At 59.3% G+C, this 57671-nt stretch carries 45 protein-coding genes and 1 tRNA gene (2 of these 46 only partly in view); 37 read left to right on the top strand and 9 right to left on the bottom strand.

Annotated features, from left to right (window positions below; genetic code table 11):
• Both KSX58_RS05240 and KSX58_RS05235 read left to right on the top strand, forming a co-directional pair.
• Nucleotides 1–1165 carry part of the coding region annotated (locus KSX58_RS05240; protein ID WP_369597718.1) for a GH25 family lysozyme on the top strand (this coding region is incomplete at its 5' end). Its footprint begins 87 nt before the window's first position, so 1165 of the 1252 annotated nt are shown.
• A 65-nt stretch (nucleotides 1166–1230) separates the two neighbouring features.
• A complete protein-coding gene (locus KSX58_RS05235; protein WP_195229528.1) occupies nucleotides 1231–1476 on the top strand; it encodes a phage holin in 246 nt (81 codons plus the stop codon).
• A gap of 354 nt (nucleotides 1477–1830) precedes the next feature.
• Here the strand turns inward: KSX58_RS05235 and KSX58_RS05230 are convergent, their stop codons facing one another.
• Nucleotides 1831–2196 (bottom strand): phage holin family protein, encoded by a 366-nt coding sequence (locus tag KSX58_RS05230; protein WP_003809526.1) that lies wholly within the window; start codon nucleotides 2194–2196, stop codon nucleotides 1831–1833.
• A gap of 114 nt (nucleotides 2197–2310) precedes the next feature.
• On the opposite strand from KSX58_RS05230, the gene aroA reads away from it, so the two are divergent.
• Nucleotides 2311–3660 (top strand): 3-phosphoshikimate 1-carboxyvinyltransferase, encoded by a 1350-nt coding sequence (gene aroA, locus KSX58_RS05225; RefSeq protein WP_195481991.1) that lies wholly within the window; start codon nucleotides 2311–2313, stop codon nucleotides 3658–3660.
• 137 nt (nucleotides 3661–3797) lie between these two features.
• Here the strand turns inward: aroA and guaA are convergent, their stop codons facing one another.
• On the bottom strand, nucleotides 3798–5360 hold the full coding sequence (gene guaA / locus KSX58_RS05220) for a glutamine-hydrolyzing GMP synthase (RefSeq protein WP_085380855.1): 1563 nt from the start codon (nucleotides 5358–5360) through the stop codon (nucleotides 3798–3800).
• 456 nt (nucleotides 5361–5816) lie between these two features.
• Between guaA and KSX58_RS05215 the strand changes: the two genes are divergently transcribed.
• The 4 genes from KSX58_RS05215 (at nucleotide 5817) to KSX58_RS05200 (ending at nucleotide 13522) form a co-directional block, all read left to right on the top strand.
• The gene (locus tag KSX58_RS05215; RefSeq protein ID WP_003809521.1) at nucleotides 5817–8294 is read left to right on the top strand and encodes a phosphoketolase; all 2478 of its coding nucleotides are present in this window, start codon (nucleotides 5817–5819) and stop codon (nucleotides 8292–8294) included.
• Nucleotides 8295–8496: 202 nt separating this feature from the next.
• A complete protein-coding gene (gene pta / locus KSX58_RS05210) occupies nucleotides 8497–10167 on the top strand; it encodes a phosphate acetyltransferase (RefSeq protein WP_021912839.1) in 1671 nt (556 codons plus the stop codon).
• 89 nt (nucleotides 10168–10256) lie between these two features.
• Nucleotides 10257–11486, top strand: coding sequence for an acetate/propionate family kinase (locus KSX58_RS05205; protein WP_011743107.1), 1230 nt, complete (start codon nucleotides 10257–10259; stop codon nucleotides 11484–11486).
• A 215-nt stretch (nucleotides 11487–11701) separates the two neighbouring features.
• Nucleotides 11702–13522 (top strand): acyltransferase family protein, encoded by a 1821-nt coding sequence (locus tag KSX58_RS05200; RefSeq protein WP_046999232.1) that lies wholly within the window; start codon nucleotides 11702–11704, stop codon nucleotides 13520–13522.
• 120 nt (nucleotides 13523–13642) lie between these two features.
• On the opposite strand, the gene KSX58_RS05195 is transcribed toward KSX58_RS05200, so the two are convergent.
• Nucleotides 13643–14968 carry a nucleobase:cation symporter-2 family protein gene (locus tag KSX58_RS05195; protein WP_151910643.1) on the bottom strand — a complete coding sequence of 442 codons (1326 nt, stop codon included), beginning with the start codon at nucleotides 14966–14968 and terminating at the stop codon, nucleotides 13643–13645.
• Nucleotides 14969–15077: 109 nt separating this feature from the next.
• Nucleotides 15078–15659, bottom strand: a complete 582-nt coding sequence (locus tag KSX58_RS05190) for a xanthine phosphoribosyltransferase (protein WP_003809512.1) — start codon at nucleotides 15657–15659, stop codon at nucleotides 15078–15080.
• A 200-nt stretch (nucleotides 15660–15859) separates the two neighbouring features.
• Here KSX58_RS05190 and KSX58_RS05185 point away from each other — a divergent pair, with 200 nt between their 5' ends.
• From KSX58_RS05185 to mltG, 11 genes are all read left to right on the top strand, one after another.
• Entirely contained in the window at nucleotides 15860–18499 is a 2640-nt protein-coding gene (locus KSX58_RS05185) for an ATP-dependent helicase (protein WP_038445378.1), read from the top strand.
• A 135-nt stretch (nucleotides 18500–18634) separates the two neighbouring features.
• Nucleotides 18635–19033: a DUF4418 family protein gene (locus tag KSX58_RS05180; protein WP_021912834.1), complete on the top strand. Its 399-nt coding sequence runs from the start codon at nucleotides 18635–18637 to the stop codon at nucleotides 19031–19033.
• A gap of 1 nt (nucleotide 19034) precedes the next feature.
• Nucleotides 19035–20246 (top strand): FtsX-like permease family protein, encoded by a 1212-nt coding sequence (locus KSX58_RS05175; RefSeq protein ID WP_217735756.1) that lies wholly within the window; start codon nucleotides 19035–19037, stop codon nucleotides 20244–20246.
• On the top strand, nucleotides 20246–21061 hold the full coding sequence (locus KSX58_RS05170) for an ABC transporter ATP-binding protein (RefSeq protein WP_033499425.1): 816 nt from the start codon (nucleotides 20246–20248) through the stop codon (nucleotides 21059–21061). Before KSX58_RS05175 ends, KSX58_RS05170 begins: the two co-directional genes overlap by 1 nt.
• A 269-nt stretch (nucleotides 21062–21330) precedes the next feature.
• Nucleotides 21331–21957, top strand: coding sequence for a 30S ribosomal protein S4 (gene rpsD, locus KSX58_RS05165; protein WP_003809500.1), 627 nt, complete (start codon nucleotides 21331–21333; stop codon nucleotides 21955–21957).
• 145 nt (nucleotides 21958–22102) lie between these two features.
• Nucleotides 22103–22777: a histidine phosphatase family protein gene (locus KSX58_RS05160; protein WP_033499426.1), complete on the top strand. Its 675-nt coding sequence runs from the start codon at nucleotides 22103–22105 to the stop codon at nucleotides 22775–22777.
• Nucleotides 22778–22863: 86 nt separating this feature from the next.
• On the top strand, nucleotides 22864–23253 hold the full coding sequence (locus KSX58_RS05155) for a DUF948 domain-containing protein (RefSeq protein WP_011743116.1): 390 nt from the start codon (nucleotides 22864–22866) through the stop codon (nucleotides 23251–23253).
• Complete coding sequence (locus KSX58_RS05150) at nucleotides 23253–23489, top strand: hypothetical protein (RefSeq protein ID WP_003809496.1); 237 nt, start codon at nucleotides 23253–23255, stop codon at nucleotides 23487–23489. Before KSX58_RS05155 ends, KSX58_RS05150 begins: the two co-directional genes overlap by 1 nt.
• 88 nt (nucleotides 23490–23577) lie before the next feature.
• Nucleotides 23578–26256: an alanine--tRNA ligase gene (gene alaS, locus KSX58_RS05145; RefSeq protein WP_217735719.1), complete on the top strand. Its 2679-nt coding sequence runs from the start codon at nucleotides 23578–23580 to the stop codon at nucleotides 26254–26256.
• Between the two features lie 10 nt (nucleotides 26257–26266).
• Complete coding sequence (gene ruvX / locus KSX58_RS05140; RefSeq protein WP_003809494.1) at nucleotides 26267–26722, top strand: Holliday junction resolvase RuvX; 456 nt, start codon at nucleotides 26267–26269, stop codon at nucleotides 26720–26722.
• 14 nt (nucleotides 26723–26736) lie between these two features.
• Nucleotides 26737–27924, top strand: coding sequence for an endolytic transglycosylase MltG (gene mltG / locus KSX58_RS05135; protein ID WP_011743117.1), 1188 nt, complete (start codon nucleotides 26737–26739; stop codon nucleotides 27922–27924).
• Nucleotides 27925–27936: 12 nt separating this feature from the next.
• Here mltG and KSX58_RS05130 read toward each other — a convergent pair whose 3' ends face one another.
• Nucleotides 27937–28407 carry a prepilin peptidase gene (locus KSX58_RS05130; RefSeq protein WP_034984445.1) on the bottom strand — a complete coding sequence of 157 codons (471 nt, stop codon included), beginning with the start codon at nucleotides 28405–28407 and terminating at the stop codon, nucleotides 27937–27939.
• 49 nt (nucleotides 28408–28456) lie between these two features.
• On the opposite strand from KSX58_RS05130, the gene aroC reads away from it, so the two are divergent.
• The 12 genes from aroC to KSX58_RS05070 all read left to right on the top strand — a co-directional run bounded on the left by aroC (nucleotide 28457) and on the right by KSX58_RS05070 (nucleotide 46845).
• Entirely contained in the window at nucleotides 28457–29650 is a 1194-nt protein-coding gene (gene aroC, locus KSX58_RS05125; protein WP_003809489.1) for a chorismate synthase, read from the top strand.
• A gap of 17 nt (nucleotides 29651–29667) precedes the next feature.
• Nucleotides 29668–31287, top strand: coding sequence for a bifunctional shikimate kinase/3-dehydroquinate synthase (locus KSX58_RS05120; protein ID WP_033499428.1), 1620 nt, complete (start codon nucleotides 29668–29670; stop codon nucleotides 31285–31287).
• A 36-nt stretch (nucleotides 31288–31323) separates the two neighbouring features.
• Entirely contained in the window at nucleotides 31324–31773 is a 450-nt protein-coding gene (locus KSX58_RS05115) for a type II 3-dehydroquinate dehydratase (protein ID WP_003809485.1), read from the top strand.
• Nucleotides 31774–31934: 161 nt separating this feature from the next.
• Nucleotides 31935–33209: an alpha-amylase family glycosyl hydrolase gene (locus tag KSX58_RS05110; RefSeq protein ID WP_237976421.1), complete on the top strand. Its 1275-nt coding sequence runs from the start codon at nucleotides 31935–31937 to the stop codon at nucleotides 33207–33209.
• Nucleotides 33210–33527: 318 nt separating this feature from the next.
• A complete protein-coding gene (gene pulA / locus KSX58_RS05105) occupies nucleotides 33528–38834 on the top strand; it encodes a type I pullulanase (RefSeq protein ID WP_217735721.1) in 5307 nt (1768 codons plus the stop codon).
• 125 nt (nucleotides 38835–38959) lie between these two features.
• On the top strand, nucleotides 38960–40621 hold the full coding sequence (locus tag KSX58_RS05100) for a CTP synthase (protein ID WP_003809478.1): 1662 nt from the start codon (nucleotides 38960–38962) through the stop codon (nucleotides 40619–40621).
• 158 nt (nucleotides 40622–40779) lie between these two features.
• Entirely contained in the window at nucleotides 40780–42300 is a 1521-nt protein-coding gene (sufB, locus tag KSX58_RS05095; RefSeq protein WP_011743124.1) for a Fe-S cluster assembly protein SufB, read from the top strand.
• 5 nt (nucleotides 42301–42305) lie between these two features.
• Nucleotides 42306–43529 carry a Fe-S cluster assembly protein SufD gene (sufD, locus tag KSX58_RS05090; RefSeq protein ID WP_003809475.1) on the top strand — a complete coding sequence of 408 codons (1224 nt, stop codon included), beginning with the start codon at nucleotides 42306–42308 and terminating at the stop codon, nucleotides 43527–43529.
• Between the two features lie 15 nt (nucleotides 43530–43544).
• A complete protein-coding gene (gene sufC / locus KSX58_RS05085; RefSeq protein WP_011743126.1) occupies nucleotides 43545–44324 on the top strand; it encodes a Fe-S cluster assembly ATPase SufC in 780 nt (259 codons plus the stop codon).
• Nucleotides 44321–45595 carry a cysteine desulfurase gene (locus KSX58_RS05080; RefSeq protein ID WP_038444413.1) on the top strand — a complete coding sequence of 425 codons (1275 nt, stop codon included), beginning with the start codon at nucleotides 44321–44323 and terminating at the stop codon, nucleotides 45593–45595. Before sufC ends, KSX58_RS05080 begins: the two co-directional genes overlap by 4 nt.
• 6 nt (nucleotides 45596–45601) lie before the next feature.
• Nucleotides 45602–46153 (top strand): Fe-S cluster assembly sulfur transfer protein SufU, encoded by a 552-nt coding sequence (gene sufU / locus KSX58_RS05075; protein WP_003809470.1) that lies wholly within the window; start codon nucleotides 45602–45604, stop codon nucleotides 46151–46153.
• Nucleotides 46154–46257: 104 nt separating this feature from the next.
• The gene (locus KSX58_RS05070) at nucleotides 46258–46845 is read left to right on the top strand and encodes a metal-sulfur cluster assembly factor (protein WP_011743129.1); all 588 of its coding nucleotides are present in this window, start codon (nucleotides 46258–46260) and stop codon (nucleotides 46843–46845) included.
• 117 nt (nucleotides 46846–46962) lie between these two features.
• On the opposite strand, the gene glgC is transcribed toward KSX58_RS05070, so the two are convergent.
• The 3 genes from glgC to KSX58_RS05055 all read right to left on the bottom strand — a co-directional run bounded on the left by glgC (nucleotide 46963) and on the right by KSX58_RS05055 (nucleotide 49420).
• Nucleotides 46963–48207 (bottom strand): glucose-1-phosphate adenylyltransferase, encoded by a 1245-nt coding sequence (gene glgC / locus KSX58_RS05065; RefSeq protein ID WP_003809465.1) that lies wholly within the window; start codon nucleotides 48205–48207, stop codon nucleotides 46963–46965.
• Between the two features lie 179 nt (nucleotides 48208–48386).
• Nucleotides 48387–49265, bottom strand: coding sequence for an RNA methyltransferase (locus KSX58_RS05060; RefSeq protein WP_003809463.1), 879 nt, complete (start codon nucleotides 49263–49265; stop codon nucleotides 48387–48389).
• Nucleotides 49266–49332: 67 nt separating this feature from the next.
• Nucleotides 49333–49420 (bottom strand) — tRNA-Leu (locus tag KSX58_RS05055).
• A 121-nt stretch (nucleotides 49421–49541) separates the two neighbouring features.
• Here KSX58_RS05055 and KSX58_RS05050 point away from each other — a divergent pair.
• The 6 genes from KSX58_RS05050 to era all read left to right on the top strand — a co-directional run bounded on the left by KSX58_RS05050 (nucleotide 49542) and on the right by era (nucleotide 54944).
• Nucleotides 49542–50339, top strand: coding sequence for a 16S rRNA (uracil(1498)-N(3))-methyltransferase (locus KSX58_RS05050; protein WP_033499432.1), 798 nt, complete (start codon nucleotides 49542–49544; stop codon nucleotides 50337–50339).
• A gap of 94 nt (nucleotides 50340–50433) precedes the next feature.
• On the top strand, nucleotides 50434–50769 hold the full coding sequence (locus KSX58_RS05045; protein WP_011743131.1) for a histidine triad nucleotide-binding protein: 336 nt from the start codon (nucleotides 50434–50436) through the stop codon (nucleotides 50767–50769).
• Nucleotides 50770–50806: 37 nt separating this feature from the next.
• Nucleotides 50807–51940: a PhoH family protein gene (locus tag KSX58_RS05040; RefSeq protein WP_003809457.1), complete on the top strand. Its 1134-nt coding sequence runs from the start codon at nucleotides 50807–50809 to the stop codon at nucleotides 51938–51940.
• A complete protein-coding gene (ybeY, locus tag KSX58_RS05035; protein ID WP_003809455.1) occupies nucleotides 51941–52486 on the top strand; it encodes an rRNA maturation RNase YbeY in 546 nt (181 codons plus the stop codon).
• A 48-nt stretch (nucleotides 52487–52534) separates the two neighbouring features.
• Nucleotides 52535–53953, top strand: coding sequence for a hemolysin family protein (locus KSX58_RS05030; protein ID WP_003809453.1), 1419 nt, complete (start codon nucleotides 52535–52537; stop codon nucleotides 53951–53953).
• Complete coding sequence (gene era, locus KSX58_RS05025; RefSeq protein ID WP_003809452.1) at nucleotides 53946–54944, top strand: GTPase Era; 999 nt, start codon at nucleotides 53946–53948, stop codon at nucleotides 54942–54944. Before KSX58_RS05030 ends, era begins: the two co-directional genes overlap by 8 nt.
• Nucleotides 54945–55136: 192 nt before the next feature.
• Here the strand turns inward: era and KSX58_RS05020 are convergent, their stop codons facing one another.
• On the bottom strand, nucleotides 55137–57173 hold the full coding sequence (locus tag KSX58_RS05020) for a long-chain fatty acid--CoA ligase (protein ID WP_003809451.1): 2037 nt from the start codon (nucleotides 57171–57173) through the stop codon (nucleotides 55137–55139).
• A gap of 235 nt (nucleotides 57174–57408) precedes the next feature.
• Between KSX58_RS05020 and KSX58_RS05015 the strand changes: the two genes are divergently transcribed.
• Nucleotides 57409–57671, top strand: partial view of an NAD(P) transhydrogenase subunit alpha gene (locus KSX58_RS05015; RefSeq protein ID WP_003809448.1) — the 5' end (the start) only. The gene runs 883 nt beyond the window's last position; 263 of the gene's 1146 nt are visible here — the first part of the coding sequence; the start codon lies at nucleotides 57409–57411; the stop codon falls past the right edge of the window.

Genomic DNA, 57671 nt, shown 5'->3' with positions numbered 1-57671 from the left:
CGCGCCGGCCGCGATGGCCGACATGAACGGGTACGACATCTCGAACTGGCAGTGCGGCATCGACACCGCGACCGTGCCGGCAGATTTCGTCATCGTCGGCACCACATGGGGATCCGGCGGCGTGTACGGTGGTTGCCTGTCCAACGGCGTCAACACCGACGCGAACCGACAACTCGCCGGAGCCATCAACAGTGGTAAGGAGACCGGCGTCTACCATTACGCGCGCGGAGGCAACCCGGAGACCGAAGCCCGGTTCTTCGTCGACAATGTGCGCGGATACGTGCACAAGAGCGTCCTGGTCCTCGACTGGGAGGCGCAGGACAACGCCGCCTGGGGCGACAAGCAGTGGCCACGCAGGTGGGCGCGCGAGGTCAAGCGACTGACGGGCGTGAACCCCATCATCTACACGATGGACTCCGGCTACTGGCAGGTCGCCGGCATGGAGACCGAGCTGAACTGCGGCATCTGGATCGCCCAGTACGCCACGAACATGGTCACCGGCTATCAGACCGCCCCGTGGAACCTCGGCGCGCGTGGCGAGGTGATGCGGCAGTACACGTCCAACGGCAGTCTCAACGGCTGGTCCGGACGACTCGACCTGAACAGGTTCCGTGGCGACCGCGCGGCATGGCGCAAGTACGCGAACCCCGACGACAAGGGCGCGGCGAATCTGCCGAGCGTCAAGCCGAAGCCCCAGCCAACGACCGCGCCGACGGTCGACCTGAACGCTTTGGCCACGCGCACCATCCGCGGCGACTTCGGCAATGATCCGGCCCGCAGGCAGGCGTTGGGTGGCAATTACGCGGCGGTCATGCAGATCGTCAACAGTCGCCTCGGCGGAGGTTCCGGCGGAACGGCCGCCACGGGTTCGCGTAGCGTCGTGGTCCGTTCCGGCGACACCATGTGCGCCATAGCCGAACGCACCGGCCTGAAGCCGGTGTCCGCCTGGCGTGTGCCGAGCGGTGACGTCAACAGGATTTATCCGGGGCAGATCGTCACCTATGGCGGCGCGTCCGTGTCCATCGCTTCGAGCGGGGTCGGAGGCCATGTGGTCCGTTCCGGCGAAAGCCTTTGGAGCATCTACGGATCCGGCTGGCAGTCGGCTGCCGCACGCAATGGCATCCGCAGCCCATACGTTATCTATCCCGGACAGTACCTGCGCTGAAACTCCCGTTTCCACGACTTTAAGCGTTGTGGAGACGGTTGCCGCAATGTTTAAGGAGGTGAAAAATGGATGAATCCAATAGTCCGAAATCCGATTACCTGCTGCCGGGCAGGGTATACGACATACTCAAGTGGCTCGCATTGATCGCCTTGCCGGCCATCGCATGGTTGGTTGGTGCGGTCGGCCCGCAATGGGGACTGCCGCATTGCGGCGAACTCGTTACGACCATCAACGCGATCGGCTTGTTCGTCGGCGCGCTCATCGGCGTAAGCCAGCTCACGTCTGTCAAGGCCGACGAGGACGGCCAGTGATTAATTTTCTGACGTGAGACTCGAACTCGCCCCTCTCTCAGCTTCTATGCTGAGGGAGGGGCCTTTTTCATTTTCCGATGGAAGGCTGCGCGGTTCGACCACATCGACACGATATCGACACGATGACAGTTGCGAACAGTTAATTTCAACAAAGCGAACCACTGCGTATCGTATTGTCAAAAACGTTGGAATTTCAACGTTCTTGACAATGCTCACACCCGGCTACGCTCAGTCATGCCATGCCCGAATATAGCAGAATGTCGCAGGTTCAAATCCTGTCAGCCCGACAACGAAAGTAATGTCCTCCGCAATCGGATAGATTGCGGAGGACATTTAGTTATATACGCGATCGCATCAGTCCTGAATGACGGTGCCGACAATGCCGGAGACGATGGCCATAATCAGCGATCCGATTACGGACCACCAGAATCCATCGATGGTTACTCCCACGTCGAACAGGCTTATGGCCAGCCAAGACGCAAGCTCCATGAACAGCCAGTTGATGATTAACGCGATTAGTCCGAACGAGAGAATCGAAAATGGCAATGCGATGGTGTGCACGATCGGTTTGATCGACGCGTTGATCAACGCAAGGAACAACGCGAACGCGCCGATGCCGAGAATGGGTGGTTCGCCAACGGCGTGCATGCCGGGAAGCAGTGTGACCATGACCCCGGCCGCAATGGTCAAAACCAACCAACGTGAAATGAAATGCTCCATGACAGCATCGTATTACATTGCGTTGTCTTATGAAAAAGGAATGTATTTGTGGAACATGCCAGGAAGACGACCTATGCGAGACGGGCGCGGCGTTTTCCACATGGTTTGGTTACCATGAACCATATGGAAGCACTTCATGAGAACCTGTGGCCGGCACCGTATGCCGGCAAACCGTTGAACGCCACTGTGGTGGTACCGGGCAGCAAATCACTGTCGAACCGTTATCTCATTCTCGCGGCGCTCGGACATCGACCCGTGCGATTGGTCGGTCTATTGCGTTCACGTGACACCGAGTTGATGATGGACGCGTTGCGCGCGTTGGGAGTGCGCTGCGAAATCGACGAGCAGGTTGACACCACGGTTACAGTGGTGCCGCCGTCCGACGGCCGGTTCCACGGTGGTACGAAGGTGTTCTGCGGTCTTGCGGGAACGGTGATGCGCTTTGTGCCCGGTCTTGCCATGTTCGCGGACGGTCCTGTGGCTTTCGACGGTGACGAGCAGGCGTACGCGCGTCCGATGAAGCCGGTGTTGGACGGTCTTGAACAGTTGGGGGCATGTATCGAATACCACGGCGAGGAAGGTCGACTGCCATTTACAATCACTCCACCTCAAACGGTGAGCCAGTGCGCTGAGCCGAGCGTGGTCAGCATTGATTCTTCGGGATCCTCGCAGTTCATTTCAGGACTATTGCTCATCGGCTCTCGAGTGCCAGGCGGTTTGGAACTGCATCACACGGGGGAGAAGACGCCGAGTTTGCCGCATATTCGCATGACCGTGGCCGATCTGCATGGTTCCGGCGTGCGTGTCAACGCAGACGAACACGCTCGCGTGTGGATCGTGCAGCCGGGAGCCGTGCAGTTGCCCGAAACTGTGACGGTCGAACCTGACCTGTCGAATGCCGCCCCGTTCCTTGGCGCAGCGCTCATCGCCGGAGGAACCGTGCGCGTACCTCATTGGCCGGAATCCACTACGCAACCCGGAGGCATGCTTCCGGGATATTTGGAACGTATGGGAGCCGAGATCAGCTTCCCGGTGATTGACGACGTCCGGTACTGCGAAGTGACCGGCAACGGTCATGTCAGCGGCCTAGGTGATTTCGACTTGACGGCGGCAGGTGAGATCGCGCCGTCGCTTGCAGCGATTCTGGTTTTTGCGGACAAGCCTACCCGCATGATCGGCATCGGTCATTTACGAGGGCATGAGACGAACCGTCTGGAGGCTTTGGCCAACGAGATTACGCGCGTTGGGGGAGCTGCCCACGAACTGCCCGATGGATTGGAGATAACCCCTGTGTCGGCGAATCGTCTTAGACCATCCGTGATGGAGACTTATGCCGATCATCGTATGGCCACATTCGCGGCGATGCTTGGCCTACGCATCAAAGGCATCCAAGTGAAGAACGTCGCCACGACGGCGAAAACCCTACCGAATTTCGTGGATCTGTGGAATGACATGCTTGTTTGACGGATATGCAAAAGTGACGTCGGGGGACGTTCGGTCCGTCTGACGAGAGCGGACTTGTTTCCGTAACATAGCGGAAGGGGCTTTCCACAAGAATAGTTTGTGGAAAGCCCCTTCCGCTATGCGTCAAGCCTGCGGGCTCACTCCCATTCGATGGTTGCCGGCGGCTTGGAAGTGCAGTCAAGCACCACGCGGTTGATCTGACGGCATTCGTTGGTAATACGCGTCGAGATGGTGGCGAGCACGTCGTACGGGATACGCGACCAGTCGGCGGTCATGGCGTCTTCGGACGACACCGGACGCAACACGATCGGCGAGCCGTAGGTGCGTTCGTCACCCTGCACGCCCACGGAATGCACGTCGGCAAGCAGCACGACCGGGCACTGCCAGATGTCGCGGTCGAGGCCGGCCTTGGAAAGCTCCTCACGTGCGATGGCATCAGCTTCGCGCAACAGGTCAAGACGTTCCTTGGTGATTTCGCCGATGATGCGGATGCCGAGACCCGGACCCGGGAATGGCTGACGCCAGACAATCTCATCCGGCAGACCGAGTTCGGTGCCAATGGCGCGCACCTCATCCTTGAACAGGGTGCGCAGCGGCTCGATGAGCTGGAATTTGATGTCCTTCGGCAGGCCGCCCACATTGTGGTGCGATTTGATGTTGGCCGCGCCATCGCCGCAGCCGGACTCTACGACGTCCGGATACAGCGTGCCCTGCACGAGGAATTTGACTTCCTTGCCGGAGGCACCGGCCTCTTCGATGACCTGACGCTGCGCCTTCTCAAAAGTGCGGATGAACTTCTCTCCGATGATCTTGCGCTTCTTCTCCGGCTCGCTCACGCCCTTCAACGCGGTGAGGAAGTCTTCGGAGGCGTCCACGGCGATGAGCTTGATGCCGGTGGCCTTGACGAAATCATGCTTGACCTGCTCGGCCTCGCCCTTGCGCAGCAGGCCGTGGTCCACGAATACGCAGGTCAGCTGATCGCCGATGGCCTTGTGCACCAGCGCGGCGGCGACGGCGGAATCGACACCGCCGGACAGGCCACAGATCACCTGTGCGTCGCCGACCTTCTCGCGGATCTTCGTCACCTGGTCGTCGATGATGTTGGATGCGTTCCAGTTGTCACCAAGGCCGGCGCATTTGTGCAGGAAGTTCTCGATGAGCTTCTGGCCCATCGGAGTGTGCTTGACTTCCGGATGCCACTGCACGCCGTACAGTTTGCGGGACTCGTCCTGCATGGCGGCGACCGGTGCGCCTTCGGTGTGGGCGAGCACTTCGAAGCCTTCCGGCGCGGTCTTGACGGCCACGCCATGGCTCATCCACGTGCTTTGCTCTGCGGGAGAGCCGTCGAGCAGACCCTCCGCCTTGTCGATGGTGGTTTCCGTTTTGCCGTATTCGCCCAGGGCGGCCTTGTCGACATCCGCGCCCAACGCGTATGCCATGGCTTGGAAGCCGTAGCAGATGCCGAGCACCGGAACGCCCGCGTCGAACAGCTTCTTGTCGACGCGCGGAGCGCCCGGTTCGAACACGGAAGCGGGGCCACCGGACAGGATGATGGCCTGCGGATCCTTGGCCAGCATCTCATCGACCGGCATGGAATGCGGCACGAGCTCCGAATAAACATTGGCCTCACGCACGCGACGTGCGATCAGCTGGGCGTACTGGGCTCCGAAATCGACAACGAGCACAGGACCTGCAGCCATAACACTCTCCCTTTAATATGAGGTATCAAGAAACGAACAATACTAACTGCTCTATTGTGACGTTGCAAGGAGACATTGGAAACACGTGAACGGAGAATGAACGAATCTCACAATTGCTTACTCCCACCTACTCAACACGCCGCGTGTGTATCTAGGGAAACGAACGTGGGAAACATGTGTTAACCGACTAAAAACGTTGATTTTGAGCCGTTTTTCAATCTTTTTGATAGAGTGTGAAGTACGCACAAAAATCCCGATAAAAGCACACATTTGCGTACAGAAAAATAACAATTGAACACACAGTCGCAAAAAAACAGCAAAAAGTCGAACCGCGCTCGTAATATGTGCAAGTGACTGGAAATGAGGCATACCGCGTAACCGCAAGGTTTTAGGCATGGCTCATGACCTAAGGAAATAAACAATCGCACATCACAGTGCAGGAGTACAGGAGTACACATGACGAGTCCTGTTATTGGCACCCCTTGGAAGAAGCTGAACGCTCCGGTTTCCGAGGAAGCTATCGAAGGCGTGGATAAGTACTGGCGCGCAGCCAACTACCTCTCCATCGGCCAGATCTATCTGCGTAGCAACCCGCTGATGAAGGAGCCTTTCACCCGCGAAGACGTCAAGCACCGTCTGGTCGGTCACTGGGGCACCACCCCGGGCCTGAACTTCCTCATCGGCCACATCAACCGTCTCATTGCTGATCACCAGCAGAACACTGTGATCATCATGGGCCCGGGCCACGGCGGCCCGGCTGGTACCGCTCAGTCCTACCTGGACGGCACCTACACCGAGTACTTCCCGAACATCACCAAGGATGAGGCTGGCCTGCAGAAGTTCTTCCGCCAGTTCTCCTACCCGGGTGGCATCCCGTCCCACTACGCTCCGGAAACCCCGGGCTCCATCCACGAAGGCGGCGAGCTGGGTTACGCCCTGTCCCACGCCTACGGCGCTGTGATGAACAACCCGAGCCTGTTCGTCCCGGCCATCGTCGGCGACGGCGAAGCTGAGACCGGCCCGCTGGCCACCGGCTGGCAGTCCAACAAGCTCATCAACCCGCGCACCGACGGTATCGTGCTGCCGATCCTGCACCTCAACGGCTACAAGATCGCCAACCCGACCATCCTGTCCCGCATCTCCGACGAAGAGCTCCACGAGTTCTTCCACGGCATGGGCTATGAGCCGTACGAGTTCGTCGCTGGCTTCGACAACGAGGATCACCTGTCGATCCACCGTCGTTTCGCCGAGCTGTTCGAGACCGTCTTCGACGAGATCTGCGACATCAAGGCCGCCGCTCAGACCGACGACATGACTCGTCCGTTCTACCCGATGATCATCTTCCGTACCCCGAAGGGCTGGACCTGCCCGAAGTTCATCGACGGCAAGAAGACCGAGGGCTCTTGGCGTTCCCACCAGGTGCCGCTGGCTTCCGCCCGCGATACCGAGGCCCACTTCGAGGTCCTCAAGAACTGGCTCGAGTCCTACAAGCCGGAAGAGCTGTTCGACGAGAACGGCGCCGTGAAGCCGGAAGTCACCGCCTTCATGCCGACCGGCGAACTGCGCATCGGTGAGAACCCGAACGCCAACGGTGGCCGCATCCGCGAAGAGCTGAAGCTGCCGAAGCTGGAAGACTACGAGGTCAAGGAAGTCGCCGAGTACGGCCACGGCTGGGGCCAGCTCGAGGCCACCCGTCGTCTGGGCGTCTACACCCGCGACATCATCAAGAACAACCCGGACTCCTTCCGTATCTTCGGACCGGATGAGACCGCTTCTAACCGTCTGCAGGCCGCTTACGACGTCACCAACAAGCAGTGGGACGCCGGCTACCTGTCCGCTCAGGTCGACGAGCACATGGCTGTCACCGGCCAGGTCACCGAGCAGCTTTCCGAGCACCAGATGGAAGGCTTCCTCGAGGGCTACCTGCTGACCGGCCGTCACGGCATCTGGAGCTCCTATGAGTCCTTCGTGCACGTGATCGACTCCATGCTGAACCAGCACGCCAAGTGGCTCGAGGCTACCGTCCGCGAGATTCCGTGGCGCAAGCCGATCTCCTCCATGAACCTGCTCGTCTCCTCCCACGTGTGGCGTCAGGATCACAACGGCTTCTCCCACCAGGATCCGGGTGTCACCTCCGTCCTGCTGAACAAGTGCTTCAACAACGATCACGTGATCGGCATCTACTTCCCGGTGGATTCCAACATGCTGCTCGCTGTGGCTGAGAAGTGCTACAAGTCCACCAACAAGATCAACGCCATCATCGCCGGCAAGCAGCCGGCCGCCACCTGGCTGACCCTGGACGAAGCTCGCGCCGAGCTCGAGAAGGGTGCTGCCGAGTGGAAGTGGGCTTCCAACGTGAAGTCCAACGATGAGGCTCAGATCGTGCTCGCCGCCACCGGTGATGTTCCGACTCAGGAAATCATGGCCGCTGCCGACAAGCTGGACGCCATGGGCATCAAGTTCAAGGTCGTCAACGTGGTTGACCTGGTCAAGCTGCAGTCCGCCAAGGAGAACAACGAGGCCCTCTCCGATGAGGAGTTCGCTGAGCTGTTCACCGAGGACAAGCCGGTCCTGTTCGCTTACCACTCCTATGCCCGCGACGTGCGTGGTCTGATCTACGATCGCCCGAACCACGACAACTTCAACGTTCACGGCTACGAGGAACAGGGCTCCACCACCACCCCGTACGACATGGTTCGCGTGAACAACATCGATCGCTACGAGCTCCAGGCTGAAGCTCTGCGCATGATCGACGCTGACAAGTACGCCGACAAGATCAACGAGCTCGAGGCCTTCCGTCAGGAAGCCTTCCAGTTCGCTGTCGACAACGGCTACGATCACCCGGATTACACCGACTGGGTCTACTCCGGTGTCAACACCAACAAGCAGGGTGCTGTCTCCGCTACCGCCGCAACCGCTGGCGATAACGAGTGAGCCTAGGCTATTTGGCCTGATTGCTTGATAAAAGCCCCAAGGGATTGTTCCCTTGGGGCTTTTTCGTATTACGGTGCGATATGCTTGGCTTAAAACAGCAAAACCGCTAGCGCGTGTCAGTTACCGTTTGCACATTACAATTGCTCATTGTGCGAACGATGTGGTATCGCACCCGAATAATGTGAAGTACATAGGAGACACCGTGAGTTTTACCAGCGTCACCATCATCAGTCCCGAAGCGGCTAACGGCCGTAATGTTGTCGCCCTTGGAGTCACCAAGGCACTTGCCGCAGCCGGCAAGACCGGAGTGTTCCGTCCGGCGGTCTGCAGAAAAGACACCTTCACGGACGTGCTGATCGAAGCTTCCAATGCCGGTTTGAGCCGGGAACAGTCCGTCGGCGTGTGCCCCAAGCGCGCTCGTAACGATAAGGAAGGTTCGCGGGCGGATATCGTTGCGGCCTACACCCAAGCCGTAGAAACAGCCCGACCGGATGCCATGGTGATTGTCGGCACCGACAGGTCAGCAGTCAATGATCCCGCGATGTTCTCTTTCAACGCTGACTTCGCGGCAGACCTCCAATCGCCGGTCCTGCTGGCCGTATGCACTATCGAACGCACACCGGAACAAGTCAAAAGCACGGTTGAGGCATCCACCAAGGTCATCGAAGACGCCGGGAGCAAAGTCGTCGGCGTGTTCATTACTGGGTGTGACGACACGCAGCCGGATCCGCTCAAAGCATGCTTCGTCGACTACCCGGTGCCGGTGTGGACGCTACCTGCCGTCGATTTCAACGACGATGACGCCATCAGCAAGGCAGACGAAGCGTTCGCGACGAACGTCGACGCCGCGGAACTGACCGCGGCACTCGAATCGCCATTCGACGCCCCGACCACACCCTATGCTTTCCAATACGGTCTGCTGGGCAAGGCGAAGGCGGACAAGAAGACCATCGTGCTGCCGGAGGGCAACGAGGATCGCATCATCAAAGCCGCCGATTATCTGCTGGAACGCGACATCGTCGATCTGATCATCGTCGGAGACGAAAACGCCATTCTCGCCCGTGGTCAGGAATTGGGATTGAAATCGCTTGGCAAGGCGAAATTCCAAGCCAAGGATGATGAAACGGTGTTGGAACCCATGGTGGCGAAGCTGTGCGAGCTGCGCGCCAAGAAAGGCATGACCGAAGAGCAGGCGCGCAAACAGCTGGCCGATGACAGCTATTTCGGCACCATGCTTGTGGTGATGGGCATGGCGGACGGCCTCGTGTCCGGTTCCGTCAACTCCACGGCCAATACCGTGCGTCCGGCCCTGCAGGTCATCAAGACCAAGCCAGGAACATCGTTGGTATCCGGAGCGTTCCTGATGTGTTTCAAGGACCATGTCGCCGTGTTCGCCGACTGTGCCATCAACCTTAACCCCAATGCCGAGCAGCTCGCCGAAATCGCGATCCAATCCGCCGAAACGGCCAAGGCGTTCGGCCTTGAACCGAAGGTGGGCATGCTGTCCTATTCCACGCTGGGCTCCGGAAAAGGACCCGACGTCGACCTCGTCGAGGAAGCCACCACCATCGTCAAAGACAAGGCTCCCGACCTTGCGGTGGTCGGATCGATCCAGTTCGACGCGGCATGGTCTCCGACCGTGGCCGCGACCAAAGCCAAGGGCGATCCGGTGGCGGGCCATGTCAATGTGTTCGTATTCCCGGATCTGTGCGCGGGCAACATCGCATACAAGGCGGTACAGCGTTCCTCGGGAGCGGCCGCCGTTGGACCGGTGCTGCAGGGTCTCAACCGCCCGGTGAACGATCTGAGCCGTGGCGCCACGGTCCAGGACATCATCAACACCATCGCCCTGACCGCCATCGAAGCCCAGTAATCGGGCATTTTGTAGCAAGCAACGAGTAATCTAAGGTTTTGGAAAGTCGCGTAAGCGGCACATCGATTAACACATGGAGGATGCCCACAATGGCGAAAACCGTCCTTGTCATCAATTCCGGTTCCAGCTCTATCAAGTATCAGCTGGTTGATCTTGAAACCGGCGAAGGTATCGCTTCCGGTCTGGTCGAGAAGATCGGCGAGCCGGTTGACGGTCATTACAAGCACGAGTACAACGGCGAGAAGCATGAGCTCGAAGAGCCGATTCACGACCATGAGCAGGGTCTGAAGCGCGTGCTCGGCTTCTTCGACGAGTTCGGCCCGAAGCTCGCCGACGCAGGCATCGTGGCCGTCGGCCATCGCGTGGTGCAGGGTGGTTCCATCTTCCCGAAGCCGGCTCTGGTCAACGACAAGACCATCGGCCAGGTCAAGGACCTCGCCGTGCTCGCCCCGCTGCACAACGGTCCGGAGGCCAAGGGCGCTGAGGTCATGCGCTCCCTGCTGCCGGATGTTCCGCAGATCTTCGTGTTCGATTCCTCCTTCTTCTTCCAGCTGCCGAAGGCTTCCAGCACCTACGCGCTGAACAAGGAAGTCGCCCAGCAGTACCACATCCGCCGTTACGGCGCCCATGGCACCTCCCACGAGTTCATCTCCTCCGTCGTGCCGTCCGTCATCGGCAAGCCGGCCGAAGGCCTCAAGCAGATCGTGCTGCACATCGGCAACGGTGCTTCCGCCTCCGCCGAAATCTCCGGCAAGCCGGTTGAGACCTCCATGGGTCTGACCCCGCTGGAAGGCCTCGTGATGGGTGGCCGTACCGGCGACATCGATCCGGCCGTCGTCTTCCACCTGATTCGCAACGCCCACATGAGCGTGGACGAACTGGACACCCTGTTCAACAAGCGTTCCGGCATGATGGGTCTGACCGGCTTCGGCGACCTGCGTGAAGTGCATCGTCTGGTCGAAGAGGGCAACGAGGACGCCAAGCTGGCTCTCGACATCTACGTGCACCGCATCGTCGGCTACATCGGCAACTACACCGCTCAGATGGGTGGCGTCGACGTGATCACCTTCACCGCAGGCGTTGGCGAGAACGATGACGTCGTGCGCAAGATGGTCTGCGACAAGCTCGCTCCGTTCGGCGTCAAGCTGGATGAGGAGAAGAACGCGACCCGTTCCAAGGAACCGCGCATCATCTCCACCCCGGATTCCGCAGTCACCATCTGCGTCATCCCGACCAACGAGGAGCTGGCCATCGCCCGCAAGTCCGCCGCCATCGCAGAAGAAGGCAAGGACTCCTACGGCAACGTCTTCTCCAAGTGAGTGACGTGTCACGTTTCGGCTGGTAGAGGAACGTGACGGCAAACGGTATGAATCTGCGCCGCCGTGCCTGATAATCGATATCATCGGTCAATCAGGCACGGCGGCGCAGTGCGTTGGGCCCCCTTTTCCGCGATTCGCAAGGGATTGCTTGGTAGTACGATACGACAGGTTGCACTGTACCGTGCAATGATGTAAGAGAGAACGGTTGGTTATTCGTGGCTGCTAAACGACGTTTCGTCGGTTTGGACGGGCTTAAAGGCATAGCCCTTATTGCGATTGTGCTGTATCACTGCGATGAGCTTTCGCTTCAAGGCGGGTTTTTCGGTGTGGATGTGTTCTTCACCATCTCCGGTTTCCTGATTTTCTCATCGCTGCTCAATCGTATCGATTCAGGTAAAGGCTTGGAACTGGGGGAGTACTTCCTCAAACGGTTCCGCCGGATTTATCCCGCGCTGTTTGCTCTTATCCCGATCTCGGTGACGTTGGCATGGCTGGTGAACCGCGACATGCTTGTCGGCATCCGGAACCAGATCATGACCGTGCTTCTGGGATGCTACAACTGGTATGCCATCAGCAGCGGAGCCAGCTATTTCTCCCAGATGAACCCTGACATATTCCGTCACCTATGGTTCATGTCGTTGCTCATGCAGTTTTATCTGATCGCTCCATTCGTGGTTTTGCTGCTGCGAAAAATCATCATCAGATGGGCTCCGGTATGCATACTGACAGCCCTTGCCGGAGCAAGCGCGGTATCCATGGGACTGCTATACCACTCTGGCGCTGACCCCACACGTGTGTATTTCGGCACCGACACGCACGCCATGGGCCTATGGCTCGGTGCCGCGCTGGCTTGGATACTGCCGATTCTCAGACATGAGCATGGGCGAGCCAATGAATCGCGGATAATGGAACGATTCCATAAGATATGGATTCAATTCGGCCCGATAGTTGCCTTTGGCTCATTGCTGGCATTGCTGTGGATGATGCGGCATATCACTCAAGGCCCAGCGGCGTTCCATGGCGGTATCTTCGTCGCCTCCGTGCTTGCTGTGATGCTGATCGCAGGAACCATACCATTCGGATCCTGGATGCAGGATCTGCTTGTGTTCAAGCCGCTTGCCGCTTTGGGCCATTATTCGTATGGCATTTATCTGTGGCATTGGCCATTATGGCTGCTGCTGAGATCCCTGCTGCCCCAGTGGGGCGCATGGCATGCCGACAGGCTGCTGTCCTTCACCTTCATCCTCACCGTGCTGTTCGCGTTCGCATCTTGGCGACTGTTCGAGAAGCCAGTCGCTCGTGCGGGATTCATCGCGTTGATTCGTCCGATCAGTGGAGACGAAGCCGAGCATTGCGGCCGTCTGATATCCACGGTCGTGGTGCTGGCATGCTCATGGAGCTTCTGCGGATACGCTGTGGCGACGGCATCGGAACAAACCAGTGTGGCGCAATCCTTGGGTATCAGCGCCAGGCTGTTGCAGCAACGCAATCATGCCGCTTTGGAACGACGCAGAACACCGATGCCAAGGAAGCCACGGCATAAGATGCCGGATGGTTCGCAAATGGCCGCCATCGGAGATTCGGTGATGCTGGCGTCCAGCAAAGGATTGCAAGACACGTTCCCCAACATCATTGTGGATGCCGAAGTCTCACGGTCGATGGCGAAGGGACAGGGTCTTGTCGATCAATTGAAAGCGCAAGGAAATCTGCGCCCCTGGGTCTTGGTGGGACTTGCCACCAACTCCGTGGTGACCAATGATCAGCTTGACGATCTGCTGAATGATGTCGGCCCCGATCATGTGCTGGTGCTCATTAACGCGCACGCTCCCGTTTCATGGGTTCCCGGCACCAATGCCGTGTTGAAGCAATTCGCCGCGGCGCATTCCAACAACGTCGTACTGGTCGATTGGGACGGGACCATTTCCCAGCATGCTGACGAACTTGCCGGAGATGGCATCCATCCGGGAATGTCCAATACGATCTACGCGCAGGCGGTCAAGGATTCAATCGCCGCTTGGATCAAGCAAGGGCACTGATTGATGCGTTGACGACTTCCATACGAGGTCCGCCACATGCCGTCGCATATGAATGATCCCCATTCCGTGGAAATCGGAATGGGGATCATTCATATGCGGACGATGCCGATATTAGGGAAATCAGGCCTCCTGATGCTGAGGAGCGGACAGGAAGTGCTCCTCGCTAGGCAGAACGGCGTTGAGAATCACAGCCACCACGAACGACACCGCGATGCAGTTGGAAGCGAAGATGGACTGGAACAGCGCCGGGAAGTTGGCGAAAATGTCGCCGACCTGGGTGAAACCGATGCCAATGGTCAGGCTCAACGCGGCGATGGTGATGTTGCGCTGCGTGTAACCGGCCTCGGAAATCATCTGGAATCCGGACAGGATGATATTGCCGAACATCATGATGGTGCAGCCGCCAAGCACAGCCTGCGGCAGGGAGTTGAAGACCTCTGCAACGGCCGGAACGAAGCTGGCAAGCACCAAAATCAGACCGCCGGAAAGAATCACCTTGCGGTTGACCACCTTGGTCATCGCCACCAGACCGATGTTCTGCGCAAACGAAGTCAATGGCAGGCAGCCGAACAAACCGGACACGGAGGAGATCAAACCGTCGCCGGCAATAGCTCCGGCGGTTTCCTTGTCGGTGGGTTGACGGTCGAGACCGACCTTGGTAAGCGCCGCTGTGTCGCCCAACACCTCAACCGAGGAAACGACATACAGCAGAGCGAAGGAGATAATCGCACCCGGATCAAACTCAAGCTTGAACGGCATGAAATGCGGCACCGACACGACCTGCAGATTGGCGAAACCGGAGAAATCGACCTTTCCCATGAAAATCGCGACCACATAGCCCACGACAAGGCCGAACAGCACGGAAAGCTGCTTGGCGGTGCCCCTCATGAGCAGCTGGAACGCAAGGCAAGCCACCAGCGAAATCAGGCCAAGCGTCAGATTCTGCCAGCTGCCGAAATCCTTCGCGCCGGAACCGCCGCCGAAGCTCGTGGCACCGACGGACAGGAGCGAAAAACCAATCGAGGTGACGACAATCGCGGAAACGATCGGCGGAACGAAACGACGCCAATACTTGGCCGTCAAACCAAGCACGACCTCCAACAGGCCGCCAAGCACCACGGCGCCGGCGACTGCGCCATAACCCTGATGCTGCGCGATCGACATGGCGGCCGCGACGTAGGTGAAGGAAATGCCGGTGACCATCGGCAGACGGGAACCAATCAGCCACACACCGTACAGCTGCAGGCAGGTGCCGAGACCTGCGACCAGCAGGCCGGCCTGAATGATGGCGGCGGACTGCGCGGCATCCATCTTGGCGGCCGTGGCCACCAGGAAGATAGGCGCGAGATTCGCCACGAACATGGCCATGACGTGCTGCAGGCCGAACGGAATGCCCTTCCAGAACGACACCGGTGCGTCAAGACTGCTCAACGCCTCAAAAGACACGCCTTTTTTAGTGTCTTTTGCCTTCGTCTTTTTTTCGGTTTTCTCTGTGTTCTTCTCTTCGCTCAACTGTTACATCCTCTCTTATAATCGTTTGAGCGTACTGAAAAAATCAGGAGCGGAATTCGATGGTGCCGTTTTCCGGATCCATCGATTCGACGATTGCCAGGGAATCGACGTCGTACCCTTCCTCACGCAGCTGGTCGCCACCGCCTTGGAAGCCCTTTTCCACTGCGATGCCGATGCCTTCCACAGTGGCTCCGGCCTCATGGCACAGCTCGATCAGGCCTTTTAACGCCTTGCCGTTGGCAAGGAAATCGTCGATCAGCAGCACGTGGTCGCCTTCATTGAGATAGCGCTTGGACACGATGACAGGGAACTCCTTCTGCTTGGTGAAGGAATACACGGTGGTCGTGTACTGGTCGCCGTCAAGATTGATGGACTGCGCCTTCTTGGCGAACACCACCGGGACATTGCCGAAATGACGGGCCACGACACAGGCGATGCCAATGCCGGAAGCCTCAATGGTCAGAATCTTATCGATGGTCTTGCCCTTGAAATGCTCGGCCCAGGCGGCGCCCATATGGTCGAACAGCTCGACATCGCACTGATGGTTGAGGAACGCGTCCACTTTCAGCACATTGCCGGGCTTGACGGTACCTTGTTGCGCAATGCGCTCTTCAAGTTCCTTCATGAAACCCCTTAATCTTGTCGGCCGCGAAAGCGGCATCAGATGATGGCATACGGCGAGCCGTATATAGGAGTTCAGCATACGCGCCTCAATTGACCGTGCGAGTCGTACCCCTGACCTGCTCATGTGATAAACATGAATGCTGCGAACAAATGTTTGAATATGAGCGTGCGCGAAGAAAAGAGGAATCGGTGGAACAGAGCATGGGACCTGTGATGTGCGATCCGCGGAGCCTGATAGAGGGACTCAACCCCCAACAGGAAGAAGCGGTGAAATACTACGGCCAGGCATTGCTCATCGGCGCCGGCGCAGGCTCAGGCAAGACCCGTGTGCTGACACGTCGCATCGCATGGCTGCTGGCGCATGGCTTCTGGGCAAGCAGCATCCTCGCCATCACCTTCACCAACAAGGCGGCCGCGGAAATGCGTGAACGTCTCGTGACTTTGGTCGGGCCGGAAGCCGAACATATGTGGATCTCCACCTTCCACTCCGCCTGCGTACGCATCCTACGCCGCGACGGCAAGGAAATCGGCCTTAAATCGGGCTTCTCGATTTACGACACCGCGGACAGCGAGCGACTGGTCAAACTGATCGCAGCCGACCTGAACATCGATACGAAGCGGTATACGCCACGCATGCTGCTGGGCAAGATATCCGACTGCAAGAACGCGTTGGTTTTCTGGAAAGACCAGCTGAAAAAAGCGAACTGCGATTACACCCCGGGACAGCGCGGATACCAGGTGAGCGCCGGCGACGTCGACGAACTGGTCGCCGTCGTCTACGCCGAATACCAGCATCGTCTGGCGCTCGCCAACGCAGTCGACTTCGACGATTTGATCATGCGCACCGTGGAATTGCTCCAAACCTGCCCGCAGGTGAGCGAATACTATCGGCACAGGTTCCGTTACATCTTCGTGGACGAGTATCAAGACACCAACCATGCCCAATATGTGCTCGTACGTGAATTGTCCGGCATCGATTCGGACGAACAGCCCGACCCGCAGGCGAGGGGAGCGGGCCGTGTGGGACCGAGCTGGATTACCGTGGTGGGTGATTCCGACCAATCCATCTACGCGTTCCGAGGTGCGGACATCCGTAACATCCAAGACTTCGAACAGGATTTCCCGAACGCCAAAACCATCATGCTCGAACAGAACTACCGTTCGACGCAGACCATCCTCGACGCGGCGAACGCGGTGATCGCGAAAAACGAAAACCGCAAGCCGAAGAAACTGTGGACGGCGCTTGGTCAAGGCGACAAAATCGTCGGCTATGCCGCCGACAACGCACAGCAGGAAGCCGGATGGATAGCGAACGAAATCGCACGAATCCACACCGAGGAAGACGTCGCTTACCGTGACATCGCCATCATGTACCGAGCCAACGCGCAGTCACGTTCGCTGGAAGAGGCCATGATCAACGCCAATCTGCCGTATCAGCTGGTCGGCGGCACCAAATTCTATGAACGTAGGGAAGTCAAGGACGCCATCGCGTATTTGCAGGCCATCGTGAATCCCGCGGATAATGTGAACGTGCGGCGTATCCTCAATGTGCCTAAACGAGGACTCGGCGCACGCGCGGAGGGATTGGTGGCCGGCTACGCGGACGCGCATGGCCTCACGTTCTTCGAATCCATTGAACATATGGACCAGATTGAAGGCATGACAGGCCGTACCACCAAACCGTTGGGCGCATTCCGTGATCTGATGCACGAGCTGGCCGATTTCGCCAAGGAACATGATTCGAAACCATCCGAAGTGGTGGCCGAAGTATTGGATAAAAGCGGTCTTCTGGAGGAATTGCAACGTTCCGAGGATCCGCAGGATGCTTCGCGTGTGGACAATCTTTCCCAGTTGCAGTCCGTGGCCGCCGAATTCGAACAGAACACGCCGGATGCCACGTTGGCCGGTTTTCTGGAGACCACGGCATTGGTCGCCGACTCGGATCAGTTGCCGGGAGAGGGCGAGGATTCCGGCAAGGTCACGATGATGACCTTGCATACGGCCAAAGGTTTGGAATATCCGTATGTGTTTCTTACGGGTATGGAACAGGGTACGTTCCCGCACCAGCGTGCCATGGAGGACACCAGCGAGCTGTCCGAGGAGCGTCGTCTGGCATATGTGGGCATCACCCGTGCGAAGCGTCGGCTATATGTGACCCGTGCGGCGGTGCGTGCCCAATGGGGGCAGGCCAATGACATGATGCCCAGCCAGTTCCTGGATGAGATTCCGGATGAACTCATCGATTGGAAACGTCGTGAGGCCGGTGTGGAGCGCATGCGCGCCAGCTGGGGAGATGACGACGAGTTCGGCGGGTGGGACGATGATGACGATTTCGGATCCACTTCCTTCGGCGAATCGATGTACGGATCGTCGACATACGGTTCCTCATCGTATGGTTCTGGTTCTCGCGGATCGCATTCCACTTATGGGTCGTCTCATGGATCGCACAGCTCGTATGGTTCCGGACGGTCCTCCTACGGCTCGGGAAGCCGCCGTTTCTCTGGCGGATTGCACTCTGGCTCGTCCTCATACGGTTCGTATGGCTCATCCCGGTCGTCATACGGTTCCGGCAAGCCCTCCGGCAAATCCGGTAAGGTCACCACGCGCCGCGCCAAGCCAAAGGATCTGACGAAATCGGCTCCGGCAAGTTCGTTGGACGGCAACAACGGATTGAGCATCTCGGATTTCCAGATAGGCGACAGAATCACCCATGACCATTACGGTTTGGGAAAGGTCATCGAAACGCAGGACAAGGGCGCGAATTCGGTGATCACCGTCGATTTCGGCACGGATGGCGTCAAACGATTGCTGCTTCGTGTGGCGCCTATTGAAAAGCTCTGACGGCTTTTCCAATAGGCGCCCCTCGTGGCGGCGCCGTTGTGGGCTCATAACACGGATTGAGTGAAAAAACAAGTCTTTTCTTTCGGAGCATTTGTTGCGATAATCGGCGATGTTTGCTTTTCGAGAGGAAGAACCATGCCAAGAAAACTGTTCGCCGCGATATCTCAGATTGTTCTGGGCGCGCTGATTGTCATCGCCCCGCAGACCTTCGCGCATGTGTGTGCCGTCAAAGACATGCCCATGGCATGCCGCTACACCGCTCGGGTCGCTCTGGGACTGGGTGTCGTCATCGCATTGCTGGCAATAATCGGATTTTTCGCGCCAAGCCGGGTCAGGGTCGGATTGGATCTCGCCAATGCCGTGCTGGGCGTGCTTGTCGTTCTGGTGCCGACCATGCTGGTAGGCGTATGCAGAGGCTCCATGATGCATTGCCATATGGTGACGATGCCGACGCTTATCGTATTGGGCGTGCTGCTGGCGGTGCTCGCAGCAGTCGCCGTATATCTCGATCTCAAGCCGGCAAAGCGTGGCTGACGTGCCGCATATCACCCTTGCGAAACTACCGCTGGCCAATCTGCGTCGCAAACCATTCCGCACTTCGGCGCTTGTCATTGTGGTCGTCATGCTCACTGTGGCGTTCTATGGAGGCGCACTGCTTTCCATGAACCTGAACAATGGGTTGAACAGCATGCGGGAACGTATGGGCGCCGATCTGATGGTCACGCCGCAGAACACGAAAAACCAGGCTGAGGCGTTGCTTACGGGAAACTCTTCGAGCACGTTCTACTTCACCAATGACATTGGAAGCCAAATCGCCGAAGCGGACGGTGTGGGCGAAAGCACGGTGCAGACGTACATCTCCTCGCTTGCGGCAGCCTGCTGCGACGAAAAGGTGCAGATCATCGGCTTCAACCCCGACACCGACTTCGTCATCACTCCTTGGGTGGCTTCGCAATTCGACGGCACACTCCATCGCGGCCAAATCATAGCAGGCGCCAGCATCAACGTGTCGGACAACAATACGGTCAAACTGTACGGTCATGAATTCCCCGTGGCCGCGCAACTGGCCGATACCGGAACGTCACTGGACAATTCCATATTCGTGAACATGGACACGGTGCCGGATGTCGTTTCCTATTCCGCGCAGGTCGGACATGCCGCGATTCCTGAAGAATACGCCGGCAAAGCGGTGTCCGCCGTGCTCGTCAAAGTCAAGGACGGATATTCCGCACAACAGGTCGCCTCGAATATCGCAAAAGCCACGGGGATCAAAAGTTTGGGATATGTGTATCCGGGCGGTATCACGGCTACGACGAAAACGAATCTCAAGGTGATTATCCGCTATGTGGCGGTGTTCATCACGGTGTTCTGGACTATGGGATTGGTCGTGATGTTGGCGGTGTTTTCGTCGGCTATGAACGAACGCAAGCGTGAATTCGCCGCGTACCGTATTCTCGGCGCCGATCGTGCGACCCTGGTGGGCATTATCGTCAAGGAATCGGCGACCATCGGAGCTATTGGAGGTGTGATCGGTGTGACCTGTACCTCGTTGGTCGTGTTTCCGTTCAGCGGTCTGATCGCCAAGGAACTTCAATTGCCGTATCTGCAGATTGGCGTCGGTAAAGTGGCGGTACTGATAGTCGTCGCTCTCCTGTTCGCAGTGCTTACGGGCCTGGTCGCATCCCTCGCCACAGCGGTGCGTCTTTCCGCCCCACAGGCATACCTGACGCTGAGGGAGGGGGAGTGATGCCGGAACAGCCCATATTGGAGGTTCGTGGCCTTACCCGTGAATTCGTACGCCGAGGCAAACCTTTCCCCGCGGTGGATGACGTGAATCTCACGCTCGATCCAGGCGAATTCATGGCGATCGTCGGCAGATCCGGAAACGGCAAAAGCACTTTGCTCAATCTCGTCACGGGATTGCTGAAACCTACATCCGGTTCGATTCTGCTGGCCGGTAACGAGGTGACCACGTTAAACGACAAACAGATGTCGATTTTGCGCAACCACACCATCGGCTTCGTCACGCAGATCCAGACACTATTGCCGAACCTCACCGCAATCGACAATGTGGTCCTTCCCGCAGTGCTGCATCGCAATCCGTCTCGGTATGAAACCGAAATCGATGAACGGACGAATGACGCACAATCACAGGAACAGACGGCGTCTTCCGTCGTGGTCGATGGCCTTCCCGACGTCGTCCAACCAGCTTCGACGCAGACGGCTTCTTCATCTCAGCCCGACCATTTGACGCAACGCGCGCAACATCTGTTGGATCAACTGCTTGTAGGCGAGCTTGCGACATGCTATCCGAAGGAGCTCTCTGGTGGCGAGATGCGCCGCGTCTCCATCGCCCGAGCGTTGATGAACAAGCCGAAACTGCTGATCGCCGATGAACCGACAGGAGATCTGGATGCCGAAAGCACCGCAATCGTCATGCGGCTGCTGCGGCAAGTAGCGGATGACGGTACCTCGGTGCTTATGGTTACCCATGATCCGGACGCGCTTGCTTATGTGGACCATACCTATCGTATGGATAGGGGAGTGCTTACTCGGGCCTGACGTTTTTAAGACATGCCGATATAGGTGAATCGGAGCATCTCGTCCGTCCCCCATGTGTATGATTAGCGATTGGTGTGCGCCCGGAAGGACGTATGCCGTCTGGAGTCTTAGCCCATCAGTGGGTCGGCGGCCATCCGTGGTGTTCTGCATTGCGGGTCAAGCCGTTCGCGCATTGCGCGAAGAAGCACTGGAGAGGCTGGCTCAGCGTATGCCGGACTTCGGCATACGTTCCGTTCAGACAACGACAGAACAAACAAAGGATTAAACCAATGACGAACGTTCAGCGTTCCCGCCGTCAGGTGCGTCTTTCCCGCGCCCTCGGCATCGCTCTGACCCCTAAGGCTCAGCGCATCTTCGAAAAGCGTCCGTATGCTCCTGGCGAGCACGGCCGCACCCGTCGCCGCACTGAATCCGATTACGCAGTGCGTCTGCGCGAGAAGCAGCGTCTTCGCGCCCAGTACGGCATCTCCGAGAAGCAGCTCCGCGCCGCTTACGAGAAGGGCACCCACACCGCCGGCCAGACCGGCAACGCCATGCTGACCGATCTTGAGACCCGTCTCGACGCTCTGGTCCTGCGTGCAGGCTTCGCCCGCACCACCGCCCAGGCTCGCCAGTTCGTGGTCCATCGCCACATCCTCGTCGATGGCAACATCGTCGATCGTCCGTCCTACCGCGTCAAGCCGGGCCAGACCATCCAGGTCAAGGCCAAGAGCCAGACCATGGTTCCGTTCCAGGCCGCTGCCGAAGGTGTGCACCGCGATGTGCTGCCGGCGGTTCCGGGCTACCTGGACGTCAACCTGCCTTCCCTGAAGGCCACCCTGACCCGCAAGCCTGAAGCCGAGGAGATCCCGGTGCAGGTCAACATCCAGTACGTGGTCGAATTCTACGCCCGCTGATCTGGATCACCATACTGTAAGAACATACAGTTTAAGGACATACAGCGAAAGCCTCGCAGCCGTTACGGTTGCGAGGCTTCTCGTTTTTTTTATGGCGTTTCCGGCGGCATGTCGTTTGGCTGATTCCACAGGTACCATGGAAACCATGTTGCTTCATCTTCATCTGGTCCGTCACGGACAGACGTTCTTCAACCGATATAACAGACTCCAGGGATGGTCGAATTCCCCGTTGACCGATGCGGGACTTGCCGATGCGGACAAGGCCGCCGCCAAACTCCGGGACATTGAGTTCGCCGCGGCATACTGCTCCGACACCACACGCGCCCAGGTGACGGCACAACGGATCCTCGATGCGAACGAAGCCGCAGGACACGTTCGTCCGTCACTGGTCAGCGACATGCATTTCCGTGAGCAGTTCTACGGTTATTTCGAGGGACAGGACATGTCCGTCGCATGGACCGCTGCCGGTGGTCCCCATGGTGCGAAGAACTACAACGACATCGTCCGCAAATACGGGCTTGCCGCCACCCGCGACTTTCTCAAAGAAGCCGATCCGTTCCATGACGCCGAATCCGATAACGAGTATTGGCATCGTGTGGAGGACGGCTTCGCTTTGATTGCGGACAACCCTCGGCTTAAGGACGGCGACCACGTGCTGCAGATCTCCCACGGCAATACATTGTTGAGCCTTATGCACCGATTCGCCCCGGAAGGATACGATTTGAGCGAACGTCCGGCCAACGGTTCGGTGACCTGCCTTGATTTTGACACGAACGAACCCATGGACCGCGCGGTGAGTGTGGTCTCGTACAACCAGTGAACGTATTTGCCACAGTCGTGGCTTTTTACTAGTCTTATGCGGGTATTGTGTTCGCGGGCAACCGTGGAGCTGAAAAGAGGTACAAGATGGGTGTTGGAGAGATCGCCGGTCTGATTGCGGCAATTGCATTCGCGGTGCTTGCCGGTTTCATGATCTACCCGCTGATCCGTCTCGGCAAATTGTTCGACCAGATCGCGCAGACCGTCAAAGACACCGGAGACCATGCGATTCCGGCGCTTGACGAGGGCGTGACCACGGTGCAGCAGGTGAACAAGTCCCTGGAGGATGTCAACAAGATCTCCGCCGCGGCGTCCACCACGGCCAATAATGTCGGCGCGCTGACTGATCTATATGGATCGTTCTTGGGCAAGCCCGTCATCAAGGTTGCGTCCGCCACCTATGCGTTGAAGTCCACTGTGCAGTCTTTCTTGGCTAAGAGAGACGTCAATCACGCGGCAGGCAATAAGGGGGAGTGATGTTCAAGCGTCTTTTCTGGGTCTCCATCGGCGTGGGCATCGGTGTCGTCGCTGTCACAAAAGCGCAGGCATACGTTAAAGCCAACACACCGGACACCGCCCGCCAATTCCTGCTTGGTCCCGACCAGGACCATGTGACCATGCGCACGCTTGAAGGTCTGGTCAATGAGTTCAATGCCACGCGTCGAGCCCGCGAGGCTGAACTTAACAGCAAATATGCGGCGCGGAACGAGTAGTCGTTTTCCGCCCGACAGATACGCTCAAGCAACCAATCACACGTTTGGAAGGCATCAGGCCTCCAACAACAAAGGAGCTCAAATCCACATGCGCACTTCTGAAATCGCGAAGCGCTTTCTTGACTATTTCGAACAGCACGATCATCTTGTCGTTCCTTCGGCATCGTTGATTTCTCCGAACCCGACCACTCTGTTCACCATCGCTGGCATGGTCCCGTTCATCCCGTACCTCATGGGTGAGCAGACCCCGCCGAAGCACCGCATGGCTTCCAACCAGAAGTGCGTGCGTACTCTGGACATCGACGAGGTCGGCAAGACCACCCGTCACGGCACGTTCTTCCAGATGCTTGGCAACTTCTCCTTCGGTGATTACTTCAAGGAGGAGGCCATCCACTATGCGTATGAGCTGCTGACCACCCCGCAGGATAAGGGCGGCTACGGCTTCGATCCGGAGAAACTGTGGATGACCACTTTCACCGACGACGAGGAAGCCCGCTCGATGTGGAAGAACGAAGGCGTCGATCCTGAACATATCCAGATCATGGGTATGGAAGATAACTTCTGGACCACCGGTGGCCCTGGCCCTGGCGGTCCGTGCTCCGAAATCTATGTAGACCGTGGTCCAAAGTACGGTGTCGAAGGCGGCCCGATCGCCGACGAGAACCGTTACATTGAGATTTGGGATCTCGTGTTCGAAAACTACGAGGTCGACAACGTCAAGTCCAAGACCGACCTGCATATCGTCGGCGAGCTTGAGAACAAGAACATCGATACCGGCGCCGGTCTGGAACGTCTCGCCTATCTGATGCAAGGCAGGCAGAACATCTATGAGACCGACGAGGTCTTCCCGGTCATCGAAGCCGCGCAGAAGCTTTCCGGCCGCACCTACGGCGATGACGAGGCCATGGACGTGCGTTTCCGTATCGTGGCCGACCACGTGCGTTCCGCGCTGATGATCATGTCCGACGGCGTCCGTCCGTCCAACAACGGCCGTGGCTATGTGCTGCGCCGCCTGCTGCGTCGAACCGTCAAGGCCATGCGCGAGCTCGGCGTGACAGAGCCGGTCATGCCGACCTTGCTGCCGACCTCCAAGGCCGCGATGGAACCGAGCTATCCGGAGCTTAACGACACCTTCCACGACGTGTCCGAAGCCGCCTACGGTGAGGAGGACGCGTTCCGCCGCACGCTCGAATCCGGCACCGAGATCTTCGACATGGCCGTGACGAAGGCCAAGCAGGGCGGCTCGGACCTCGTGTCCGGCGAGGATGCCTTCAAGCTGCACGACACTTACGGCTTCCCGATTGAAATCACGCTCGAAATGGCCGCCGACCAGGGCGTGAAGGTGGATGAAGCCAAGTTCCGCGAGCTGATGGCCGAACAGAAGAGCCGTGCCCGTGCGGACGCGCTGAAGAAGCGCCACAACGTGGATTTGTCCGTCTATGACGACTTCAAGAAGACCCTGCTCCAGCCGATCGACTTCCTTGGCTACACCGACATGTCCGCACGTGCCAAGGTTCTGGGCATCATGCAGGAGGGCAAGGGTTCCGTTCCCGCCGTCACCGGCCCGGCCAACATCGAGGTCATCCTCGACCGCACGCCGTTCTACGCGCAGGCCGGAGGCCAGCTCGCCGATCAGGGCGAGATTCTGTCCGACGATGGCGCGGTGCTTGAGGTCGACGACGTGCAGAAGCCGATCAAGGACCTTATCGTCCACCAGTGCCGTCTGACCGAAGGCACGCTGGTTGTGGGCGCCGAAGTCAACGCGAACATCGATCTCGAGCGCCGTGGAGCCATTGCACGTTCCCACACCGCCACCCACATGGTGCACAAGGCGCTGCGTGAGGAACTTGGTCCGCAGGCCACCCAGCGTGGCTCCGAAGACGCTCCGAACCGTCTGCGCTTCGATTTCCAATGGTCCAGCGCCCCCAGCAAGGACGCCATGAACGCCGTCGAAGCCCGCGTCAACGAGAAGCTTCGTGAGAACCTTGCCGTCACCACTCAGGAAATGAAGTTCGATGACGCCATCGCTCTTGGCGCCATGCATCTGTTCGGCGAGAAGTACGGCGACATCGTGCGTGTGGTGTCCATCGGCGAGGACGGCTGGAGCCGCGAGCTCTGCGGTGGCACCCATATCGACCACGTCGGCAAGATCGGCGCCATCAACATCATGTCCGAGGCGTCTATCGGTTCCGGCGTGCGCCGCGTGGACGCGGTCGTCGGCCAGGGCGCGTATGAGTTCAACGCCCGCGAGCACGCGCTGGTTTCCCAGCTTTCCGACATGGTCAACGCCCGTCCCGACGAACTCGCCGAGCGTGTGAACATGCTGCTTGCCAAGCTCAAGGAATCCGACCGTCGTCTTGCCGCAATGTACGAGTCCCAGCTTGCGGCCTCTGTGCCGACGCTGGTGGCTGAGGCCAAAGCTTCCTCGGCTCCGGTCAAGGTCGCCAAGAAGAACGTTGGACATTTCGGCTCCTTCGACGCGCTGCGCAAGACCGTGCTCGACGTGCGCGGCCAGCTCGGCGAAGATGCTCCGGTCGTGGTGGCTCTTGCCGGCATGAACGAGGACGGCAAGCCCATGGTCGCCGTGGCAACCAACGAAGCGGCACGCAAGCAAGGCATCAAGGCTGGTGATCTGGTCCGTGGCGCTTCCAAGGTTCTTGGCGGTGGTGGCGGCGGCAAGCCGGACTTCGCACAGGGTGGCGGCGCGGACGCCACCAAGATCGACAAGGCACTTGAGGCATTGGCCGGCCAGGCTCTGAAGGGCTGATTCTCCAAGCATGGTTTGGCTTGGTATCGATCTGGGTGATGCTCGGGTCGGACTTGCGTTGTCCGATCCCGAGCTCACCCTCGCACATCCCATAGGCAATATTCAAGTGTATGGGGATTCTTTCCGCGCGTTGGATGAAGTCATCGACGTCATTGGGGACGAGTCGGTGGACCATGTGGTGATTGGCCTGCCGTTGCTGCTGAACGGCGAAGAGGGGAAAAGCGCCAAAAAAGCGAGACGCTGGTCCGTCAATCTTGAAAAACGACTGCATGCGGCCGTGGAGGATGAATCATATTCGGTGACGCGGGTTCCCACCATTGAATTGGTGGATGAGCGTCTGACGACAGTGACCGCACATCATCAGTTGTTCGATGCGCGCATCGGCGGACGCAAGCACCGTCCGATGGTCGACCAGCAATCTGCGGTGGTGATTTTGCAGACGGCGCTCGACCGAAGCAGAGAGTAAGGGGAGAGAGACCTTTGACCGATAATCTGAACGATTTTTTCTCCGATAACGCGCAGTGGGTCGATGATACGTCAGCGGGCTCGTCATTCGATGCCGCGTTGCCGCCGCAACCGCCGAAATCGCGACGCGACATGCGTAAACGACGTGAGCAACAACGTCGTCGTCGCTATGTCACAATCATCGCGGCTGCCGTCGTTGTCATTCTTGTCGTCGTCGGCGGCTTTTTCGGCGTGCGCATGGTTAAACATCTCAGGCAGATGAACGCCAACGGCTCGCAAATCCAGATTGAGGATTACACCGGTTCGGGAGACAAAGACACGACGTTCACCGTGGAAACCGGACAAGGCGCAGCCGAAATCGCACGAAATCTGGTCAAGGCGGACATCGTCAAATCCGAATCGGCGTTCACCTCCGCAGTCGCGGCCGCCGGCGCGACGCTTTACCCGGGTTCGTACGCGTTGAAGACGCATATGAAGGCGGCCGATGTCGTCAAGATCCTGTCCGACCAAAGCAAGGCCGGCGGTTTCGCCGAAGTCAAGGCCGGCGAACGGGTGTCCGATGTCATCGCCAACGCGGCCAAGATGTCAGGCAAGGACGTGTCCGAATTCCAAGCGGTCATCGACGGTGGCGGCGCGGGCATTCTGCCAGATGAAGCGGGTGGCAAATTCGAAGGATGGCTTGAGCCCGGATCCTACAGCGTCCAGGACAAGTCCGCCAAGGACATCCTCAAGGAAATGGTCACGGCACGCGTCAGCAAACTGGACACATTGGGCGTGCCAGATGGAAGCGAACGCGAACGTATCATGAACATCGCGTCCATCGCCGAATCCGAGGCATGCAATCCTGACGATTACGGTAAGGTGGCGAGGGTCATCCTGAACAGAATCGACCAGGACATGCCGTTGGGCATGGACAGCACCGTTGCCTACGGGTTCAACACCACAGGCAGCAAGCTGACAGACGAGCAGCTTGAGGATGGAAGCAACCCGTACAACACTCGCGTGAACAAAGGACTTCCTCCGACGCCGATCAGCAATCCCGGCGATTCCGCTATCCAAGCCGCGATGAATCCTCCGGAAGGCAAATGGCTGTACTTCGTCACCACCAACCTCAAGACCGGCGAGACGAAGTTCGTGGAAACCGAAGACGAATTCTGGAAGATTCGCGACGAATACAAAAGCAACAACGCGAATGCCAACTGACGGTATCACGCATTAACACAACGCGTGCATCGCGATGCTTATCGCCCCGGCCACGACAATGGTCGGGGCGAACGGCGTCTTACCGGCGAATCGCGTATGCTTCTGCGGGTCGAACCGTGTCCAAATCGCAAGCCACAGCAGCCCCAGCACACTAATCGCAAACCACCAGAACACCACTGGAAACAGGCCGAACATGCCTACGGCCAAGCCGATAAGCAACGTCGTGGTGACGTCGCCGAATCCCAAAGCCCCTGGCTTGATGAGCGCAAGCGCACATTGCAGCACGGCGGATAACGCGGCGAACAACAGAGCCTGCAATGCCAGAAACAGTGAATTAACGGACAACGCATACGTGATGTCCACAATGACCTGCGCCAAACACCCTACGGCGATCCACATGCGTGGAATGCGTCGTGCCCGGATATCCTCAACGCTGACGGCCATTCCACAGAGCAGACTCGGCAGGCAAATCATGTACCACATACCGTTAAGATAGTCCACGAATCGTATTTGGCAGAAAAGGAGTGTTGGCATGTTGCGCTGGCAGACAGCAGGTGAATCGCACGGCGAAGCGCTTGTCGCCATGATCGAGGGGCTGCCTGCGGGCATCCACGTCACTACTGAGGATATCGTCGGCGCATTGGCACGCCGACGTCTCGGATATGGCCGTGGTGCGCGCATGAAATTCGAACAGGACAAGGTCCGCATGCTCACCGGTGTGCGTTTCGGCGAGACCATCGGCTCTCCCGTCGCCATCGAGATCGCCAATACCGAATGGCCGAAATGGACCGAGGTGATGAGCGCCGATCCGCTTGACCATGACATTCCGCGCGAAGGCCGCAACGCGCCGCTATCCCGTCCCCGTCCGGGGCATGCCGATCTGACTGGCATGCGCAAGTACGGTTTCGACGACGCCCGTCCAGTGCTGGAACGTTCCAGCGCACGTGAGACCGCGTCGCGTGTGGCCTTAGGTGAGGTCGCCAAGCAGTTCCTTGAACAGACGTTGGGCATACGTACCGTCTCCCATGTGCTGTCAATCGGTGGTGCTGGCATCACCGACCCGCAGAATGCGGTGCTGCCGAAGCCTGAGGACCTCGAAGCATTGGACGCTTCGCCGGTGCGCACATTGGATAAGACGGCCGAACAGCAGATGATCGCACGCATCGACGAGGCCAAGGAGAACGCCGATACCTTAGGCGGCGTGATCGAGGTCGTGGTATACGGCGTTCCGGCTGGAATCGGCACGTACGTTGAATCGGACCGCAGGCTGGACGCGGCATTGGCCAGTGCCGTCATGGGCGTCCAGGCCATCAAGGGCGTGGAGATCGGGGACGGTTTCCTTGAGGCGATGCGTCCCGGCTCCCAGGCGCACGACGAAATGGTGGTTGGCGACGATGGCCGCATCACACGTCTGAGCAATCGTGCGGGCGGAATCGAAGGCGGCATGTCCAACGGCCAGCCGATTGTGGTGCGTGCCGCGATGAAGCCGATTCCATCCATTCCAAAGGCGCTTCGCACCGTCGACGTCACCACCGGCGAGGCGGCCCAGGCCATCAACCAGCGTTCCGACAACACCGCCGTTCCCGCGGCGGCCGTCGTGGCCGAGGCGATGGTGCGCCTCACCATCGCTCAATACGTGCTGGAGAAGTTCGGCGGCGACAGCGTGGCCGAAACCAAGCGCAACGCCGAATCCTATGTGGCGTCCTGGCCGGAGCACATGAGGTGACCGATTCGATGGCTGGAATGCGTAGACCCGTCGCCGTCATCATCGGCATGATGGGCGCGGGCAAGACCCGCGTCGGCAAGGAAGCGGCGCAGATGATGCAACTGCCGTTCGCCGACGCCGACAACGAGATCGAACATGATGCGGGAATGAAGATTCCCGAATATTTCGAAAGGTACGGCGAACCGGAGTTCCGTAAGCTGGAAAGCGACGTTGTGCTTGACATGCTGGAGGATTTCGACGGCATCTTCTCCTTGGGCGGGGGCGCTCCAATGACCCCGTCCATCCAGCAGGGGCTCGCCGAATACATCGCCGACGGCGGCAAGGTCGTGTATTTGATGGCCGATCCGAAGGAAGCCATGGAACGCGCCAACCGCGGCGGCGGCCGTCCGATGCTCAACGGCGACGCCAACGAGCGTTGGAAGAAGTTGTACAAGGAACGCGACCCGGTGTTCAGACGCGTGGCCAATGTGCAGGTGCGCACCCACGGACAAACCCCGCAAGTGGCCGCGAGAAAGCTGATGGAAATGATCGATCAACGTATCGTCCACGTCACCGGATCCACCATCGAACCATACGATGTGTGCATAGGCGAAGGTGTGATGAGCCAGCTTGCGCAGGTGCTGGGGGACAAGCCTGCCAAAGTGGCATTGATTCACACCCAGGCGGTGCAACGGCATTCCGACCGCGCGCGCACGCTGTTGCGCCAGTCCGGTTATGACGTGCACGACATCGTCATTCCCGATGCTGAAGCCGGCAAGACCATCGAAGTGGCCAACGGCATCTGGCAGCGTCTGGGGGAGGAAGGCTTCACCCGTTCTGATGCGATTGTCGGTCTCGGCGGTGGCGCAGCCACCGATCTGGCCGGTTTCGTGGCCGCCACATGGATGCGTGGCATCCGCTACGTCAACTGCCCGACCTCGCTGCTGGCCATGGTCGACGCCTCCACCGGCGGCAAAACCGGCATCAACACTCCACAAGGCAAGAACCTCGTCGGCTCGTTCTATACGCCGGCCGGCGTGCTCGCCGACATGGGAGCACTTGCCTCGTTGCCGAACGACATCTTCATCGAAGGTCTGGGCGAAGTGGCGAAATCCGGTTTCATCATGGATCCGGAGATTCTGCGCATGCTTGAAGACCATGCCGACGAGCTGCGCTCGTTCGACGGTTCGACGTTCCTTGACTCCGATCTGAAGGATGTGGTCGCCGAACTCATCGAACGTACCGTGACGGTGAAGGCGTACCATGTGTCCGCCGACCTCAAAGAAGCCGGATTGCGTGAATTCCTCAACTACGGACATACGCTTGGCCATGCCATCGAAAAACTCGAACACTTCCGCTGGAGGCACGGCAACGCCGTTGCGGTCGGTTGCGTCTATGCGGCCGAACTGTCCCATCTGCTCGGCTACATCGACCAGGATCTGGTCGACTACCATCGTTCGCTGCTCGGCTCGCTCGGCCTGCCGACATCATGGAACAATGGCAGCTGGGATGATGTGCTGGCGCTCATGCACCGAGACAAGAAGGCCCGCGGCAACAAACTGCGTTTCGTCATACTCGGCTCGCTCGGCCATCCCATCCACCTCGAGGATCCGCCGGCGGACGCCGTCGAGGAGGCGTTCCGACGCATCCAGCGGTAGGACGCAATCGCAAGAACGAACACAAAAGGAAGCAATATGACCAAAGTAGTGGTTGTCAACGGACCGAACCTCGGCCGTCTCGGAGTGCGCCAGCCTGACGTATACGGCAAGCAGGATCTTGAGACCCTGCGCAAACTGTGCACCGAATGGGGTCATGAACTGGGGCTTGACGTGGAGGTGCGTCAAAGCGACGACGAGGCCGAGATGATTCATTGGATGCATCAGGCCGCGGACGAGAAAACGCCGATCGTGATGAATCCGGCGGCTTTCACGCATTACTCCTATGGTTTGGCGGACGCCGCGCACATGGTGATCGACGAGGGACTGCCGCTTATGGAGGTGCATATCTCCAACCCGTCCGCACGCGACGAGTTCCGCAAGCGTTCCGTGATCTCTCCGGTGGCCACCGGTACCATCACCGGCATGGGATTCTATGGCTACAAGCTGGCAATCGAAGCGGTTGCGCACTTGTTGGAAGAACGCTGACATCGACATTCCGTCATGGATTCAGCCGGATGCCTGTCTTTAAGGCATCCGGCTTTTTCGTGCCAATGAGGACGACGCATATCCCGGTCTCCCCGGATTGGTATACAGTGATATTGCAAACGTATGCAAACCGGGAGCATGGCGAAGTGACGAAGAGGTCGATGACTATGGGCGCAATCGCAAGAAGAATCACACGTGTCATTACGGCGGTCGTATGCGTCGCGGTATCGGTCGGTGTCTCAGTCGCCACGCTTCACGTGCCGACACGTGAAGGCGGCGGGGAACGTTTCAATCCCGCGCGATACCGCAGCGACGTGATCGCGGATACGGTCATCAACCACACCACCGGCGTCGACAAAACACAAGGGACCGGCACCGCCGGAAGCCCCTACGACAATAAAGGCTATTTCCCTGAAGCCGGATACACGCCATCGGACTTCCATGCCCCCTGTTCTATCTGGACGTACCGCGACGCCGAAAGCGTGTGGAACTGCCAGGTATCGGGTTTGCAGGACCTTGATACATCAAGCCCGCACGTGCGCGACGTGCTGTCTGACTATTTTGTGAAGCTTCTCGACTACGGCGTCGCCGGATTCCGCGTGGATGCCGTCAAACACATGCCTCCGGAAGACGTGCTGGCCATCAAGAAACTCGTTGCGAAGAAATCCGGACGTTCCATGAACGACATCTGGTGGACGCAGGAAGTGATTGGCGACAATGCGGAAGCCGCCGAAATCCAACCGAGGAACTATCTCAAAACCGGCCAGGTGAACGAATTCCAGTACGCATATCGGCTTAAGTCCCTGTTCTCCAACTCGCTGGCAGGCGGAAGCCTGTCGATCAAAGACATTCCGCAGAACATCACCGACAGTGGCAAGGCCAGCGTATTCGTGACGAATTGGGATACCGAACGCAACAACATGACGCTCACCTACAAGGACGGCGACGCCTACCGGCTAGCGAACGCGTTCATGCTGGCCTACCCGTATGGCGCCCCCAACGTGTTCTCCGGATACGAATTCCATGACACCGACTCGGGAGCTTCAGGCGCCACTGCGACCAGCGTGCCCGATATTGACTGCTCCAAAGACTCCGGCTGGAGCTGCACCGAACGCTGGCCTGACGTGCACGGTATGGTCGGCTGGCATAATGTCGCAGGCGACGCGCCGCTCTCCGATTGGCAGGATGACGGCGACAACATGATCGCCTTCGGTCGAGGGGGACGTGCCTTCATCGCCATCAACAATTCCGTGCGCACACGTACTGTGACGTACCACACGGCTTTGCCGGCAGGGGAGTATTGCGATGTCTACGCTTCCGCCGACTGTTCCGGCAGCGTGCATGTGCGTTTCGACGGGGATGCCACACTGACGGTTCCTGCCGGTAGTGCAGTGGCCTTCCATATCACCGCGACACCGTATACCGTGAGACAATGATTGCAATCGTTTGCTGTTTTTTGCAGCTATTTCTGAATGTTTTCTGCTTGACTTGCAGAAAAAAATTTTGATTGCAGCAACAGGTTGCACTTCGGCATATATGAAGTGCATGTGCAGCAGAGGGTCACGCTGTTTCATTGCCACGCGCAGCCATTGACATACAATTAACTCTGATTCAGAGTGTAAACGTATGCATATTCATCGTCGAGTGGATTCTGAATCATCCGCGTGGATGCGGATGTCCATGGCGCATACGTTGCCGGTCGCGGCGCCTGCCATGGGCGCTTGAACCGGCCTCACAGATGAGAACGGAGAACGATGGTCGTTCAGACGAACCGTCCATTAGGCCGTGTGGTGGCGATGGGCGTCACCGCGGCCATGGCGTGCGCTTCGTTGGTCGCGGCACCGATCGTGGCCCAGGCGCAATCCAAAACGCAGGCCAATCAACAGAAAGATGTCCAGGTGATTGCGTTCCAGCAGACGTGGAACACGATCGCCAAGGAATGCACCAACACCTATGGTCCGGAAGGTGTGGCCTATGTGGAGGTCTCGCCTCCGCAGGAATCCATCCAAGGCACGCAGTGGTGGACCAGCTACCAGCCTGTGAGCTACAAGCTCGACTCCAAGCTGGGCACGGAAGCCGAATTCAAGAACATGGTTCAGCAGTGCTCCGCGGCAGGCGTGGGCATCATCGCCGACGTGGTGCTCAACCAGACCACCGGCGCCGACGTGGCCGCCGGAGACCAGAAGGGCGTGGCCGGCAGCGAATACAACGGCTCCACCGGCAGCTACCCGGGCTTCGCCACCAAGCAGTACCCGGACGGCATCACCGCCGCCGACTTCCACAGCTGCACCAAGAACATCTCCGACTACACCAATCAGAAGGAAGTTCAGGAATGCCGCCTGAGCTCCATGTGGGATTTCAACTCCGAAAGCGAGAAGGTGCAGGACATCCAGTCCGACTACCTAGCCTCGCTGTGGAACGCCGGCGTGCGCGGCTTCCGCATGGATGCCGTCAAGCACATCCACACTGACAGCGTGAAGGCCATCAAGGAGAAGTTCGCCAAGAAAATCGGCAAGAACGCCAACGACATCTACTGGATTCAGGAGGTCATCGGCAACGCCTCCGAGGCCGCGGGCATCCAGCCGAGCAATTACGTGCAGAACGGCACCGTGACCGAATTCGGCTTCAAATCCGAGATGAACCAGACCTTCAAGGACAAGATCGCCAACCTCAAGGGGCTGAGCGATCGCCTGAGCAAGGATCTCTCCTCCGATGACGCCAACGTGTTCGTCACCAACTGGGACACCGCCCGCAACGAGGGTGCGCTGACCTACAAGGACGGCGCCAAGTACCAGCTGGCCAACGCGTTCATGCTGGCCTACGACTACGGCACCCCGCGCCTGCTCTCCGACTACAAGTGGGACGTCAACGACAACGGTGCACCCGGAGCGACCGCGACCTCCGTGCCCGACGTGGATATGGACAAGGCATGCTCCACCAACGATTCCGATTGGAACTGCGAGCAGCGCTGGACCTCCACCCGCGGCATGATCGCCTTCCGCAACTATGTCAACGGCACCAAGGTCGCCGATTGGCAGGATGACGGCGGCGACAACATCGCCTTCTCCCGCGGAGCCAAGGGCTTCATCGCCATCAACAACGGCAAGAAGGACAAGGACGCCTCCTACACGACATCCCTCGCCGACGGCGAATACTGCAACGTGTACGCCACCATGGACTGCTCCAAGACCGTGACCGTCAAGGGTGGCAAGGTCGAGACCACGGTGCCGGCGCACTCCGCCATCGCCCTGTATGCCGGTGCTACCAAGGCCTCGCACCCCGCAGCCTCCGCCGCCACCGATCCGTCCGATCCCGACGTGAGCCAGGAGGAGGATGACGCCCTGCCCGACGACAGAAGCGTCACCATCTACTACAAGCCCGCCAACTCTGAGTGGAAGACCCCGAAGGTCCATTACGGCCTCGGCAACGATTGGGAGCAGCCGGAAGCCGACATGACCCTCGACGCGCAGGGTTACTACACCGCCACCATCAACACCAAGGGCAAGGCGATCGACTTCGTGTTCCACGACAAGGACACCGATGGTTGGGAGAACCCGAAGGACGGCGGCAACTACCATGCCAACGTCGGCATCACCCACGTTGGCGTGAGCGAGCAGGCCGCAACCGTCGGCAACCCCGAATCCATCGGCGCCAAGACCCGTCTCGTCGTGCACTACAAGCCATCCAGCGCTTCGGACAACCGCGGCGTGTACGTGTGGGGCACCGATGTGAACGGCGGCAACATGGACGCCAAGCATCACGCCTTCACCGGCACTGACTGCTGGGGCAAGGTCGCCGTGCTCAATTTCGACGGCAAGTACGACAAGTTCGGCTTCCTCGTCACCACCAGCGATTGGAACAAGTACGGCGCCGACCGTAGCGCCACCGTGAGCGCCGACGGCACCGCCGAGGTGTGGATCGACGGCACCAAGTACCCGGACCAGGGCGAGGCGACCACTGTCGAGACGCTTGATTCGGCACCGGCCGATTACGCCTGCAAGGCCAACACCGTCAAGGTGAAGGTGCACTACAACCGAGACGACGGCCTGTACTACAACGCCGAGGACACCAGCACCACTGTGCCGCAGTGGGATATCTGGACCTGGGCATCCAATTGGAACGGCGGTGCCGCTACCTTCACCACCCATGACGATTGGGGCGAGATCGCGGAGTACTCCTTCACCAACTACACCTACTACAACAACGACGGCGCTTCCGATATCGGCATGCTGCGCCGTTACGGTAAGGACGCGTGGAAGGCCAAGGACCCGGACGACGCCGATCACAGGATCCCGTCCAACGCGCTCGTGTTCGACGCCGACGGCAACGCCTCTGCCGAAGTGTGGCTGCTCGGCGGCGACGCCACGGTGTATACCTCCCGCCCGTCCCTCGGCGCGACCATGAAGTCCGCCGAGATCTCCGGCACCAACCAGCTGTCCGCCAAGCTTTCCAAGAAGGTCTCCACGGATGACCTGAAAGGCAAGGTCACCGTCACGGACGCCGACGGCAAAGCCGTCGATGTCAAGAGTCTCAAGGCCGACGGCACCAAGGTGATCATCACCGCCGACAAGGATCTGGACGTTCGCGGCAAGTACACCGTCGAGATCAAGGGCTTCGGCTCCCAGAACGCCATCGCCGGTTCGGTGGTCCGCACCGACGCCTTCGACAAGAAGTACGCCTACAGCGGCGAGGATCTGGGCGCGACCTTCACCAAGAAGCAGACCGGCTTCAAGGTGTGGGCGCCGACCGCCGCCAAGGTCGAGCTCATCACCTACAAGTCCGCCGACCCGAATGCCGAGATCGATCAGACCATCGACATGACAAGCGAAAGCAAGGGCGTGTGGAGCGCCACGGTGAAGAAGCTTGCCTCCGGTACCGCGTACTCCTACAGGCTCACCTTCGCCGACGGCACGGTGAACACCTCCGCCGATCCGTACGCCACCGCGGCCGTCGCCAACGGCGAGCGCTCCGTAGTGCTCTCCAAGAAGGCCATGGGCAAGGCGGGCAAGCGCATGCCGGCCTTCGGCAAGACCACCGACGCCTCCATCGCCGAGATGAACATCCGCGACTTCTCCATCAACCCGGCCTCCGGCATCTCCGCCGACAAGCAGGGCAAGTACCTGGGCGTGGTCGAATCCGGCACGAAGACCGCCAAGGGCGCGACCTCCGGCCTCGACTATCTCAAGTCGCTGGGCGTCACCCACGTGCAGATCATGCCGATGTACGACTACGGTTCCGTCAACGAGACCGGCGACCTGAGCTACAACGCCGATGGCGCGCAGAACTGGGGCTACGACCCGGAGAACTACAACGTGCCGGAAGGCTCGTACTCCTCCGATCCGAGCAACCCGAGCTCCCGCGTCACCGAAATGAAGCAGATGGTCAAGGGCCTGCACAAGAACAACATCCGCGTCATCATGGATGTGGTGTACAACCACGTCCACAATGCCGCGAACCATTCGTTCAACAAGACGGTCCCGGGCTACTACTTCCGCTATGACGACAACGGTTCGCTCGTCAACGACTCCGGTTGCGGCAACGACACCGCCTCCGAACGTGCGATGATGCGCAAGTACATCGTCGACTCGGTGACCTACTGGGCGAAGAACTACAACATCGACGGCTTCCGATTCGACCTCATGGGTCTGATCGACACCAAGACGATGCAGGAGGTTCGTGCTGCCCTCGACAAGATCGATCCGTCCATCATCGTGCTCGGCGAAGGCTGGGACATGAACTCCACGATGGACAAGAGCGAGATGACCATCCAGCCAAACGCCTACCAGGTCGCTTCGGACGGCACCAACAACGGCATCGCGTTCTTCAACGACTCGATCCGCGACGGCCTCAAGGGTTCCGTGTTCTCCGACACCGACACCGGTTTCGTCTCCGGCAAGGCCGATCAGGAAAGCCTCATCGCCCACAACGTGCTCGGCTGCCAGTACGACGCCGACGCCATCACCACCTGCTGGAACGGCAATGCGCAGGACCACTACGCGGATGCCGGTCAGGTGGTGAACTACGCCGAGATCCACGACAACATGACCCTGTACGACAAGCTCAGGAAGTCCGTGCCCACGGATGACGAGGCCACCACCGAGGCGCGCGCCAAGCTCGCCGATTCCGTGGTCTACCTGTCCGAAGGCATCCCGGCCATCCAGCTGGGCCAGGAGTTCCTGCGCACCAAGGGCGGCAACGACAACAGCTATAACGCCGGTGACGAGGTGAACGCCATCGACTGGGATCGCACCACGCAGTACTCCGGCTCCGTCGACTACGTCAGGGGCCTGATCAAGCTGCGCAACAGGATCGCTGCCCTCCGCCAGACCAGCTACAACGACATCAACGCCAGCGTGACCATGCTCAAGTCCGCCAACGGTGTCGTGGCCTATCAGGCGAAGGACTCCAGCGGCACCTACGTGGTGATCTTCAACGCCAACAACGATGCCGTCGCCATCGATGGCGTCGAGGCCGGCAAGTACGAGGTGCTCGCCGCAAACGGCACCGTGTACGGCGACGATGATGTCAAGAGCGTCACCGTCCGCAAGGGCTCCGCATACACCGCTGGCGCACTGTCCGCCACCGTGCTCAAGGTCGCCTCCGCCGACGACGTCGTTCCCGTGATTAGCGGTGTGAACGAGTCGACGACCATCACCGTCGGTTCCAAGTTCGATCCGATGGCGGGCGTCTCCGCCACCGACGACATCGACGGCGATCTGACCGACAAGATCAAGGTCGAGGGCACCGTGGACGCCAATAAGGTCGGTGACTACAAGCTGGTCTACTCCGTGACCAACTCCCGTGGCAAGACCACGACCTTCACCCGCACGGTGCACGTCCAGAAGCAGGCCGTCACCCCGGCCGCCGATAAGAACAATGGCAATGCCAATGGCAAGATCAACGGCAAGGCCGACAATACAAAGGAAGACGCGGAGAAAAACGCGGCGCAGAGCCCGGCAACAGGCTCCAACGTCGCCGGAATCGCCTTGGCCGTCATGGTGCTCGCCGTTGCGGCGGGCGTGTTGATCGTCCTCCGCAGGAAGGAGGCCGGCGACCGATAAAATCGCAATCGTCTGACTGTATTTCCTGAATTTCCGAAAGGCGGGACCGCGGAGCAATGCGGTCCCGCCTTTTCGTATCACGATGGAACACGCCGCGTCTTGCGCCGCTGATAGACTGAAGTTCCATGGTTAGAAGACAACATGGCAATTCTCAAGAACACGTCACCAAGCATATTTTCGTCACCGGCGGCGTAGTGTCCTCCCTTGGCAAAGGCCTGACCGCCTCCTCCCTTGGACGCCTGCTCCGTAGCCGCGGCATCAAGGTTTTGCAGCAGAAGCTCGATCCGTACATCAACGTGGATCCGGGCACGATGAATCCTTTCCAGCACGGTGAGGTCTATGTCACCGAAGATGGCGCGGAAACCGATCTCGACATCGGCCACTACGAGCGTTTCCTCGACGTGTACCTGAGCCAGAAGGCCAACGTCACCACCGGCCAGATCTATCAGGAGGTGCTGCGCAAGGAACGCGCCGGCGAATACCTCGGCCAGTGCGTGCAGGTCATCCCTCACATCACCAACGAAATCAAGTCCCGTATGCGCGCGCAGGCGTCCGATGACGTCGACGTGATCATCACCGAAATCGGCGGCACCGTCGGCGACATTGAATCCCAGCCGTTCCTGGAGGCCGCTCGTGAAGTACGCCGCGACCTGGGCGCCGAAAACTGCATGTTCGTGCACGTCTCCCTGGTGCCGTACATCGCCGCCGCGCATGAGCTCAAGACCAAGCCGACCCAGCATTCCGTCATGATGCTGCGCCAGCTCGGCATCTCCCCGGACGCGCTCGTGCTGCGTTCCGACCGGCCGCTCAACCAGTCCATCAAGGACAAGATCTCCCTGATGTGCGACGTGGACTCCGAAGGCGTCGTCAACTGCGTGGACGCTCCGAGCATCTACGACGTGCCGAAGACCCTGTTCGACGAAGGCCTCGACGCCTACGTGGTGCGTGAACTCGGCCTGCCGTTCCATGACGTCGACTGGGACGAGTGGGAGGACCTGCTCGAACGCGTGCACCATCCGAAGCACGAGGTCAACGTGGCCATCGTCGGCAAGTACATTGACCTGCCGGACGCCTACCTGTCCGTCACCGAGGCCATCAAGGCCGGCGGCTTCGCCAACTGGGCCAAGGTCAACGTCAAGTGGGTGGCCGCCGACAAGTGTGCCACCGAAGAAGGCGCCGCGGCGGCCCTCGACCAGGTCGACGGCATCGTGATTCCGGGCGGCTTCGGCATCCGTGGCATCGACGGCAAGATCGGCGCCCTGCGTTACGCCCGCGAGCACAAGCTGCCGGCCCTCGGCCTGTGCCTCGGTCTGCAGTCCATGGTCATCGAATACGCACGCGATGTCCTCGGCATCACCGACGCGAACTCCTCCGAATTCGATCCGGATTGCGCCAACCCGGTCATCGCCACCATGGAAGAGCAGAAGGACATCGTCGCCGGCAAGGGCGACATGGGTCACACCATGCGTCTGGGCTCCTACCCGGCGGAACTGGAGGAAGGCTCCATTGTCGCCGAGCTGTACGGCACCACGCATGTCACCGAACGCCACCGCCACCGTTACGAGGTGAACGTGGCATACAAGGATCGTCTGCGCGAAGGCGGTCTGGTCATCTCCGGCCAGAGCCCTGACGGTGAACTCACCGAATTCGTCGAACTGCCGCGCGAGGTGCATCCGTTCTACGTGGCCACCCAGGCCCATCCGGAATTCAAGTCCCGTCCGACCAAGCCGCATCCGCTGTTCGCGGGTCTGGTCAAGGCCGCTCTGGACCACCAGCAGGCGCGCTGAGACGATTTGAGCGCATAAGCTCGATTCATCGCAAAGCGGAAGACCGAATCTGCATGGTCTTCCGCTTTTTTGTAGGGCAAATCACGGGCGAATACTGTCGAATTTCGAATAAGGTCTAGTGTTTCGCTGTGTGTTCTGTTAGGTTGTCATAGGTATCAATGAGTGAATGGAGGCAGCGTACGGTGGCAGAGAACCAAGCGTCCAACGCCGCGGCCGACGTGGAGATGAGCCAGTATGTGGCTGATCGCACGCGCGTGAACGAAGACAAGATCAAGCAGGATGACGAGATCATCGAGCAATTCGGTGACTACAACTACGGTTGGCACGATACGGACTTCGCCGGCGAGGCAGCGAAGAAAGGCATCGACGAGAACGTCGTGCGTGCCATCTCCGCCGACAAACACGAGCCGGAATGGATGCTGGAAAAGCGATTGGAAGGGTATCGCGATTTCATCAACCGTCCAATGCCGCAGTGGGGCGTCGATTTGAAGGACTTCGACGCCGACGATTTCAAGTACTACGTCAAGCCGATCGACAAGCAGGCCACCACTTGGGAGGAACTGCCCGACGAAATCCGCTCCACGTACGACAAGCTCGGCATTCCGGAAGCGGAGAAAAGCAGACTCGTCTCCGGCGTCGCCGCGCAGTACGAGTCCGAGGTCATCTACAATTCAATCCAGAAGGATCTCGAAGAGCAGGGCGTCATCTTCGTCGACACCGACACCGCCGTGCAAAAGTACCCGGAACTCGTCAAGAAGTATTTCGGCAAATGCATTCCGAGCAACGACAACAAATTCTCGGCATTGAACACCGCCGCATGGTCGGGCGGCTCGTTCGTATACGTGCCGAAGGGCGTGCACGTGGACATTCCGCTGCAGGCATACTTCCGCATCAACACGCCGAACATGGGACAGTTCGAACGCACGCTGATCATCGCTGATGAAGGTTCCTACGTGCATTACGTGGAAGGCTGCACCGCGCCGATCTACTCCACCGACTCGCTGCATTCCGGCGTGGTGGAGATCTTCGTCGAGCCGCACGCCCGTGTGCGTTACACCACCGTGCAGAACTGGTCGAACAACGTGTACAACCTGGTGACGCAGCGCGCCTACGTGCGTGAGGGCGGCACCATGGAATGGGTGGACGGCAACATCGGCTCGAAAGCCACCATGAAGTATCCGGCATGCATCCTCGCCGAGCCGTATGCGAAGGCCAGCACCATGTCGTTGGGCTTCGCTGGTAAGGGACAGTACCAGGACACGGGCGCGAAGATGATTCACCTCGCCCCGCATACCAGCTCCACCATCGTGGCGAAGTCGATTTCCCGTGGCGGCGGACGTTCCGCATACCGTGGCCTCGTCAAAATCGTCAAGGGCGCGGAAGGGTCCTCCAATTCGACGGTCTGCGACGCTTTGCTCGTCGACGAATTCAGCCGTTCCGACACGTACCCGCATGTGGATGTGCGTGAGGACAACGTCTCCATGGCGCATGAGGCCACCGTTTCCAAGGTCTCCGAAGACCAGCTGTTCTATCTGATGAGCCGCGGCCTGTCCGAAGACGAGGCCATGGGCATGATCGTGCGCGGCTTCGTCGAACCGATCAGTCGCGAGCTGCCGATGGAATACGCGCTCGAATTGAACCGTTTGGTGGAATTGCAGATGGAAGGATCGGTGGGCTGATCACCATGGCACAAACTCAGGAAATCAACATCCCCGTCGCGGATCCGTCCGATCCGTACGCGAATCCGGCGGCCATGCCGTCATCCGCGGACCGCGCTCCACGCTCATTCGACATCGAAGCGTTCGCCAAGCCGGACCGCAAACAGGAGGACTGGCGCTACACGCCGATAGAGCGCATCGAGGAGTTCTTCGATGTGTTCGAACCATCCAATGAAACGCAGGTCACCGTTTCCATGATCGACGGGTCGCCGCTTGCCGAAGGCGTCACGTATGCCGAAGGCACGGTGGGGGACACCGGCACAGGCATCGTCTCCAAGCCGAACGACCGCGTGTCCGCAGTCGAATGGAATTCCGGCAAACGCGCTGGAATACTGACCATCGACGGTGAGATCGACCAGCCGGTGCTCGTCAAAATGCATGGCACCGGCAAGGACCTCGACGCGTTCCACCTGTCGATCATCGCAGCCGACCGCGCCCATGCCGACGTGGTCGTCGAACATGACGGCGACGCACGTCTCGCCGAAGGCGTGGAAATCACCACAGGCAAGGACTCCCACATTTCCACCACCTTCATCCAGGAATGGAACAAGGACTCCAAACACGTCGGCAACCAGCGCATCCACGTGGGCGAGGAGGCGTCCCTGCGCCATTCCGTGGTCACCCTCGGTGGTGATGTCGTGCGCATTCGCATGGACCAGGACTTCGGCGGCGAGCAGGGCGACCTCAACATGCTCGGCATCTACTTCGTGGACCCGGACGAGCATATCGAACACCGCACGATGGTGGTGCACAACCATCCCGAATGCAAGAGCCGCGTGGTCTACAAGGGCGCGCTCGACGGCAAGGGCGCGCACTCCACATGGGTCGGCAACGCGCTGATCGAGCCTACCGCGCCAGGCACCGACTCCTACGAGCTCAACCGCAATCTGGTGCTCACCCCAGGTGCCATCGCCGATTCCGAGCCGAATCTGGAAATCGAAAACGGCAACATCATCGGTGCCGGCCACGCCTCATCCGTCGGACGATTCGACGACGAAGAGCTGTTCTACCTCGAATCGCGCGGCATCTCGGAAAACGAGGCCCGCAAGCTCGTGGTGCGTGGCTTCTTCGGCGAGCTCGTCGAGGAAATCGGCATTCCGGCGATTTCCGAGCATCTTATGAACGTCATCGACAAGCGCCTGGCCCGCGGCGAAAGCGACGCGATCGCACAGGTATTGGAAGAGAAATAATCGTCAGGAGAAACCATGTCAACCCTTGAAATCAAAGATCTGTACGCGCACGTCGAAACCAAGGACGGCATCAAGCCGATCCTCAAAGGCGTGAACCTGACCGTCAACTCCGGTGAAACCCATGCCATCATGGGCCCCAACGGTTCCGGCAAATCCACCCTGGCATACACGCTGGCCGGCCACCCGAAGTACATCGTCGACTCCGGCCAGGTGCTGCTCGACGGCGAGGACATCCTCAAGATGACCCCGGACGAGCGAGCCAAGGCGGGCATCTTCCTGGCCATGCAGTACCCGGTCGAAGTGCCGGGCGTGTCCATGACCAACTTCCTGCGCACCGCCAAAACCGAAGTGGACGGCAAGGCGCCGGCCATCCGTACGTGGACGAAGGAACTGTCCGAAGCCATGAAGCGGCTCAAGATGGACCCGAAGTTCGCCACCCGTTCCGTGAACGAAGGCTTCTCCGGCGGTGAGAAGAAGCGCGCGGAAGTGCTGCAGCTCGAACTGCTCAAGCCGAAGTTCGCCATCCTCGACGAAACCGACTCCGGCCTCGACGTCGACGCGCTGCGCATCGTTTCCGAAGGTGTGAACCGTGCCAAGGAAGCCAACCAGTTCGGTATCCTCATGGTCACCCACTACACCCGCATCCTGCGTTACATCAAGCCGGACATCGTGCACGTGTTCGCCGACGGCCACTTCATCAAGACCGGCGGTCCGGAACTCGCCGACGAGCTTGAGGAGACCGGCTACGACGCATACCTGCCGGAAGGCTCCGATTCGGAAAGCGCATTGGCATGACCGATTTCGCAGCGATCCGCAGCCAATTTCCGATTCTCGACCAGGAAATCCACGGCCATCCGCTGGTATACCTCGATTCCGCCGCGACATCGCAGAAGCCGCAGTGCGTGATCGACGCGGAATCGGACTTCTACCGCACCATCAACGCCGGAGTGCACCGAGGCGCGCATGAGCTTGCCGCGCGTAGCACCATGGCGTTCGAGGATGCGCGCGCCAAAGTGGCCAAGCTGGTTGGCGCCGATTCGGCGGAAGGCGAAGAGGAGATCGTCGTCACCGCCGGCGCCACCGCAGGACTGAACCTGTTGGCCACCGCATTCGGCAACGCGTCGCTTGGACGCGGGGGAGAGGCCGCCAAGCGTTTCGCGTTGAAACCGGGCGATGAGATCGTCGTCACCAAGGCGGAACACCATTCCGTGCTGCTGCCGTTCCAGGAACTTGCGCTGCGCACCGGCGCCACGCTCAAATGGTTCGACTTGGACGAGGAAGGCCGTGTGCGTTCCGACGCCGCGGACGAAGTAATCACCGACCGCACGAAGATCGTTGCCGTCACGCATGTGGGCAATACCACAGGAGCGATTACCGACATCGCGCCGATTATCCGCCGCGCCCACGAGGTGGGTGCCGTGTTCGTGCTCGACGCATGCCAGTCCGTGCCGCACCTCAAAGTGGATTTCCACGCTTTGGACGTCGACTTCGCCGCATGGAGCGCCCACAAAATGTATGGCCCGACCGGCGTCGGATTCCTCTATGGCAAGCGTGAAATGCTTGAGGCATTGCCTCCGGCCAATTTCGGCGGATCCATGGTGGAGCTTGCCTGGATGGACCAGGAAGCCCAGTACATGGAGCCTCCCGCACGATTCGAAGCGGGCACGCAGCCGGTGGCACAGGTCGTCGCCGCCGGTGTCGCCGCCGAATGGCTGATGAACATCGGCATGGAAAACCTCGAGGCGCACGAACGCACCATCACCGACGAACTGCTCAAAATGGGCGATATCGACGGCATCCGAATCCTCGGACCCCGCTCCAACAAGGAGCGCATCGGTACCGTCGCGTTCGAAGTCGAAGGCGTGCATCCGCACGACGTCGGCCAGTTCATCGACGCGCAGGGCATCGCCATCCGCGTCGGACACCACTGCGCGCAGCCGGTGCACCGCCACTTCGGCGTGTATGCCTCCAACCGCGCGTCCAGCGGCATCTACAATTCGGTCGAAGACGCGCAGGCCCTCATCGAGGCGCTCGGCAAAGTTCGTCCGTTCTTTGGAGTTGAGTAACGAAATATGAGTGATTTTGAGATGTCCGGAAGCGACCTTGAGCAGATGTACCAGGAAGTCATCCTCGAAGCCGCGAAGAACCCGCACGGCAAGGAGCATTTCGCACCTGACCTCGCTTCGGAAAACGCCTCGCATGCCGCCGAAACCACGGTGCAGACCAGCCACGAATACTGCACGCCGGGAGAATCGCACCAATTCAACCCGACCTGTGGTGACGAGGCCACCATCCATGCCGAAGTCTCCGATGCCGAGCCATACACCATCGAACGGCTCGTATGGGATGGCCACGGATGCTCCATCTCCCAAGCCAGCCTGTCCGTCATGGTCGATCTCGTCGAAGGCAAAACCGTGGACGAGGCCATGAAACTCGCCGAAACCTTCCATAAGCTTATGGAGTCACGCGGCAAAGGACTGAATGACGAACAGGCCGAGGAATCCTTGGAGGACGGCATCGTCTTCCAAGGGGTCTCCCAGTATCCGATGCGCATCAAATGCGCGCTGCTCGGCTGGGAGGGCATGAAGGACGCCGTGGCCAAGGCTCTGGCCGCGAAAGCCTGAGCCTTCAACTCGGCGTTTGGAAAAACACTAGTGACAAACCCCAAGCGACGCGCTATTCTTGCTCAACAGATACAAGCAACGTCCATCAACAGTTTGGAGAGACAATGAGCGACACCCTGGTACCCGAACCGCAGGCGTCGATCTTCGATTCCGTGACCAAGGCCTTGGGCAACGATGAGGACGCGGCCCGTCGCGTCATGCTCAATCCGAACCTGGCCAAAGGGTTCAAGGACGGCAAGCCGGTGAACAAGGAATCCAAAAAAGACGGGCAGGACACTTGCGGCTGCGGCAATCATGCCGACGCGTGCGGATGCTCCCAACCGCAGGATGACGACATTCCGCTGAAAGCCGTCGACGATATCGGACGTGCCACGGCAGCTGACGTGAAAGAAGCCCTGCACCAGGTCATCGACCCGGAACTCGGCATCGACGTCATCGACCTTGGTCTGGTTTACGGCATCGAAATCGACGAACTGGGCCGAGCCATCATCACGATGACGCTCACCACGCCGGCCTGCCCGCTGACCGATCTGATCGAGGACGAATGTGCCAGCACCCTCGCCGGTCTCGTCGAGGAATTCCGTATTGATTGGACATGGCAACCGCGTTGGACCATGGACAAGATCACTCCGGAAGGCCGTGACCAGCTTGCCGCGCTCGGATTCAATTTCGACAATCTGCCGAAATACTGACGGTTGCTGCGGTTGCCGTGCAGTGAACCGCAGCCGCCAAACGTAAGAAAAACGGAACAACATACGAAAGGCGCGTCTCCCGAACGGGGAAGCGCGCCTTTCGTATTACGACGTATGTCAGTCGTCGACCACGGTACCCTTCGGCACCACGGTGATGCCTTCCGGCGTGACGGTGAAGCCACGCGCCAAATCATGCTCGGTATCGATGCCAACGGTCGAATTCTCCGTCAACACGACGTTCTTGTCGAGAATCGCCTTGTAGACCCGCGCGCGACGGTTGACGACCACACCGTCGAACAGAATCGAATCGACGACCTGAGACCACGAATGGATGCGCACGTTCGGCGACAGGACGGAATGGTGCACCTCGCCGCCGGAAACGATGACGCCGGGGGAGACGATCGAATCGGTGGCATGGCCCAGGCGGTCGCGGCCGGCATGCACGAACTTCGCCGGCGGCAGGTTGCCGGACAGCGTGTAGATAGGCCATTCGGTGTTGTACAGGTTGAACTCCGGCACATAGGAGATCAGATCCATATGCGCATCGTAGAACTGCTTCAGCGTGCCCACGTCACGCCAGTAGGCGTGGTCGGTCGGTGTGGCTCCCGGAATCTCGTTGGAATTGAAATCGTAGACGCCGGCCTCGTTGCGTGCCGCGAAATACGGCGCGATGTCGCCGCCCATATCATGCTTCGTATCCTCGGCCTTCTCATCCAACGAAAGCGCCGCGAACAAGGCATCGGTGTTGGCCACATAGTTGCCCATGGAGGCCAGGATGGAATTCGGGTCGTCCGGCAGTCCCGTGGTGGTCTGCGGCTTCTCCTGGAAGCTCTTGATCATATTCGGATGATCGGGATCGACCTCGATCACACCGAACTGGTTGGACTGGCTGATGGGCTGACGGATGCCGGCAACGGTGAATTCCGCGCCGGATTCGATGTGCTGCTGCACCATCTGCTGGAAATCCATGCGATAGACATGGTCGGCGCCGACAATCACCACGATGTCGGGCTGCACGTCCTCAATGATGTTGATGGTCTGGTAGATGGCGTCGGCCGAGCCGAGATACCAATGCTTGCCGAGACGCTGCTGCGCCGGCACAGGGGAGACGTAGTTGCCCAACAGCGGCGAGAAACGCCATACAGTGGAGATATGGCGGTCAAGCGAATGGGACTTGTACTGGGTAAGCACGACCGTCTGCATGTAGCCGGAATTCACCAGATTGCTCAGCGGAAAATCAATCAGACGGAACACGCCGCCGAATGGGACGGCAGGCTTGGCCCTGTCCCTGGTCAATGGCATCAGACGGGTGCCCTCACCGCCTGCCAGCACGATGGAAAGAATCTTTGGGTTCTTCGCCATGGGAACTCCTCTCTGAGAGCGTCTTGCGACACCGTACGCACGGTCGGTCCGCTTCATCACGAAACCGCTTACGCACACTATGATTGCATAAATTCAGCAAATCGCAAGGAGTTTGCAGCGCGAGTCTTGAAAATTTCCAGTTCGTTTCAGCAACGTTTCACCATGCGTTCATGCGCGTCTCACGCATGATGGTCCACTCGACGCGTCGCATAGAAGGCGACCGCGCTTGATGCGGCGACATTGAGACTGTCCACGCCGTGGCTCATGGGAATCTTCACCGTAAGGTCGGCGCGGGAGATGGTGTGGTGCGACAGTCCATCTCCTTCGGTACCGAAAATCAACGCGAGCTTGTCAATATGGTCGCTTTCAGTCTCGGCGTTGTTGAGACGGCGGACCAATTCGGCCAAAGAAATGGAATCATCCTCAAGCGCCATCGCTACGGTGGTGAACCCCAGATCATGCAGTTCCCGCATGCCGGTGAACGGCCAATAATGCTTGTCGTCCCCTCCGATGCGCGTCCACGGCACTTGGAACACCGTGCCCATGGACACGCGTGCCGCGCGCCGGTACAACGGGTCGCCACAGGACGGAGTGACGAGCACCGCATCCACGTCGAGCGCCGCAGCCGAACGCATGAGAGCGCCCACATTCGTGTGGTCGACGATATTCTCCATGACCGCGACCCGGCGAGCGCCACGGCAGACCTCTTCGACGCTGGGCAGGGACCAGCGTTTCATCGCGGCAAGGGCTCCGCGATGCAGCCGGTAGCCGGTTAGACGTTTGAGCTGCTCAGGCGAAGCGACATACACGGGAATGCCATCGCCCCAACGTTTCTCGATGACATCGAACATGCCGCTCATGCCGTCGATCCACGACTCCTCGACCAGCAGGGAAATCGGCTCGCGTCCAGCGGCCAGGGCACGGTCTATCACTTTGGGCGATTCGGCGATGAACAATCCCTTGCTGGGCTCCAGCCTGTTGCGCAGCTGGATTTCCGTGAGATTCACATAAGCCGCCACACGCTCGTCGTCGATGGAGTCAAGATGAATGAACCGCATTGCCCGTATTCCGCCAATCTTTCGTCAGATACAAGAAAACCCCTTGTCTCCAAGGGGTTTATTCCGGTGTCCGGAGCGGGACTTGAACCCGCACGCCTGTATAAAATAGGCACTAGCACCTCAAGCTAGCGCGTCTACCATTCCGCCACCCGGACAGGTGCGTTGCTCAGCGGCAACGAATGAAAACTATAGCAGTTGAAATCCATGATGCAAATCCTGGCGTGTCGCGATAGGTCCGATATGGGTTATGTGGGGTTCCTGATAGGCTCGGAAGCTATGACTGATGCCCTTTTTCTGCTTGATACGGACCATGACGACGTACCGGTGAACAGCGACGAGCTCAACGCCGGATGGAGGCTGACGCTTCCCTCATCCGTACGCAGGCACGCCATCCAGGCCATGCGATTGAAGGACGGCGACGAACTGCAGCTTTCCGACGGCAGGGGATTGCGCATCCACGCCGTACTGCGCGACGCGCAGCAGGGAATCGCGGAAGTGCTGCGATTCGGCAAGGAGCCGCAGCCGGTCACCAGGCTCGCGCTGGTGCAGGCTCTCGCCAAAACCGGCCATGACGAGCAGGCGATCGATATGGCCACGCAGATCGGCGTCGATCAGGTGATTCCCTGGCAGGCCGACCGTTCCATCGCCAAATGGAAGGCAGGACGTACTGACAAAAAGTGGAGGCAGGTGCTGGAATCCGCCACCGAACAGTCGCGCAGATCGTGGACGCCCCAGCTGGACGATTGCGTGACCAGCAAGCAGGTGGTCGCCATCTGCAAGCGCGCATGCGTGCATGGCGACATGGTGATCGTGCTGCATCAAGATGCCACGAAGACCTGGGAACAACTGGAAACCGGTATCGCCAAACTGTCCGATACGTGTCTGAAGGACGGACGTCCGCGCACCATATATGTGCTCGTCGGTCCGGAAGGCGGCATCAGCGACGCCGAAGTCGAGGCGTTCACGAAAGCCGGCGCCGAAGTGTGCGTGCTGGGAAGCAACATCCTACGTGCGTCCACCGCCGGTCCGGTCGCGCTGTCATTGCTCGCGCGAGCATTGGGACGTTTCGTCTGATCCCGGCTCCATTGCGTGAAATTGCCGGAATCGCCCCGTTTCCTGCTGGTGTAGCATGGTAGCGAAGGTTTTTCCAATACCGATAAGGAGCGTTATGAGCGACAAGGATTGCCTGTTCTGCAAGATTATCGCAGGTGAGATTCCCAGCGAGAAGGTGTACGAGGACGATGCCACCTACGCCTTCAAGGACATCAATCCGAAAGCCAAGGTGCACGTACTGATCGTGCCGCGCAAGCACTACGCGAACGTCGCCGAACTCGCCAAAGAGGATCCGGCACAGCTCGCCCACATGGCCGAAGTGGCGCAGAAAATCGCCGACCAGGAGTTCCATGGCGCCTTCCGTCTGATCTTCAACACCGGAATCGACGCCGGACAGACCGTGTTCCACGTGCACGCCCACGTGCTTACCGGCGAAAAGCTCGACGAATAGTCCACATACCGCCAATACCGACATCGGAAGAGGTTCTGTGCCCACCACTACACGCACCATCGCGATACCCCAACAGCTTGATCCGGTGACCGTGCTTGGCCCTGTGGACGAGGTGCTTCGGGAAGTCGAACGTGCGTTCCCCGATCTGACCATCATCGTACGGGGCAACCGCATCGCCATCATGTCGCATTCCAGCAAATCCGAATCCCAAGCCGCCCAAGCCGAACAGGTGGTTGCCGATATCATCCAAGCCGCCTATACCGCGCCGATGGACGCCGATACCGTCCGTCGCATGCTCGACCAGAACGTGCTTAAAAATCCGGTCCGCGCCACACATCCCGGCCACGGCCGCGTGGTGGAGGAATTGCGCATGGCCGGCAGGCAACAGTCGCACGCGTCCCATCGTGAGGAAACCGCAGACAGGCGGCGTCCTCACGTGCCGGGCGTCATCACCTTCGCGCTCGGCAAACCGGTCCGTGCCAAAACCGCCGGACAGATAGCCTACGTCAACGCCATCGAATCGCACACCATCACCTTCGCCATCGGACCGGCAGGCACCGGCAAAACCTATCTTGCCGTAGCCAAAGCGGTACGTGCTTTCCAAGACAGGCAGGTCCGGCGCATCATACTGACCCGTCCCGCCGTCGAAGCAGGGGAGAACCTCGGCTTCCTGCCGGGCACGCTCAACGAAAAGGTCGACCCGTACCTGCGACCGCTGTACGACGCGCTGTCCGACATGCTCGGAGCGGACCAGCTCAAGCGATACATGGACGACGGCACCATCGAAGTGGCGCCGCTCGCCTACATGCGCGGCCGCACGCTCAACGACGCGTTCGTGATCCTCGACGAGGCCCAGAACACCACCGAACAGCAGATGAAGATGTTCCTGACCCGACTGGGATTCAACACCAAAATGGTCATCACCGGCGACGTGACCCAAGTGGATCTGACCGTGCCGAAATCAGGTCTGGCCACCATCGAACGCATCCTCGACGGCATCGACGACATCGCCTTCGCCCACCTGAAGCCCGAAGACGTGGTCCGCCACGCGCTCGTGGGCAAAATCGTCGCCGCCTACGACAGGCACACGGCCATAGCGGGAGACCACAGCAGAAGCGCGCGTGCCGCATCATCGCAACCATTCGACGACAAGAACAAGGAAAACGCATAAATGAGCGTTGAAGTGACGAACGAAACCGCCTGGCAGATCGACGGCAAAATCTTTTCCGACCTCGGCGTATGGGTCATGAGCCAGATGAGGGTCAGCACACAATCCGACCTGACCATCATGTTCGTGGACCCGGATCCCATCGCCCAACTGCACATGCGTTGGATGAACCTCGAAGGCCCCACCGACGTCATGAGCTTCCCAATGGACGAACTGCGCCCCGGAGACGGCGGAACCGAAATGGAAGGCGTGCTGGGCGACATCGTGCTATGCCCGTGGGTGGCCGCCCAGCAGGCGCTCGCGGCCGGCCACAGCACCATGGAGGAAATGATGCTGCTGACCATCCACGGCATCCTCCACCTGCTCGGATACGACCATGTCACACCCGAACAGGAACGGCAGATGTTCGGCTTGCAACGCCAGCTGCTATTGACGTTCTTCGCGCTTCGACAGGGAGCCGGCGCGCGGGCGACGCTTCCCGCCGGCACGCCGGATGCGCTCGCCGAATGGGACCGCGAACACGGGGCCGGCGGCAAAACGGCCAAATGACGGCATGATGCATCATCCGACGGTTTCGAAAGTGGGGGTTGACGAACCATGGAAACAACGACTATCACGATGATTGCGATTCTCGTCGTCATCGCATTGCTGCTGGTCTGGCTGTCGCTGTCGATGGCCGCGACGGAAGGCGCGGTGGGACGTGTCACGAGGGCAAGTCTGAACAACCTCATTCTTGAGATTCAGACGGATACGGAGGCGTCGCAATTCATACGCGACAAGAAGATCAAACGCATCCACAAGGTGCAGCGGCTGATCGCCGACCGCTACGCGACCGCCGGTTCATGCGCGTTCTTCCGCATCACCTGCAATGTGCTTGACGGTGTGTTGGTCGCCGCGATCGCGTCGTTGTGCGATGCGCCGTTATGGGCGGGACTGCTTGTCGGCTTCGTGTTCGCGCTGGTGGTCGCGGTGATTTCGCTGCTGGTCCGTCCACGTAGCGCGGGCGCCTCCAAACCGGTCGATCTGATGCTGAAGCATGCCGATGCGGCGTCGGTCGCGGTGGCTTTGACGCCATTCGCTAAAATCGGCGGACAGAAGGATGCGAAACGTCATTCGAATGATCTGTCGGACGATGAGGAGCTTGAAAAAATCCAACTCGAACAAGGGCGCGCCACCATAGATCGTCTGGTCGAGGCGAATGATTTCGACCCTGAGGTTTCCGAAATGCTGCGCAACGTATTGACGTTGTCCGAAACGTTGACGCGTGAGATCATGGTGCCGCGCACTGATATGATTTGCATCGAACGCGGGGAGACGCTGGAGAACATGCTGAAATTGTGCTCCCGTTCCGGATTCTCCCGTATACCGGTCATCGGCGATGATGTGGATGATCTGGTCGGCGTGGCATACCTGAAGGATGCCGTGCGCGCCACGGCGTTCAATCCCGCGGCGATATCCCGCGATGTCGAATCCATCGTCCGTGACCCGATGCTGGTGCCCGAATCCAAGCCGGTCGACGACCTGTTCCACCAGATGCAGCGCACCCGCCAGCATGTGGCTATCGTCGTGGATGAATACGGCGGCATCGCCGGCCTGGTCACCATCGAAGACACCATCGAACAGATCGTCGGCGAACTGGAGGACGAGCACGACCGTACCCAGCATGCCGATCCGGAACAAATCGGCGAGAACAAATGGAGCATGCCGGCACGCACGCCCATCGCCGACTTGGAGGAGATCTTCGAAATCGACATCGACGAGGACGACGTCGACACGGTATACGGTCTGCTCACCAAGCTGCTTGGCCGCGTGCCGATCGTCGGTTCGACGGCCGTCACCAGGGGCCTGCGCCTGACCGCGGTCGACTCCGCGGGACGCCGCAAGAAAGTGTCCACCATCGTGGTGGAACCGGCCCACGTCGAGGGCGTGGACGAAACTGAACAACACGAAGACCATACGAACGGTGCCGAAGAGGCATCCCATGACGACAAGGATTCCAAGGACAAGCATGACTGACGCAGATGTGACCGAACCGGCTTCCCAGCATTCCGACGCCGAAGCCCCCGTTCCATATCGTTCCGGCTTCGTCGCGGTGGTCGGACGTCCGAACGTCGGCAAATCGACGCTGATCAACGCGCTTATCGGCACGCAGATCGCCATCGCCTCATCCCGTCCGGAGACTACACGTAAGGCCATCCGCGGCATTCTGACCACAGACAACGCGCAGATCGTGCTGGTCGATACCCCCGGTATCCACCGTCCGCGTACGCTGCTCGGACAGCGGCTGAACGATGTCGTCGACGAATCGCTATCCGATGTCGACGCGATCGCCTTCCTGCTGCCCGCCGACCAGGAAATCGGCCCCGGCGACAAACGCATTCTGAGCAGGCTGCGTTCTGATTTCGCCGTCAAACGCGACGACGGCACATTCAAATGGAAGGTGCCGCTGATCGCCATCGTCACCAAAATCGACGAATTGGACCGAAGCGCTTTGATCGACAAGCTCATCGAAATCAACGAGTTCGCCGACTTCACCGACATTGTGCCGGTGAGCGCCCTCGAGCACGACAATCTCGCCGAAGTACGCAACGTGCTGGTGGAGAACATGCCCGAAGGACCGCAGATGTATCCGGCCGAGCAAATCACCGAAGAACGTCCGGAAGACACCATCGCCGAACTGATTCGAGGCGCGTTCCTGGAGGAATTGGATGACGAGCTGCCGCATTCGCTCGCCGTGGTGGTGGATTCCATCGAATATCCGGAAGACAACGACAGCGGCGAATCCTACGCGGGCAAGGCGCAGGTGATTGTGTCGATCTACGTGGAACGTGATTCGCAGAAGCCGATCATCATCGGACATAACGCGGAGCATCTGGTACGCGTCAAGAAGAAGCTGCGCACCGCGGTCAACCGCATCGTCGGGCAGAAGGCCAAGCTCGACCTGCATGTCAAGGTGGCCAAGGGATGGCAGTCGGATCCTAAGCAGCTTGAGAAGCTGGGCTTCTAAGCCGCTTAGGATCCGCTTCGCGGCGAAGCTGCTCACTTCGCCTACGGTCAGCCCACTGGGCTGCCCGTTTGACGGCTCAGCCAAGCAGCTTGAGAAGCTGGGCTTCTGATTTTTTCCGGGTGGGAACAATAAAGCCTGCCGCTGTTTATGCGGCAGGCTTTCTTATGCTCTAAGCTTGTTGGTGCTGGATGGTCACTTCTTCTTGGTGTACATTTGCGTGTTCAGCAGGGTGGCGTAACGCTTGATCACCTTCGGACGGATGACCTTCATGGAAGCGGTCATCAAACCGTTCTCCTGTGTGAACTCCTCCGGCAGGATGATGAACTTACGCACGGATTCGGCACGGGACACGCCCTCATTGGCCTGATCGACCCACTTCTGGACTTCGGCGCGGACGGCCGCGTTGCTGGAGGCCTCCTCCATCGACATATCTCGGTTGAGACCCTTGCTTTCCAGCCATGGACGCAACGCTTCCTCGTCAAGCGTGATCAGCGCGGAGATGAACGGACGCTTGTCGCCAAGCACCAACGCCTGAGAGACGAATTCGCAACGCTTGATGACATCCTCGATCGGGCCAGGGGAGACGTTCTTGCCGCCGGCGGTGATGATGAGATCCTTCTTGCGTCCGATGATGTACAGGAAGCCATCGTCGTCAATGCGGCCCAAGTCGCCGGTCTTGTACCAGCCATCCTCGGTAAAGGAATCCTCGGTGGCCTCGCCGTTCTTATGGTACTTCGGGAACACCGAAGCGCCCTTGACCTGAATCTCCCCATCCTCGGCGATACGCAGCTCGAAACCAGGGAACGCGATGCCGACGGAACCCTGATGATACGGCACGCCAAGCACGTTGAACGCGCACGGCGCGGTGGTTTCGGTCAATCCGTAGCCTTCGTAGACCGGCACGCCGGCACCACGGAAGAACGCCAACAACTCCGGATCAAGCGGCGCACCGCCCGCGACGATCCACTTGGCGCGTCCGCCGAGCACCTCACGCAGCGAGGCATAGACCACCGGATCGAACGCCGCGCGACGTGCCTTGGTAAGCGTTCCGGTCTTCCCCTTGGTGCTGACTTCCTTCATATAATTCTGCGCGGCGACCACGGCTGCGGCGAAAGCAACGCCCTTGGCGCCATGACCGGCCTTCTGGGAAGCAGCGTTGTACACCTTCTCCAGCACACGCGGAACAACGATCATGATGGTCGGCTTGGCCACCTGCAAATCGGCGGTCAACGTCTTGATGCCCTGCGCGATATAAATATGCAGATTGCTTGCTACGCAGATGTAGTTGATGGCACGGGCGAAGGAATGCGCCTGAGGCAGGAACAGCAGGACGGTGTTCTTCTTGTCATGCAGCAGTTCCGGCATATAATCGGGCAAATTGAACGCGGTGGCGCAATAATGCTCATGCGTCATCTCCACGCCCTTCGGCGCGGCGGTCGAACCGGACGTGTACACAATGGAGCACAGATCGGTCTTCTGCACGGAATCGATTCGCGCATCGAGCGCCTCATCGCTCACACCGGAGCCATACGCCTTGATCTCGTCAAGACCACCGGTCTCGAAGCAGACGATGTGCTCCAAAGTCGGGCATTCGGTTTCGGCCCCGTCCGCCTTCGCCTTCATATCAGTGGTTTCCACGACCAGCAGACGCGCATCGGAATTGTTGACGATATTGCGGATCTGCTCGGCGGAATCGGTATCGTAAATCGTGGCGAGCACGCCGCCGCAGGCCATGACGGCCGCGTCGAACACATCCCAATCGTAGGAGGTGCGGCACATGAAAGCCACGCCATCGCCCTTCTTCAAACCATAATGCAGCAAGCCCTTCGCGACGGCGCGGATGTCGGCGAGCGTCTCATTTGCGGTCTTGGTGTGCCAATCGCCATCTTGCTTGAACGTGTACAATGGTTCGTCGCCCATACGAGCGGCGCGGTCGGCGTAGATATCGTAGATGGAGGTGCCTTCGTCTAGCGGCGGATTGCCCTCTGTCTTCGTGGTCAACAGTCCGGTTTCAGGGTCAAGGAACGTGGTGGACGGGTATCCCGGTCCCCATTCAGCGGTGTGCGGCAGCTCGATATGGCCATCGGGGGAGAGGATGCTGTTCGGGTCGTTGTAATCCGGTGTATTGCCGGAATCGTCGCTGACCGGGTGCACGAAATCGTTGCCCAAGCGCAACGCCTTCCTTGCGAGATTAGTGGCCTGCTTGTTCAACGAGGTGATGATGGACACGTGACTCTCCTACGTATATAAACGGTATCTAAAGAAGGAATGATAGCCCGTCGCGCGCGACACGTCACCTTACGGTAGCGTAAGGTGACAGGCCATCAGGGAAACGGGCGGCGCATGCCGGATACAGCCCGTGATTCGAAAGATGAACGATTGCGGCCGCGATGTTGCCGTGTACGTTACACTTGGGCGCTGTATCTGTTCATTAGATTTCTTTAACGAGGAAGAAAGGGCACCTATGGCTGAAAAAGCTGAAGCCACCGTGGTCTTCGGAGTTCTCAACGAGACTTCCGAACACGAGTCCCGTGTTGCTCTGACACCGGATATCGTAACGAGGTTGCGTAAATCAGGTGTTACATGTCTGATTGAGTCCGGTGCGGGCGTCGCATCGCACTACGTTGATGAAGATTATACGAAGGCGGGCGCGCAGGTCGTCTCCGCCGACGATGTGATCGCACGCGCCGACGCGCTGGGTTTTGTGGATCGTCCAAGCAATGAGCT

Source organism: Bifidobacterium sp. MSK.17.10, assembly GCF_019129655.1.
GTDB lineage: Bacteria > Actinomycetota > Actinomycetes > Actinomycetales > Bifidobacteriaceae > Bifidobacterium > Bifidobacterium adolescentis.
Note: the sequence above shows the minus strand (reverse complement) of the source record. Positions and strands in the feature narration are given on the sequence as shown.

Coding starts and splice junctions, on each gene's coding strand:
- KSX58_RS05160 (WP_033499426.1), top strand. CDS start 22,103: ATGTTGCTTCATCTTCATCTGGTCCGTCACGGACAGACGTTCTTCAAC.
- KSX58_RS05100 (WP_003809478.1), top strand. CDS start 38,960: ATGGTTAGAAGACAACATGGCAATTCTCAAGAACACGTCACCAAGCAT.
- KSX58_RS05215 (WP_003809521.1), top strand. CDS start 5,817: ATGACGAGTCCTGTTATTGGCACCCCTTGGAAGAAGCTGAACGCTCCG.
- KSX58_RS05235 (WP_195229528.1), top strand. CDS start 1,231: ATGGATGAATCCAATAGTCCGAAATCCGATTACCTGCTGCCGGGCAGG.
- KSX58_RS05180 (WP_021912834.1), top strand. CDS start 18,635: ATGCCAAGAAAACTGTTCGCCGCGATATCTCAGATTGTTCTGGGCGCG.
- KSX58_RS05115 (WP_003809485.1), top strand. CDS start 31,324: ATGACCAAAGTAGTGGTTGTCAACGGACCGAACCTCGGCCGTCTCGGA.
- rpsD (WP_003809500.1), top strand. CDS start 21,331: ATGACGAACGTTCAGCGTTCCCGCCGTCAGGTGCGTCTTTCCCGCGCC.
- KSX58_RS05050 (WP_033499432.1), top strand. CDS start 49,542: ATGACTGATGCCCTTTTTCTGCTTGATACGGACCATGACGACGTACCG.
- sufC (WP_011743126.1), top strand. CDS start 43,545: ATGTCAACCCTTGAAATCAAAGATCTGTACGCGCACGTCGAAACCAAG.
- KSX58_RS05170 (WP_033499425.1), top strand. CDS start 20,246: ATGCCGGAACAGCCCATATTGGAGGTTCGTGGCCTTACCCGTGAATTC.
- glgC (WP_003809465.1), bottom strand. CDS start 48,207: ATGGCGAAGAACCCAAAGATTCTTTCCATCGTGCTGGCAGGCGGTGAG.
- sufB (WP_011743124.1), top strand. CDS start 40,780: ATGAGTGAATGGAGGCAGCGTACGGTGGCAGAGAACCAAGCGTCCAAC.
- KSX58_RS05205 (WP_011743107.1), top strand. CDS start 10,257: ATGGCGAAAACCGTCCTTGTCATCAATTCCGGTTCCAGCTCTATCAAG.
- KSX58_RS05190 (WP_003809512.1), bottom strand. CDS start 15,659: ATGAAGGAACTTGAAGAGCGCATTGCGCAACAAGGTACCGTCAAGCCC.
- KSX58_RS05060 (WP_003809463.1), bottom strand. CDS start 49,265: ATGCGGTTCATTCATCTTGACTCCATCGACGACGAGCGTGTGGCGGCT.
- KSX58_RS05155 (WP_011743116.1), top strand. CDS start 22,864: ATGGGTGTTGGAGAGATCGCCGGTCTGATTGCGGCAATTGCATTCGCG.
- KSX58_RS05230 (WP_003809526.1), bottom strand. CDS start 2,196: ATGGAGCATTTCATTTCACGTTGGTTGGTTTTGACCATTGCGGCCGGG.
- KSX58_RS05030 (WP_003809453.1), top strand. CDS start 52,535: ATGGAAACAACGACTATCACGATGATTGCGATTCTCGTCGTCATCGCA.
- ruvX (WP_003809494.1), top strand. CDS start 26,267: ATGGTTTGGCTTGGTATCGATCTGGGTGATGCTCGGGTCGGACTTGCG.
- sufD (WP_003809475.1), top strand. CDS start 42,306: ATGGCACAAACTCAGGAAATCAACATCCCCGTCGCGGATCCGTCCGAT.
- alaS (WP_217735719.1), top strand. CDS start 23,578: ATGCGCACTTCTGAAATCGCGAAGCGCTTTCTTGACTATTTCGAACAG.
- KSX58_RS05045 (WP_011743131.1), top strand. CDS start 50,434: ATGAGCGACAAGGATTGCCTGTTCTGCAAGATTATCGCAGGTGAGATT.
- ybeY (WP_003809455.1), top strand. CDS start 51,941: ATGAGCGTTGAAGTGACGAACGAAACCGCCTGGCAGATCGACGGCAAA.
- aroC (WP_003809489.1), top strand. CDS start 28,457: ATGTTGCGCTGGCAGACAGCAGGTGAATCGCACGGCGAAGCGCTTGTC.
- KSX58_RS05130 (WP_034984445.1), bottom strand. CDS start 28,407: ATGTGGTACATGATTTGCCTGCCGAGTCTGCTCTGTGGAATGGCCGTC.
- pulA (WP_217735721.1), top strand. CDS start 33,528: ATGGTCGTTCAGACGAACCGTCCATTAGGCCGTGTGGTGGCGATGGGC.
- KSX58_RS05120 (WP_033499428.1), top strand. CDS start 29,668: ATGCGTAGACCCGTCGCCGTCATCATCGGCATGATGGGCGCGGGCAAG.
- KSX58_RS05150 (WP_003809496.1), top strand. CDS start 23,253: ATGTTCAAGCGTCTTTTCTGGGTCTCCATCGGCGTGGGCATCGGTGTC.
- era (WP_003809452.1), top strand. CDS start 53,946: ATGACTGACGCAGATGTGACCGAACCGGCTTCCCAGCATTCCGACGCC.
- KSX58_RS05110 (WP_237976421.1), top strand. CDS start 31,935: ATGACTATGGGCGCAATCGCAAGAAGAATCACACGTGTCATTACGGCG.
- KSX58_RS05185 (WP_038445378.1), top strand. CDS start 15,860: ATGGGACCTGTGATGTGCGATCCGCGGAGCCTGATAGAGGGACTCAAC.
- KSX58_RS05080 (WP_038444413.1), top strand. CDS start 44,321: ATGACCGATTTCGCAGCGATCCGCAGCCAATTTCCGATTCTCGACCAG.
- sufU (WP_003809470.1), top strand. CDS start 45,602: ATGAGTGATTTTGAGATGTCCGGAAGCGACCTTGAGCAGATGTACCAG.
- KSX58_RS05070 (WP_011743129.1), top strand. CDS start 46,258: ATGAGCGACACCCTGGTACCCGAACCGCAGGCGTCGATCTTCGATTCC.
- aroA (WP_195481991.1), top strand. CDS start 2,311: ATGAACCATATGGAAGCACTTCATGAGAACCTGTGGCCGGCACCGTAT.
- guaA (WP_085380855.1), bottom strand. CDS start 5,360: ATGGCTGCAGGTCCTGTGCTCGTTGTCGATTTCGGAGCCCAGTACGCC.